Genomic DNA, 56,318 nt, shown 5'->3' on the forward strand with positions numbered 1-56,318 from the left:
TTCGGCTTTGGAAAGGTCCGGGATCGCCTGTAGCTGCCGGCTAAGCACATTGTAAAAACCGCGGATCTCCACATTGTTCAGGGTCAAAAACACCCGCACTGTTGCCGGCCATTTTTTCAGTTCACCGATCCCCTGCAGATGGAAGCCATTCAGCAGAACCGGTACTGTGCCGTCTGCAGCCACGACGCCCTCAATCTGCATCTGCACTTCCCCCAGCACATAGGCGTTGATGCTGCTGACCCGGTCCAATCCCTCATTGGCCTGAATGTCGTAAATACTCTGGCTGATCATTTCTTTGTAGTTATTTTCGATATAGCTGGTTTGCGCAGAGGCCAGCGCCAGAAAATCCCGCTGCATCAAAGTTGGATAGTCGGATAACGTTGTAACACCTTCGGCATGGCACTGGCCGCCGGAAATAATCAACGGCTTATCAATCACATGCTGACAATCTTCCATCTGCCTCGCGACATAACGCCGGACTTTATTACAGGATTCGTCGGCAGGCACGGTAAAAGCTTGTGCCGTTGGCAGGACCAAAACGCATGCCAATAGTGCAACAGCCATCGAAGGGTTGATAGATTTTTGCATGTTCATTTTTCGGCTCGGTGACAGGACAAAGAGACAGCATAATGCCGCTTACGAGATTGACCGGATACTTCAGATATACGGCAGTTTTTCGTCCGCCAAGTTACTTCAAAGCAGATAAAGCGGGATTCGGCGCTCAATTGCTGAATAACCGCAGGAGCCTCTTCGGTAATTTTTCCGCCCTGGGCCCATACAATCTTGCTGGCGACATTGTCCAATTCAACCGACAACTTGAACAGGATTTCAGCGGATCATAAAAGTAAAAAAAACCGCCGCAGCGGTTTTTTTAATTTCAGAACACCAAAGCGCGCAATCAGAACCAATAAGACTGCAAAGTCAGACTGAATTCACGCCCTGGCTGGTAGTAGGTACTAAAACCAGATTCTGTGATGTATTGCCGGTCCAGCAGGTTTTCAATATTTAACCGCAGTTGCCACTGCTCATTAAATTTATACGAAGTTCCGGCACCTGCGACAAAAGCAGAGCGGATCAGCTGCACATTGGTCAGTTTGTTCGTGACCTGATCGCGGTATAACAAGTTGCCACTGAACTGCCAGTTACCGTGACTCAGGCTGACCAGGTAATTGTATTTTTGCTTGGGAATATTCGGTAAACCCGCCTTGCCCAGTTCATATTCACCTTGGGTATAGGTGGCGATCAACTGGTGCTCTACAAGCCCTGTCTGGCCACTCAGACTATATTCCAGGCCATGTAAACGGGCTTGCGTCAGGTTCTGCGGAATGTACTTGCTGTCTGACGCTATCATGTTGGTCATATCGCGGACAAAGTGAACGGCATCCAGCCGGATCTGATGCGTTCCGCCAAGGTCCAGCCGCACGCCGGCTTCACGCGACAATGACTGTTCCGGTAATAACTCAGGGTTGCTGTACTGCGGATAATACAAATCGTTAAAAGTTGGTACTTTAAACGCACTGCCCTGACTAAAACGCAGTTGTAATGGTGCAGCCAATTGATAGGTCATACCCCATTGATAGGTATTGCTGCCACCATACTCTAAGGTCAGGTCACGTCGTACCGCGCCATCCAGCGTCAGCGCGTCGATTTGTTGCTGCGCTGCGACAAACAGACTTTGGGTGCGGCGAGACTCATCAATGATGTTTAGTTTTACCGGCGGTTCCCAGCTTGAGAAGTCTTGTGTCTTAAAGTCCACCGCTTCTTGTCTGGTACTGATGCCACTGACCAGGCTTAACTGAAATGGAAAAACCGCTGATAACTGATACTCAGCATCCTGACGGGTGGTTTTAAACGGGAGTTGCAGCTGGTCATTACCATAATTCAGACTGTCATCCAGGTTATACGCCAGTCGCATCTGATGCGTCAGCGCTACATCCGCCGCTTGCTGGCGGAACTCGCCAGATAACTGGTACAGGTCAGACTTAATTTTGCTTTGGTCCGCATAACGCCCCCATTGCATTGAACCGTCATCATACTCGACGTCGCCCCGGGTCAGCTGGCTACTAAACTCCAGTTTGCCCTGACTAAACTGCTGGCTGGCGCCCGCCCGGACGAATCGGTTGCGAAAGCCGTCCCGATCCGGGTCTGAATCCATTGGGACTTTCATCACATGAATGCCGTCCGCGCGGCTATAACCCACAGACGCAAAAACCCGGGTGTCGTCCTGACGATAGCCGGTGTGAAGTGCCGATTCAGCCAGTCCGTTGCTGCCGCCGCGCAACATCAACTGAGTTGTATCATTTTGCCGGGTTGTAATGGCAATAACGCCTCCCACTGCATCCGAGCCGTAGTACGCAGCGCGTGCGCCGCGAATTAATTCAACTTTCTCGATCAGTTCCAACGGCAACTGCGATAAATCCTGATAGCCGCTGGTGGCAGAGCCGACCCGGATCCCGTCAATTAACACCAGATTGTGTTTTGAACTGCTGCCACGAATAAACAGACTGACGTTCTGGCCACGACTGCCCTGACGCGCCAGCTGCACCCCTGGTAATAACTGCAGCAGCGCTGGTAAGTCTTTAGGTTGATAGAGTTCAATGTCAGCCCGGGTAAACACGGTCACACTGGCATTGACGTCACTGACCGGCTTGGCCTGACGGCTGGCGTAGACAGAAATGTGTTCAAGATCGGATGTTGTTGGTTGCGCCACAGCGCTGGCATGCGTACAGGCGCCGGCCACTGCGATGGCCAGTAAAGAAAATTTCGACATGTTGACTCCACTGCACATGCCCGCCGCATGTGGTTGGTTGATGAAATTTTCAGGCCGGTCTCCGGGCTGATCCTGTTGTCGATACTGACAGCGCCATGTCCCTTCCCATCCGAAGACAGTGGTGGCGTGGCGCGCTGTGTGGGAAAAAACCAAAACACAGCACAGAATTTACCGTTGCGGGGGCAGCGCTGGATTTGGCCTTGTGGCGGACACCAGCTTCCCGTTTCACTGCGAACTAACGCAGCACCTGAAAAAGCGCGCTCAGTGTAACGGGGCAATACAGAAAGTCAATGAATTTGGAAATCCAGACGTCTGTACAAAGAAGAATTCAGATGGAAAGAAACGCCTGAGCAACCAGTTGTGCCAGGCGTTTGCGAGAACAGATTAATCGCGGAAATTCTGATACTGCAAAGGCTGGCCTAAGTCGGTCGCGCGCAATAAAGCGATAGCTTCCTGTAAATCGTCGCGTTTTTTACCGGTGATCCGCACTTCGTCACCCTGAATAGACGCCTGCACTTTGAGCTTGCTGTCTTTGACCAAAGCGACAATTTTCTTCGCCAGGTCTTTTTCCACGCCTTGTTTGACGGTTAATTGCTGGCTGCAGGTTTTACCAGAAAACTCCACTTTGCCCGATTCAAAAGAGCGGATATCCAGGCCGCGTTTGATGGCTTTGTTGAAGAACAAATCTTTCATCTGGGTTAACTGCGGTTCAGCTTCGGCTTTCATGGTCACAGTCGTCTCTTTAACGCTGAATTCAGCCTGCACACCACGAAAATCAAAACGGGTCGCCAGTTCACGGTTGGCGTTATCCACGGCATTTAGCACTTCCTGCGCGTCCGCTTTAGAAACAATGTCAAATGATGGCATGTGGCGCTCCTCTTATTATGCAAACCATGCAAATTTTACGGCTGGCGATTATAGCGCCACGCACCGTATAATCCGAGTATCTTGGTACAATTTCAGGTGTTTTTTCTTGCTCCCTCTGCAAAAACCTCTAGCGATCTCCTTGTTTCTGTTGCTGTTATCTATTGCAACTTATGGCTTTTTAAAAGATGTCAGTGGTATCCCTTCAAACTGGATGCCCAATGACAAAGTGATGCATCTGCTGGTGTTTTTTACTCTGACACTGAGTTTTCACCAGGCCTTTCGCCGGCCGTTCTGGCAGGCTTTGGCCGGGCTTGCGCTGTATGGCGCGCTGATTGAAGTGGCGCAGGCGACTTTTACCAACCGGATGGGTGACCCGCTCGACTGGATAGCCGATGTGGCCGGTGTAATTCTGGCGGCCGCAGTTATCCGCCGTCTCCCTGACGGCTGGTTTCGCCGGGACCTGGCATGAGCACAGCAAACACTGTCACCGGTATTGTCGGTCAGGGCGCCATCGGTCTGCTGGCTGCCAGCCAGCTGGCGTTGCATCAGTGCCCTTTTCACTTGCTGCTGCGTCGGCAGCAACACCACAATCTGGTGCTGAATTTTCGTCAGCAGCAACAAGATTTTCCGCTGTTACTGAATTGCCAGCGTCCGCAACAGCTGATCACGCTGCTGTTGTTGCCGGTGAAAGCCTTTTCTGTGCAAAGTGCATTACAGCAATGGCTGCCTCTGTGCACGGCCGATGCTGACATCGTCTTGTGCCACAATGGCATGGGTACTTTAGTGGCGGCACAGCAACAACTACAACCCGGGCAAAAGCTCTGGTTTGCCAGCACCACACACGGTGCACTGAAATCCGGACCACACCAGCTTGAACACACCGGCATCGGCGGCACTGTGCTGGGGCCAGTCAATGATATTGCCAGAATTACGCCCGCGCCTTTTACACTGATTAACGCGGCGTTAGGCCCGCTGGAGGTAGTCAGTGATATTTTGCCGGTACTGTGGCAAAAGCTGGCGATCAATGCCGTGATCAATCCGCTGACCGCTTTGCTGATGGTAAAAAATGGCGAACTGACCAAACCGCAGCACCGTACACAAATCGACCAGCTGGTGGCTGAGTTTTGTCAGGTTGCTCGCACGCAAGGCCAGCAGTTTGATGCGCATTCCCTCACCCAAAGAGTTCTCGCTGTCGCCGCCAATACCGCCGGCAATTATTCATCGATGCAACAAGACCGGGCGCTGCAGCGCCCGGACGAGTTGGAATTTATCACAGGATTTTTGTTGAATGCCGCGGCCGAAGCAGGACTGACGCTGCCGGCACATCAGCAACTTTACCGGCAACTACGCGAAGTGAAACCAGCCTGAGCATCAGATATCAGGCCGGCACTCCGTCAGGCTTTTTTATAGACACCCACATTCTGATAGCCCTGCTCTTTGAGCAACAAAGCCTGCAGACGGCTCATCACGCCACGGTCACAATACAGGTAATACTGTTTACTCTGGTCAAGGCCGGCAAACTGACTGGCGATACGGAAAAACGGCAATTCGTGCACCTGGTGGCTGTCGAGCTGCAGCGGGTGCAGGTCCGTTTCATCCGGCGCCCGTACATCCAGCACTATCGCATCCGGCGGTAACACAGATTCAGTCGCGACTGTGGTCAACTGCTGCTCAGCCTGATATTCGACAGTGCGGATATCAAGAACTTTTGCTTCAACACTTACCTTGTCCAGAATACTGAAATCAAATTGCTGCTCAGCAGCCAATACATCGGTCAGTACCGCATTAATCGTCGGATTGCGTGAAATCACACCACAGTATTCCGGCATGGTTTTCGCCATATCCTCCACACCGATGGCGCGGGCGATGTCGATAATTTCTTGTTTATCCTGGTATATCAGCGGGCGCAGGATCAGAGTATCGGTCACCCGGTCAATCACATTCAGGTTCACAATCGTCTGACTGGCCACCTGGCCAATACTTTCACCGGTGACTACCGCTTTGACATTCAGGCTCTCCGCCACAACCGCAGCAGCACGCATCATCATCCGTTTTAACACCACGCCCATCAGGCCGGACGGAATACGGCTTAAAATCTCATCGACTACAGGTGCGAAATCCACCGAGACAAATTTTACTTTGTGCGACAGGCTGTATTTTTGCCAGATATAAAACGCCATTTGCCGCACACCGGTTTCATGCGCCGCGCCGCCTAAATTAAAAAACAGGAAATGGGTGCGCAGACCTTTGCGGATCATCAGATAACTGGCGACTGCCGAGTCAAAACCGCCGGAGATCAACGACAACACATCGCCCTGGCTTGGCAGCGGAAATCCGCCCATGCCCTGATAAATGCGCTTTTTCATGATGAGATTGTCACGGCGGATCTCCAGCTGAACCGAGACGTCCGGGTTTTTCAGTTGCACTCTGGCACTTGGAATATGCTGATTCAGGCCACCGCCGATATAACGCTCGGCATCCAGTGAACTGAAGCTGTGGTCGCCACTGCGCCGCACCCGCACGACAAAACTTTTGCCGGTCAGTTCGTCGCGATAGAGCGCCAGTACTTGTTCAAAAATATGATGCAGTGAGTCAAAACTGGCTGACTGCATTTCAGCAAACTGCACTATGCCGGGGATACACTGCAGATGCTCGGCCATTTGCTGGCGCAGTTTTTCGTCGTCTTTGTCGAGTCGCACTGTCAGGTGGTCATACAAATTATGCACTTCAACCGCAGGGTCCAACCGCAACAGAATGGTTTTAATATTCTGCTCCAGCAACATCGTCTGGCGTTTACGCACTGATTTGCTCTTGATGGAGATCTCTGGATGCAGTTTGACAATAAATTCAATCATGGGAACACCGGACAAAAAAACGGGCGCTGATTATACAGCGCCCATCGTGGAAGTGCGACAGCAGTATTTAAGGCTGCTTCACCGCTGCAGGCTGCGCCGGCGGCTGTTGCAACTGAATAGGCGCAGACTCTTTAGCCTTACCTTGTACAATTGAGATCTCAACCCGGCGATTGCGCTTGCGGTTTTGTTCAGTGTCATTATCGACCAGCGGCCGGGTGTCGGCATGACCCACCACTACCAGCCGGTTTTTCTCCAGACCAGTGCCGTTTAACAGTTCAACCGCCACCGACACCGCGCGTTTCGACGACAGCTCCCAGTTATTGCTGTTCAGCTCATCCGACACCTGGTCGTTGTCGGTATGACCAGACACTGTTACTTCGCCGGGGATATCGCGCAAAATCGCGCCAATTTGCTGAATAATGGGTTTAAAACGCGGCTGTAAGAAAGTCGAGCCTGAAGGGAAAGAGCCGTTTTCCTTGATGCGAATGATGATTTGCTGACCGAGCGATTCCAGTTCAATAGCGCCGTCCTGGATTTGTTCCTGCATCTGCTCAGCGATTTTTTTCGCCAGCTCGTTGGTTTGTTCCTGCTCTTGCCCTTGAGCTTCGCCGGTCGCCGCAGATGATTGCGCGTCGGTGTTATTGGACGCCCCGCCGGTCTGTTCACCGCGCTGTTCCTGTACGCCGCCGGATGAATCCTCTTTACCAGCCTGGAATTCGATGGTCTGTAGCGTCATATCAATCGTTTGCTGCTGGATAGTGTCAATCGGCGTCGGCTCAGGCCGACCCGGGCGAAACTCCATCGCGATGACGCTGGTGCCTTTGGGAATGTCTTTGACTTCGATTTTATTTTGCACACCAAAAGCAAAAGCCATAGAGCCGGCAATTTGCTTAAACTTCTGTACGTCCATTTCTGAAAACGACAGCAGCAACACAAAGAAGCACATCAGCAGCGACATCAGGTCGGCAAAGGTTCCCATATATGCGGGTAAACCTGGGGGTGGGCACTTCGGACAGTCAGCCATAATCTGCCTCAGGCCTCATCCGTTTTCACAGCGCGTTTTTTCTCTTTAATGTAATTACGCAGCACGCCTTCGATCACTTTCGGGTTCTGGCCATCCTGAATGCCCATGATGGCGTCGAGGATCAGCTGATTATTGGTTTTCTCTTCATTGTTGCGCACAATCATCTTATCGGCGATTGGCATACAAAGGCAGTTAGCCTGCAGCGCGCCGTATAAAGTCGTCAGCAGCGCAACGGCCATCGCCGGTCCAATTGATTTCGGGTCGGACATATTCGCTAACATTGCAACCAGACCGACCAACGTGCCGATCATGCCCATCGCGGGGCCGAGATCGCCGAGTTGTTTCCAGACGCCAACATAGACTTCATGACGGGCGTAAGTTAATTCGATATCTTTTTCCAGCGTGGTGCGCACGACATCAGCATCATGGCCGTCAACCAGCATATTGATGCCTTTTTGCATAAATGGATTGCTAATTTCAGCTTCTTCCAACGCCAGAAAACCGCCTTTGCGTGCGGTGTCGGCCAGCTGCACTGAGCGTTCGATCAACTCTTCCGCTGACTGGGATTTGAAAATAAAAGCTTTGCCTGCGGCAGAGAAACATGAGGCTAACTGCGACATAGTGAATTTCATCATCACCACGGTGATACTGCCACCAAACACGATAACGATAGAAATAAAGTCGTAATACATCATCAGGTTGCCGGATGCACTTAAGTACATTGCCCAGACCATCATACCCAGGGTTGCAAGTAATCCTATGACGGTTGCTAAATCCACTTCTTATCTCCTGCCGAATCAGAAAAAACTGATGTAATCATGCTAGCTTAACGCGATCTATCGACCAAGCTACGGACAATGTTAAATTTTTTTCCGATCTCTGGCAAAAATAGCCCTATCAGCGGCCTTTCTGATTGACCGGTGCCGGTGCCTGAGGTAACTTTGCGCTCAAATTACAGTGGGGACCGCTATGAGCAAAAAGCAGGCAGAAAGTGCTCAGTTTGAGGACAATATCCGAGAACTGACAGAAATAGTCCGGCAACTGGAGCAAGGTGAATTGTCACTGGAACAAGCTCTGGCGTTTTTTGAACGTGGTGTTGTGTTATCCCGCCTTAGTCAACAACAACTGCAGGCCGCTGAGCAGAAAGTTCAGCTGCTGGTGCAACAGGCGCAAGGCGAACAACTGGTTCCCTTCCAGACCGACAGCGGAGTCTGATCCTGATGTTATCCAATCTCGCGGCTGACCATCAAAGAGTCGGCCAGCTGCTGTTAGCTCATCTATCCGGTATGACGCTGACGGATCCCAGACTTCATCAAGCGATGCAATACAGCCTGCTGCTCGGCGGCAAAAAATTGCGGCCTTTTCTGGTCTACAGCGTCGGCCGGATGCTCGGCGCGGCTACTGTCGACCTGGATGGTCCGGCGGCAGCGATTGAGTGTCTGCATACCTATTCGCTCATCCACGATGATTTACCGGCGATGGACGACGACGACCTGCGCCGCGGTCAGCCAACCTGTCATAAAGCCTTTGATGAAGCCACCGCCATTTTGGCGGGTGACGCCTTACAAACACTGGCGTTTGAGCTGTTAACCCAACATCCGTATCAGGCTGTCAGCGTCGAGCGGCAATTGCAGCTGGTGCGTGAGCTGGCACGCCAGTCCGGCTATCAGGGCATGTGCGGCGGTCAGGCGATTGATTTGGCTCATACCAACAAAACCATGACATTAGCCGCGCTGGAACAAATGCATCAGCTAAAAACCGGCGCATTGATTTGTTGTGCCGTCCAGTTTGGCTGGTTGTGCAGCCCGGATCAAAATCCGCAGCATTTACAGGCTTTGTTGCAATACGCCCGTGCTATTGGTCTGGCCTTTCAGGTGCAGGATGATATTCTGGATATCGAAGGTGATACCGCCACGCTCGGCAAGCCACAAGGTTCTGATCTGGAAGCCAACAAAGTGACGTATCCGGCTCTGCTTGGCCTTACGGCAGCTAAACAAAAAGCGGCGGATTTAGTAGCAGAAGCCAATCAGGCACTGCACAGCTTACCTTATGACACGACCGAACTGGCTGAACTGGCCAGTTATGTTATTGCACGCAAATTCTGAGCAAGGTTATTTTCATGGCGCCTGACATTTCCAATTATCCCCTGCTGGCCAAAGCCAATCTGCCTGCTGATTTACGGCAAATCCCGCAGGACCAGCTGCCGCGTCTGAGCCACGAATTACGTGATTATTTGCTGCATTGTGTCAGCCAGAGCAGCGGGCATTTTGCCTCCGGCCTTGGTGCCATCGAACTGACCGTTGCTTTGCATTATGTCTACAACACGCCGTTTGACCGGCTGATCTGGGACGTTGGCCATCAGGCTTATCCGCATAAAATTCTGACCGGCCGGCGCGAACGTATGCCGACCATCCGCCAACTCGATGGTTTGCATCCATTTCCATGCCGCGAAGAGAGCGAATACGACACTTTGACAGTGGGCCACTCTTCAACATCGATCAGTGCTGCGCTCGGTATGGCAATAGCTGCGCGCGCCGAACAAAAAAACCGTAAAGTGGTTGCAGTGATAGGTGATGGCGCTATTACGGCCGGTATGGCGTTTGAAGCCCTGAACCACGCCGGTGAAGTCAGACCCGATATGCTGGTGATTTTAAACGACAACGAAATGTCGATTTCGGAAAACGTCGGGGCACTGAACCGTTATTTCGCCCGCATTTTATCCGGTAATTTCTACACCAGCCTGCGCGAAGGCGGTAAGAAAATTTTAAGTGGCGTGCCGCCGCTGCATGAACTGGCCAGCCGCGCTGAAGAGCATTTTAAAGGCATGGTGACACCGGGCACTTTCTTTGAAGAGCTGGGTTTTAACTATATCGGCCCTATCGATGGCCACGACGTGCTGAATCTGGTCGATACCATTCGCAATATGCGCCAGCTGAAAGGCCCACAGCTGTTGCACATAGTGACGAAAAAAGGCAAAGGCTACGCCCCGGCCGAACAAGACCCTATCGGCTGGCACGCGGTCAGTAAATTCGACCCGGCCAGCCAAATGCAGCCGAAAAAAGCGGCCAGCCCAAGTTTTTCCAACATCTTTGGCAACTGGTTATGTGATATGGCGGCACAGGATAAACTGCTGCATGCCATCACTCCGGCGATGCGCGAGGGCTCAGATCTGGTACGGTTCTCCAAAACTTATCCGGAACGTTATTACGACGTCGCCATCGCTGAGCAACACGCAGTGACATTGGCGGCCGGTCTTGCCACCGAAGGCTTAAAGCCGGTGGTGGCGATTTATTCGAGCTTTTTACAACGCGGTTATGACCAGCTGATCCATGATGTCGCGTTACAAAATCTGGATGTGACCTTTGCCATCGACCGTGCCGGCATTGTCGGCGCCGATGGTGCGACGCATCAGGGTGCTTTTGATTTAAGTTATCTGCGCTGTGTGCCGAATTTATTGATTATGGCGCCGTCCGATGAAAATGAATGCCGGCAGATGCTCTATACCGCTTATCAGCACAAAGGCCCAGCCGCTGTGCGTTATCCGCGTGGCTCTGCCACCGGCGTTGCGCCTGATGAGCAAATGACCGCCCTGCCCGTTGGCAAAGGCCGGGTGGTACGTACTGGAGCTAAGATTGCCATCCTGGCCTTTGGGACGTTGCTGCAACATGCAACTAAAGTTGCCGAAACCCTGGATGCCACGTTAGTGGATATGCGTTTTGTTAAACCGCTGGATCTGGGATTGTTGCAACAACTGAGTAACGACCATCAATACTTCGTCACGCTGGAAGACAACGCCATCGCCGGTGGCGCCGGTTCCGGCGTCAACGAAGCGGTTGCAGCGCTGCAGTTACCGGTACAGATGCTGAATCTGGGCCTGCCTGACCATTTTATCCGGCACGGCACGCAAGAACAGCTGTATGCCGAACTGGGGCTCGATAGTGCTGGCATCGAGCAAAGTATTCGCCGCCATTGCCTGCGTTAAAGCAAAAAGCCCGGTGATTTGATGACCGGGCTTTTTTGTCAGTGGTTTTTATTGAGTGTTCTTTATTGAATTTGCTTTATTGGATGACGTTGTCCTGCATGCGGCCGCTGTTCAGTTCAAACCAGGCCACTCCATCAGCTAACAACTTCTCAATCTGTGCTTCAATGTGGTCGGAATCTTCAAATTCAAAAGCATCAACCTGACGGTCGAACTGAATACTGGCAACACCGTTGCGGCCGTTGTGCTTGACGTGAAACAGCGCCAGCTCCGCCAGCTGTAGCGAAATTTCCCAGCCAATCAGTTGCCCGCCTAACAGTTCGAGCGGATAAATGGCATAACCAACCGAACATTGCACCGCGACGGCACGGCCGTCCGGCAGCACAAAGGCCTCGCTGCCAACCAGTTCATTTAGCCGGCAGGCAAACTCCCGCACCATATCCAGCGGAATATCCCGCAGCACCAGCATAAATTCCTCACCGGCATAACGCACCACGTAGTCCGAGCCGCGGGTTTCGCGAATTAACAAGCCGCTGACCTGCTGCAAAATACTGTCGCCGGCGCTGTTGCCAAACTTATCGTTGATGAGTTTGAAGTTATCCAAATCCAGCTGCATCAATGCAATGCACTTGTTTTGCGCCAGCATCGATTCGCGGTTGCGCTGATAATGCTCGATATCTTTCGGTAGCTGCTCAAACAGAAAACGCCGGTTACGCAGGCCGGTCAGCGCGTCTTTATGCGTTAACTGCGACAACTGCTCATTCAATTCATTTAAACGGATGTTCGAGGTTTCCAGCTCCTGAGTACGCAGTTTTACCAGTTTTGTTAACTCCGCCTCGCGCAGTTGGACATTGCGCCGCGCCAGCCAGAACATGCTATAGAGCACAAACAAACCCAGCAATAACCACAAACCGCGATACATCACGGTTTCATCAAAACGCCGCGGGATCAACAGCTCCAGCTCCGTCTGCCCTGCTACTTCCCAGCTTTGGTTCAGATTGCGCGCCTGCAGGCGGAACTGATACCGGCCCGCCGGCAGGTTGGTGTAAATCGCGTCGCGCCGGCCGGCGGCCAGGTGCCAATCCTGATCAAAACCGACTAGCTGGTAGCGAAATTCCAGCGCCATCGGCTTAAGAAAGTCCACCGCTGTATAGCGGATAGACAAGTTACGCTCATCCGTTTCCAGTACCAGCCGGTTCTGCTCTGGCAACAGGCTATAACTTTTCTGTGCCTGAACCTGCTGCACCATGGGCCGGTAGCTTTGGCTGCTGCTGGCTTTGAGTTTCACCGGTACCGCCACCAGGCCTTTTAACGTTGGATACCACAGCTGCTCCTGCCAATAAGCCACTTTGCTGGCGCCTGAGCCATTACAACAGCGGCCAGGCGCTGTACCGAGCTGGCGCTCATAAGGCGTTAATACTTCTTCGAACAGATTACGACCCGACGGGCTATCAGTGAGTTGCTGTGGCAAAAAGCGGAAGATACCTTTGAGCGTGCTGACCCAGACATAACCGGACAGGGTGTCCTGATACAAGCTGACCACAGGCTCAAACGGCAAACCGCTGGCAGTATCAAATTGCAGCCATTTGCCGTCAAACATCCGGACAAAAAGCCCGTCATCCACAGTGCCGACCACCAGCGGGCCTTGCGGCAATTGCAGCATCGTCGTGACAAAAGCATTGTATAACGGTGTTCCTAAGCCGATCCGCAGCAATTTGTCTTGTTGATACTGATAAGCCCCCCGTGTTGTACCAATTAACAACTTGTCCGGATTGTCCTGCACAAAGGTAATGACACTGGATTCGAGGTCGTGATTCAGTGCAAAAGGCACCAGCTCTTGCTGGAAAATAAACAGGCCATCATTAGTGCCGAGCCAGAAACCCCCAGCCTGTCGCTTTTTCACCGTTTTGGTTTTCACGCCACGCAAGTCTTCGGTCAGCGGGCTCAGCAAACCGTCACTGAGCCGTAAGCGTTTGGGGCCGTTATCGGTCGCCAGCAACCAGCTGTCGCCATCGGTTTCGAAGTCCTGCACCACATTCAGCGGCACATCACCGTGCAAAGCAATTTCGGTATAGCGCTGAGATTTATCAAGCAGCCCAAGGCGTTGACTGGAGGCTACCAGCAGCTGGTCGTCGGCGGTACGAACCACACTTCGCACCATGACATCCTGCTGCCCCTGACCTATCACCCGTTTGATTTTGCCGCGACTGACCCGATACAAACCATCGCCGAAGCTGCCGAGCCAGACATTTTGCTGCTGGTCTTCGTAGATGTCGTTAAATTGTGTTGCACTGCCCAGCTCATCGCGGCTAATCACCTGCCAGTCTTGTTGCTGATGCCGGTAAAAAAGCTTGTCGTAACTCGACACCCAGCTGCCATTCTGGCTGTCCTGATGTAACTGGTACACCGGCGTACCGCGCTCCAGTGGCAAGGGCGCCGCGCGGATAGTGCCAGATTTATCAACCAGATAATAACCTTGCTCACTGGCGAGATACATTACACCGTCATGCCAGAGCAAATCATAAATCGGATGTTGGGCTAAATCGGCCGGCAAACTGATTTTATCGAGCTGACCGTTTCGCGCCAATTTATACAGATATTTGCTGCTGCTGACCCAGACATGCTCCGCCGACACGGCGATTTGACTGACCGGCTCTTTAATTTCTTCAACCCGGCTGACCTGGCCGTCGCGTACCCGAAACAGGTTATCTGCTGCCACCCAAATTTCGCGTTCGCCAACTTCGGCAATAGCCGTCACTTCACCGAGAATGTTGTAGCGATCAAACTTCAGCTCCCGGCTGTTAAGACCGGACAAGCCGGTCATAGTGCCGACCCAAATATAGCCCTGACTGTCGGTATAAAGCCGGGTGATCACGTTGCCAATCAGCTGACGCCGGGTATTGATGCTGCTAAAGCTCTCAAAATGGCTGCCGTCAAAGCGGTTCAGTCCTTCCAGCGTGCCTACCCACAGATAACCTTGCTGGTCCTGAGTAACGGCACGGACTGAGTTGTTGGACAAGCCGTCAACGGCAGTCCATTGCTTGATGTCGTAATCATAAATGGATTGTGCGGCAGGCGCTGCCGCCAGCACTGAATGGCTGGCGAACAAGCAAAAAAGCAGAAGAAAACAGAATCGTTTCAGAAACATAGCAACCTGTGAACCGTGAAGACGGAGCTTACAGCGCTAACGATACACCATGCAGTAAGCAACAAGCCAGCACTCCGGCGACGATGTCGTCCGCCATCACACCAAGACCACCGGTGACATGCTGGTCAAAAAAACGTACCGGCCAGGGTTTGACAATATCCAGCAGCCGAAACAGACAAAAACCTGCCAGCAACCAGGGCCACTCCCAAGGTAAGGCCCACATGGTCAAGCCAAAACCGACCACTTCGTCAATGACGATGCCACCATGATCTTCGACGCCTAAATCGCGGCTGGTGATTTCACTGACATACACACCAAGCACCGCCAGCGCAACCAGCAACAAGCCAGACCACAGCAGCGGCAGCTGCGTCAGTGCAAACACCAGCGGCAAAGCTGCGACAGTACCAAAAGTACCAGGCGCCACCGGCGCCAGACCTGAACCAAAGCCTGTCGCCAGGATGTGTTGCCAGCGGCGCAGATTAAAAGGTTGTTTTTTCATCAGAAGTGCTGATATCCGCTGTGCTGGTAACTAAAGGGTTGGTCCAGGTGACGTAATTCCAGTTTACCGGTCGCGCCGGTGATGCGGCCGATACAAGTCACTGGCACACCATAAGGCGACAATAACACTTCAAGAGAACCGCGTTTATCCTCAGGTACTGTAAACAGCAACTCGTAATCCTCACCGCCGGATAACGCGAACTGCAACGCCTGTTGCCAGTCGCAGCTGTCTTTCAGCGCCTGCGACATCGGGATTTTCGCCACATCGACAATAGCACCGGCGTTTGAACGTTTCAGGATATGCGGTAAGTCACCACATAAACCATCTGAAATATCCATACAACTGCTGGCGATAGTGCGTAGCGCCTGCCCAATCGCCACCCGGGCTGTTGGATAATGAAAACGCTGCAAAATATGGCCGCGATGTTTTTTACTGACTTCTGCTTTGCCTTGCTCCACTTGCAAACCAAAAGCTGCGTCGCCTAAAGTACCGGTGACATAGATATAATCACCGACTTTGGCGCCGGCACGGCTCAGGGTTTTGCCCCGTGGTACTATGCCTTTTGCGCACAAGGTCAATGTCAGCGGGCCCCGCGTGGTATCACCACCCACGAGCTGGCAATTGTAGTAATCAGCGGTTTCGCTTAAGCCTTCGGCAAAGGCTTTCAGCCAGTCATCATTGACGGCTGGTAACGTCAGCCCAAGCGACAGCCAGCAAGGCTCTGCGCCCATAGCCGCCAAGTCGCTGACATTAACTGCAACCAGCTTGTGGCCAAGAGAGCGCGGGTCCACATCGGGAAAAAAGTGCACGCCTTGCACCATGGTATCTGTGGTCACAACCAGATCAAAGCCGTCGCGGACCTGGATCACGGCGCCATCATCGCCGACGCCAATACTGACGTCATTGCGGCGATAACCGGAGCGGGCAAAACATTGTTCTATCAGTTCAAACTCGTGCATAAAAAAGCCGACTTTCGCCGGCTCTCCATCAGTTTGGTCGCAGTAGCCTGACTGCTTTATCGAGGATGCCGTTGACAAATTTGTGACTGTCATCGGCGGCGAAGGCTTTGGCCAGTTCAATCGCTTCGTTGATCACCACTTTGTATGGCACATCTGGACGGAACTTCAGTTCATAAGCCGACACCCGCAGGATGGCTTTTTCAACCAAATCAATTTCTTCAAACGGACGTTCAACAAACGGCTTTAATGCATCGTCCAGTACGTTCAGATTGACCACGACACCGCGCAATAAATCCTGAAAAAATCCAACATCCAGATGTTTGGTATTTTGTTCCAGCAACAGTTGTTGCTCGATATCACCAATCGGATTTTTGCTGACCTGCCAGCTATATATCCCTTGGACTGCCAGTGAACGGGACTGACGACGTACATTCGGTTTCATGCAAAAATCCTAGAGTTGAGCCAGAACGTTGACCATTTCCAGCGCAGAAGACGCGGCTTCTCCGCCTTTATTGCCCATTTTGGTACCAGCTCGTTCGATAGCCTGCTCGATACTTTCGACCGTCAGCACGCCAAAAGACACCGGTAAACCATATTGCATCATGACCTGTGCAATACCTTTGGTGCATTCACCGGCAACATATTCAAAGTGTGGAGTGCCACCGCGGATCACTGCGCCCAGTGCGATGATGGCATCATATTTTTTGCTGGCCGCAACTTTTTGCACCGCCAGTGGTAATTCAAAAGCACCCGGGATCCGCACAACCGTGATATCAGCATCGTCGACATTACCAACGCGCTTTAAGGTATCCACGGCACCGTCGAGCAGACTTTCGACGATAAAGCTGTTAAAACGCGCCACGACGATGGCAAACTTTTTTCCTTTGGCGGACAAGCCAGCTTCAATCACCTGCATCGGAGATCCTCTTTTATGAAGTACTTTGTGAAAAAGGCCGCATATGATAGCACAAGTCCGGCCTTTGCCATCCTGCTTTTATTCAGCTTATTCTGAAACGTAATCGACCACTTCCAGACCAAAACCCGACAGCGCATGGTAACGTTTCGGCTGGCTGAGTAAGCGCATCTTTTTCACACCGAGACTGGCCAGGATCTGCGAGCCGACCCCCACGTTGCGACTGGTGCCTTTCCAGCCGGCAGCTCTGGGTTTTTCGCCGCGGTCTTCAGCAGCAAAATATTCCACAGTGCGGATTAAATCATCGGTAGATTCCTGCTTACCTAACAACACCAGCACACCGCCCTCTTGCTGAATACGTTCCATCGCACATTGCAGCGAGAAACTGCGGTTGGCACCGCGGTTTGACAGCAACAAATCACTGAAAGTGTCGTGCAGGTGCACCCGCACCAAGGTAGGCTGCTCTGCGTTAATTTCGCCTTTAACCAGGGCAAAATGCAGCTGATTATCGATAGTGTCGCGGAAAGTCACCAGCTCAAAATCACCGGCAGCTGTCGGCAAATGGCAACGCGCGACCTGTTCGATGGTGGTTTCATTTAAATTACGGTATTCGATTAAATCAGCAATAGTGCCAATTTTGATGCCATGTTTGGCGGCAAATTTTTCCAAATCAGGCCGGCGCGACATAGTGCCGTCTTCATTGAGGATTTCGACAATCATCGCAGCAGGTTCAAGGCCTGCTAACCGGGCCAGATCACAACCGGCTTCAGTGTGACCTGCGCGCACTAACACACCACCATCCTGCGCCATCAACGGGAAAATATGACCAGGCTGCACAATATCTGCAGGTTTGGCATCACGTGCCACAGCGGCTTTGACCGTACGGGCGCGATCGGCGGCGGAAATACCGGTGGTGACGCCTTCGGCGGCTTCAATCGACACGGTAAAAGCGGTAGAAAACGGCGATTTGTTTTTATCAACCATCAACTGTAAATCCAGCTGTTTACAGCGCTGGCGTGTCAGTGTCAGGCAAATCAGACCACGGCCATGGGTTGCCATAAAATTCACTGCATCCGGTGTGACATACTCGGCCGCCATCACCAAATCGCCTTCGTTTTCGCGGTCTTCGTCGTCCATCAGGATGACCATTTTGCCGTTGCGGATATCGTCGATAATTTCGGCTGGGGTATTTAATTGCATCTCAAATCCTCGGGTACAGGGTTTAGTCGTGCCGGTAAGGACAAGACTCAGAGAAAACCGCTTTGTTGTAATAAGTTCATGGTGACAGCAGATGCAGGTGCTGCCTGCTGTCGGCCTTGCAATAAACGTTCGAGATAACGAGCCAGTAAATCCACTTCCAAATGGACTTTGCTGCCGGCTTTGAGCGTCTGGATTGTGGTTTCGCGGGCGGTGTGCGGCACTATGGTCAGGCGAAAACCATCGCTGGTTAATTCATTGACCGTGAGGCTGACCCCGTCGATAGTCACTGAGCCTTTTTCGGCGATATAACGACTGAGCTCTGCCGGAGACTGCATATAGAGTTGCCAACTCTGGCCGGTTTTCTCAACGTGGCTGACCAGCGCAATCCCATCGACATGGCCGCTGACCAGATGGCCGCCTAAGCGCGTGGTGGGTAACAAGGCTTTTTCAAGATTAATGCGCTGACCGGTCTGATAACTGCCAAACAGCGTGCGGCTTAAGGTTTCACCGGATACATCCGCGCTGAAGCTGTTAGCACTGAGTGCTGTCACGGTCAGACAAACGCCGTTGCTGGCGATGCTGTCGCCTAACTTAACGTCGGAGAAATCCAGCGTGTCACTGTGGATAGTGAGCCTGGCGTCCTGGCCGCTACGCTCAATCGCGCTGATTTGGCCCGTTGCTTCAATAATGCCGGTAAACATAATGCTTCCTCAGCGCTTTGACTGTGTGTTGTTGAATGATGCGGTCAGGCGCAGATCGTCACCAATCTGCCGGACATTCTGCCACTGCCAACGCGGCGCTTGCGACAGCTGACTGAGGCCACCGGCCTGCAACATTGGCTTTGCATCAGCCCCCAATAACAAAGGCGCCTGATAGACCACCAGTTGATTGATAAGATGTTGCTGCCAGAACGATGTTGCTAATGTGCTACCTGCTTCGATCCACAAAGTATTAAGCGGATAATCGGCTAAGGCCTGTAATAAAGCATTGAGATCAAGCTGCCCCACGGCATCAAGCCCAAGCCGCAACCGGCTGACATTGGCGACAGCTGTCGGTGCGAGTTCAGGCCATTCGTCGGCAGGCCCGGCGTGACAGAGCAGAATATCGCCGCCTTGCTGAAACAGCGGTTCAGAACCCGTCAGACGGCAGCGCCGGTCCAAAATCACCCGCAGTGGCTGGCGCAGCGCACCATCTTCCAACGGTGTGACTGCGGTCGAGCGCACGTTTAACAGCGCTTTGTCCATTTTGACTGTTTCGGCGGTCGACAGAATGGCGCAACTTTGCGCCCGCCAGAGTTGCACATCTTCGCGGGCCGGGGCACCGGTCAGCCATTGGCTTTCACCATTGGCCAGCGCCACTTTGCCATCCGTGCTGCAGGCAAGTTTCAGTTGCACATAAGGCAGCTTGGTGCGCATTTTGTGCAAAAAACCTGGATTCAGCGCTTCCGCCTGCGTGTCCAACAAACCAACATCGACCTGAATGCCGGCAGCTCTGAGCCGTTCGACACCAGAGCCTGCAACTTTTGGATTCGGATCCAGCATCGCCACCACGACTCGCTTTAATCCGGCAGCAATTAAGCCATCGGCGCATGGCGGCGTGCGGCCAAAATGACTGCAAGGCTCCAGCGTGACATAGGCAGTAGCCTCTGCTGCGGCAGGACCGGCCTGACGTAGCGCAAAAACTTCCGCATGCGGCCCACCAGCCTGGCGATGATATCCTTCCCCCACTACCGCGCCGTCTTTGACAATGACACAGCCAACATTCGGATTTGGTGGCGTGGTGAAGCGACCCAAACTCGCAAGCTCAAGAGCGCGCTGCATAAATTGATGATCGGACAACGAAAATACGCTGCAGGCCGTCATGTCGGGTCGTCTCCGAGCCTGGCGATTTCTTCACCGAATTCACGAATATCTTTAAAGGAACGATACACAGAGGCAAAACGAACGTAAGCAACTTTATCGAGCAGCAGCAATTGTTCCATGATTAAGTGACCAATCATTTCACTTTGCACTTCGCGCTCGCCGGTTGCCCGCAGCTGGGATTCGACTTTGCTGATCAGCGACTCAATATCCTCAGTCGGAACCGGCCGTTTTTCCAGCGAACGCTGCAGACCACTGCGCAGTTTGTCTTCATTGTAGGGTTCACGCGAGCCATCGCGTTTGATGATCCGGGGCATCACCAGTTCAGCGGCTTCGAAAGTGGTAAAACGTTCATGGCAGGCGGTACATTCCCGCCGCCGTCTGACCTGATAACCATCAGCAACCAGGCGGGAGTCGATGACTTTGGTATCGTCCGCCCGGCAAAAAGGACAAAACACTGGCCTTCTCCTGAAAAAACAATGGCCGCGAAAGGCGGCCATCATATCACTTCAGCCCGACGGCTGTCAGGCTGCGACGCCTAAACTTATGCGTAAACCGGGAAACCCGCACACAAGTTAGAAACCTGGGCCCGGACTTTTTCGATCACCACGGCATCACCACGGCTGTCCAGTACGTCACAAATCAGGTTAGCAACTGTCTGCGCTTCGGCTTCTTTAAAACCACGGCGCGTAATAGCAGGGGTGCCGATACGCAGACCTGAGGTCACAAATGGTGAACGTGGGTCGTTCGGTACTGAGTTTTTGTTTACAGTGATGTGTGACTGACCTAACCAGGCATCCGCTTCTTTACCGGTGATGTCTTTGTCAATCAGGTCCATCAGGAACAAGTGGTTTTGCGTACCGCCAGAGACGATTTTGTAGCCGCGAGCTTTCATTGCATCACACATAGCGACAGCGTTTTTCAGCACTTGTTGCTGGTAAGTTTTGAACTCTGGCTGTAACGCTTCTAAGAAGGCCACCGCTTTGGCTGCGATCACGTGCATCAGAGGACCACCCTGGCCGCCCGGGAATACCGCAGAATTCAGTTTCTTTTCAATTTCTTCGTTTTTGCGTGCCAAAATCAGGCCACCGCGTGGGCCGGCCAGCGTTTTGTGTGTGGTTGTGGTGACGACGTCAGCGATTGGCACCGGATTTGGATACAGACACGCAGCAACTAAACCGGCAACGTGTGCCATATCAACCATCAGGTAAGCGCCAACTTTGTCGGCGATATCACGGAAACGTTGCCAATCCACGATGCCTGAATAAGCCGAGAAACCAGCAATAATCAGTTTTGGTTTGTGTTCCAGCGCTAAAGCTTCGGCCTGGTCATAATCAATCACACCAGTTTCCGGGTGCAGGCCGTACTGCACAGCTTTGTACAGCTTACCTGATGAACTGACAGTTGCGCCGTGAGTCAGGTGACCACCGTGCGCCAGACTCATGCCCAGAATAGTGTCGCCAGCGTTTAACAGCGCCAGAAACACCGCGGAGTTTGCCTGAGAACCAGAATGTGGCTGAACGTTCGCGTAATCAGCACCAAACAGTTCTTTGGCGCGGGCAATAGCTAAATCTTCAGCGATATCAACAAATTCACAACCACCGTAGTAGCGTTTATGCGGGTAACCTTCGGCATATTTGTTGGTCAGCTGTGAACCTTGGGCCTGCAGAACTCGTGGGCTGCAGTAGTTCTCAGAAGCGATCAACTCAATGTGATCTTCCTGACGCTGAGTTTCATCAACAATAGCTTGCCATAATTGTGGATCAAAATCGGCAATCGACATTTCACGCTTTAACATGGTTTCTCCTGCTTTGGCACAGTCGCAAATTAAGATACAAAAACTGCGCGGTATGATACACCGGTTGTGGTCAATCTGCACTGCAAAATTAGACGTCTGAACATCTATCAGCATTCATTCTTGGGCACATCAGAGCAGTTATAAGGAACGAAAGGTCGTATGTCCGCAGTTTTGTGCACTAACTTGCCGACAGCACTTTACAGTTAGTTTTTTCCGGTTATGATAACTGTATATACATACAGCAACAATTCCCTATGCGCAAAATTATTCATATCGACATGGATTGTTTCTTTGCTGCAGTTGAAATGCGGGACAACCCAGCCTGGCGACATATACCTCTGGCTATTGGTGGCAGCAGGACGGAACGTGGTGTGATAAGCACCTGTAACTATCCGGCCCGCGCTTTTGGTGTGCGCTCAGCGATGCCGACCGGACAGGCCTTTAAACTCTGTCCGCAACTGGTTCTGGTTCCTGGCAATATGGAGAAATATAAAGCTGTCAGTACCAGCATTCAGGCTATTTTTCATCGATACACTGACAAAGTCGAACCACTGTCGTTAGATGAAGCTTATCTTGACGTGTCCGAATGCGACTTGTTCCAAGGTAGTGCCACCCGTATCGCTGAACATATTCGCCAGACCATTTTTCAGGAAACCGGCCTGACGGCTTCAGCTGGCGTTGCGCCGAATAAATTTTTGGCAAAAATTGCCAGTGATGAAAACAAACCTGATGGCCTATTTGTGATCCCTCCCGATCAGGTCAATGCCTTTGTTGCACATCTGCCACTGCGCAAAATACCGGGTGTTGGCCAAAAAACCGCAGAAAAGCTGGCTAAATTTGGTCTGCATCGCTGCAGCGATGTACAAAATGCCGACCTGACTTTGTTAGTCAGAGAGTTCGGAAGTTTTGCCGAAGTGCTGTTAGAACGCAGTCAGGGAATTGATCATCGTGTTGTTCACACTGAACGCGAAAGAAAGTCGGTCGCCGTGGAACAAACTTTCAGCCAGGATTTAAACCAACCTGAACAAGGCATGCAACCGTTAGCCGACATGTACCAGAAACTACTGCGAAGAATAGAGAGGTGTGGTGCACAGGAGCATATCCACAAAGTCGGTATTAAATTGAAGTTTCAGGATTTTCATCAAACCACCATAGAGCGGCAACATCCTGAGTTGTGCTTTCAGCTGCTGCAGCAATTGTTATCACAAGCCTGGCAACGTGGCCAAGGTAAAGCTGTGCGGCTGGTCGGGATCCATGTCGGTTTAAAAAGTCAGGCGGAGCAAGCTCAATTAGATCTGGACTGGCAATAATCTTATGAAAATAACATCCTAAAGTTTCGTCCTCTCAGCCAGGGAATGCATTTGGCGCCCTATTTCAGCGAAAAATCAGACAACGTTGGACTGAATAGCACTAACGGCATAACCAACCACTTAGTCGGCACTGCTGATTAAAGGCTAGCAAAGCACATCTCGGCATTAAGGTTAGGATTTAGGATTTAGGATTTAGGATTTAGGATTTAGGATTTTCAATCAGTATAAAAACAAAAAGCCGGCATTAGCCGGCTTTTCAGGAAACTTTCTGAGCTTGCTATTAAGCAACTACAGTTACGTTCTCTGCCTGAGGACCTTTTTGGCCTTCAGTTACTTCGAAAGTCACTTTCTGACCTTCTACCAGCGTGCGACGGCCGGTACCGTTGATAGCGCGGAAGTGTACGAATACATCTTTGCCGCCTTCGCGCTCAATGAAACCAAAACCTTTATCTTCGTTGAACCACTTAACGGTGCCGGAAATTAATTGTGACATAACATTCTCTTACTTTAACTATATTTGCCAATGGATGGCGACTTAAATATTACCGGCCACGTTCGAGCTAGTACATATTACGACCCCATTATGTGGGAACCACTGGGTGGGGTCAATAGGTATTGCTGATCCAACGGAAAATAAAATTAACCGTGTGTTGACCGTACCTATTGTTCGCAAATTAAAACCTTTGCAAACAACATCTTGCCAGCGAATATGTTTAATTAATACTCAACTGTCTTTCGCAGTGTAGCACTGAATTGTGTCGAAAAAGCAATCATCTCAAATTATTTTTGCTTTTTTTTCATCGGTGCAGAACCGTCGTCGCCGCCCTGAAAAAATTGTGGTTTTTTCTTCGGTAGCGGGCTGTCGGCTGACGTCATTTTTTTGTTGCCAGCTCCTGTCGCCTTCTTCGGTGATTTAACCACAGATTTTGCTGGTAGCTTTTTCTTTACTGAGCCATCAAATTTTGCGGTCAGACCTTCAACCTGAGCCATCTCAAGCGGACGACGTAAGAACTGCTCAATTGCACTAAAAGCAGCGATATCTTTCGGGCCAACCAGTGAATATGCCAGGCCTTGCTGACCGGCACGCCCGGTTCTGCCGATACGATGCACGTATTCCTCTGGATGCTTTGGTAAGTCGAAATTGATCACATGCGATACCTGCAGCAGGTCCAATCCTCTGGAAGCTACATCTGTTGTCACCAGCACCTGATACTTATTGGCCGCAAACGCCTGCATCACACTATTACGCTGTGCCTGAGTTAATTTGCCATTCAAACCGACAGCGGCAAAGCCTGCGGTCTGAACCAAAGTGGCAAGACGCTCGGTGTCTTCCCTGGTCGCCGTGAACAAAATCAGCTGACGTATAGGTTCTGAGCGTAAAAAATGCATTAACAATGCTTCTTTGTGAGTCAGATTGTCAGCAAAGTAACAGAGTTGCCGGATGTCTTTGTGTGGATCATAACCAGCGCCCAACGCAACCCGGTATGGGTCTTTGAGCAGAGATAAGGCCAGCTCATTTACTTCAGCGTGGTCTAAAGTGGCGGAGAACATCAAGGTCTGACGCAAACGGTGCGATGCCTGTTTGTGGATTGCATTCAGCTGCGGCATGAAACCGAGGTCGAGCATTCGGTCGGCTTCATCCAAAATCAACATTTCAAGCCCTTGTAAGAAAAAGCTTTTGTGTTCAAGGTGATCGGCAAGACGTCCGGGCGTCGCGACAATAATATGTGGCTGGCGTTTTAAGATTTTCTCCTGATCGTTAAAATTCTCGCCACCAACAATAAATGCAGGTGTTAAACGGGTATTGGCGACAAAAAGCCGCAGCTGCGCATAAATCTGCTGCGCCAGTTCTCTGGTTGGCGCCAGAATGACCGCGCGCGGATCTTGAGCAGACAGTGGTTTACTACGCAACAACCGCTGCATCATCGGCAGCAGATAAGCCAGCGTCTTACCGGAGCCGGTTTTTGAAGAAACGATTAAATCCTTGCCCTGCATCACCGCAGGAATGGCTTCTTGCTGAATTTCTGTTGGTTGGGTAAAACCCAGATGTTGAATTGAACGCAGCAGACGTGGATCTAACGCGAGTTCCTGAAAAGCGGCCATAAGTACCCTGAAGCTGAAAATAATCGCTTAGCATACCGCAAATACGCGCTGTCGTCAGCCACAGCGCTTGGCAAGACGACGTAACACATGGAACAATAACCCCCAATTTACCGAGAGCGCTGGATGCAATTATGAGCAAATCACTGGCAGAGCAGTTATTAAAAGCTGGCCTTGGCGACGCCAAAAAACTGAAAAACATCAAAAAAGAACAGCATAAAGAACGGGTTCAGGCCGGCAAAAATGGCCAGGTAGTAAACCAAGCCGCAGTATTGGCCGAGCAGGCAAAACAGGCACAAGTCGCCAGAGATCGGGAATTAAATCAGCAGAAAAAGGCTGAAGCCGAGCGAAAAGCGTTGATTGCACAAGTCAAACAGCTCATCGAAATGAACATCATCAAGGATAAAGGTGAAACGGGCTTTAACTTTACTGACGGCAGTAAAATCAAGAAAATTTATGTCAGTGAAAAAGTGCATCAGCAATTAGTCAAAGGTCTGATTGCAATTGCAAGATTGGGTGAGCAATATCATTTGGTGCCTATCCAAATCGCAGAAAAAATTCAGCTGCGTCAACCTGAGGCGATTGTGCTGTTGAATCAACAAGATGCACAGGCGCCGGAAGACGACCCATACGCCGATTTTAAGATCCCTGACGATTTGATGTGGTAAGCCTTTTTATTACCGGAGCTCATATGTCAGTCAATCAAAGTAAAACCATGGTGATTAGCTGGTTGTTGTTATCTGTGACCGGGGTTGTCGCCTGTTGGGCCAGCCTGTTTCATGGCCAGTTTGAGACTATCTATGGTTTGCCGAGTGTGGTCGGTGCAGCCATGTTGATGTGGATCCGCCAGCAGGCTGATTTTTATGCCCAGCCCTTCTACCGGCTGAGCTGGCAAATCAGCATGATTTTGCTGTGGTTGTTGCTCGTACCGGGTTGCTATTTTTTGGCCAGCCAATTTTGACGCTGACAGAACTCTCACTACGACGTGCCGATGCGAAGCAGTTATGGCATCTGCAAAGCCTGTTTAGCTCTGCGGCAGAAGTCAGGCAATGGGGTGGAGAAGGCTTTTTTTATCCGCTTAAGCACCAACAATTTCTGCAGCAATTGCAACTGGCTGATACTGAAGCATTTGTCCTGACGAATGCCAACAGCCTGTTGGCTTTCGGTCAAATTTGTAACAGGTTCGACAAAATTCATTTGGCCCGTTTGCTGGTGTTGCCTGCATTCAGGCGTCAGGGGGTGGCCCGGCCTTTAATAGCCGGCTTGCTGGCTCAAGGGCTGAAGCAGTGGCCGGACCGCGCAGCGTCTCTGTACGTCTATAAGACCAATAAAATCGCTATCCAAAGCTATCAGCGGTTCGGCTTTCAAGCGGGGCCACAACCTGCGGCCCACCGTGCTGATTTACATTTTATGACGCTGCCAAATCTGGATTGTCATCACTTTGCCGTTGATGCGCCAGTTTTTATCAGCCACGGAGAATCATGATGCCGATTTGGATCGATGCGGATGCCTGCCCGAAAGTTTGTCGTGACATGTTATTGCGCGCTGGCGAACGTTTGAAAATTGAACTGAACTTTGTCGCCAATCACGCCTTGCCATTGCCAAGAGCGCCCTGGTGCCGGCAATTTCGCGTCGAAGCAGGATTTGACGTCGCGGACAATCTGATTGCCAAATCCGTGCGCCCCGGTGACTTAGTCATGACACAAGACATTCCGTTAGCCGCGATTTGTGTCGCGCAAGGCGCCACAGTGCTGACGCCACGGGGTGACAAACTTGACAAAGATAATGTTCAGGTCCGTCTTGCTGTGCGTAATCTACAAGAAGAATTACGCAGTGCGGGCATGGTCAGCGGCGGACCACCGGCTATTGACCAACGTGACCGGCAAAAATTTGGCAATGCTCTGGACCAGTACCTGCAACAATGGCAACGCAGCCAACCTCAGATGTGAATCAAACTTCGCCTTGCTGCCGCACACTGACCCCTTTCACTGCCGGATTAAAGCTGTTGGTGAGTTGCCATTTCGGCTTTATCGGCGTTAAGGGTAAGGTTCGTTTACGCGCCACCAGCACATAAGCCGCGCCAAAATAATTCAGGTGCTGCTCAGCCCAATGCCGAAACGCCGAATCTGCCTTGGATTGAGCCAACATACTGGTACAAAACAGCCGCTGCTCATACAAGACTTCAAAGCCAAGCAGCTGCAACCAATCTTTCACCCGCGCCTGTGAAAAAAACCGGCCTGACCAGGGAAACCGCTGATGCAGGCCCGGCCATAACTTCAGCAAGCCCATCAAACTATAGGGATTAAAACCACTCATCAGCAGATAACCGTCTGGCATCAGCACCCGGTGTGCTTCGCGGATCACATGATGCGGGTCCTGCGTATATTCCAGGCTATGCGCCAATAACACTGCATCAACCGCATGTTCGATAAATGGCAGGTCGTCCGGGTCAGCAATGACCGACACCTGCTCGCCTCCGGTCGCCAGATGAATTTGATGGCGAATGCCGCAGGCTGTGGTATCCAGCTGACAACTCAGCGTGCCCACTTTGAGCAGGTGATAACCGAAAATTCGCGGCCACCACAGGTTAAACTGGCTTTCGAGTTGCTTCGCCAGGATGTCGCCCTGAGCAAACGCATGCCAGTGCTGCGGTACCTGACTGAGCGCATAACGGCTTAACGCTGGTTTCATCGACCGCGCCCCCGGTATAATTCAAGGTATACTCTGCACTTTTGGCCGCTTTGTAACGGCCAAATACGTAGTAAACGACCACAATTATCTTTGTTACTCATAGGATTGCAGATGCACCTGATCCCTGAAGCCATTCCGATTCTGCAGGATAACTATATCTGGCTGTTGCGCCAAGGGGCGAATGCAATAGTGGTAGACCCGGGGCAATATCAACCGGTGGCTGATTATCTGCAACAACACCAGCTGACACTGCGGGCGATTTTAGTCACCCACCAACATCCAGACCACATTGGCGGGCTTGCAGAGCTAAGTGCTGCCTGGCCTGACGCCGATGTTTTTGTTCCTGTTGCGTCAACAACTGACAAGCAATTGGCCGGCCGACAGATCGAAGATGGTGACTTGCTCGACATAGCCGGCTGGCAAGGCTCTGTTACTGTGCTTGGTGTACCAGGCCATACGCTGAATCATCTGGCTTATCTGGTCGACTGTACGCCACAAGTGTTGTTCTGCGGCGATACGCTGTTCAGTGCCGGTTGTGGTCGTTTATTTGAAGGAAGCCCAGCCCAAATGCTGCAATCACTGCAACGATTAGCGGCTCTGCCAGAGTCCACACTGGTGTGTTGCGCCCATGAATATACGCTCGCCAATCTGCGATTTGCGCTGGAAGTTGAACCTGAGAATCAGGCGCTGGTCGAATACCAGCGGCACGCAAGCACGTTACGATCTGGTGGGGTTCCGACCCTTCCCAGCCAGATTGGGCTTGAGCGTAGCGTGAATCCGTTTTTACGCTGTAATGAACTTCTGTTACAGCAGCGCTGGTCGCAACCGGATGCCTTGTCGCTCTTTACATTTTTGCGCCAATGGAAAAACCGATTTTAATACCGGCTTGCAATTACATCTAAGCCCGCTACCATACGCTCCCTTTGCGTTATCTGTGGCCACTGAAATCAGGAAAAATGCATGTTAAACAAATGCTTCCCTCTGCTTGTTTTGCTGGCACTGTGCAGCTGCGCGCGTCCGGGTTCAAACCCGGCAACTGCAGTTGCCACTCAGACAGAGTCGAGCCAGGTCAGTGACCAGCAGCCAGCCCAGCTTGACGTACCGATGTCGCCGCTGGACCCTGCTATCACGCAGAGTGAATTGTCAGCGTATACCGATATCTGGCAGCGTATCCGTCAGCAAATGCACATTCAGGTGCCGCCACGTGCTGATATCCGTCGGGAAATTGCTTTTTTTGCCAGTAAACAAAAGTTTTTTAATGAAGTCGCAAACCGGGCCGAGCCCTATCTGTATCTGATAGTTACTGAACTGGAAAAACGCCGGATGCCGGTTGAACTGGCGTTATTACCCATAGTTGAAAGTGCCTATAACCCGGCAGCGCAGGGCAAAGGCCCAGCCGGGCTTTGGCAAATGGTGCCGCAGACTGCCCGTAATTTTGGTCTGAAAATTCAGCATGGATATGATGGCCGCAAGGACCCGATGAGTTCTACCCTCGCGGTGCTGGATTACCTGCAACATCTACACGACAACCTCGGCAATGACTGGCTGAATGCAGTTGCTGCCTACAATACCGGTGAAGGCCGCATCATGGCAGCGCTAGAACGCAACAAAGCGCGCGGTAAACCCACCGATTACTGGAGCCTGCAAATCCCCGGCCGTTATGTGCAAACGATGCCAAAATGGCTGGCAATGATTAGTCTGGTAAAAAATCCGGCTAATTATCAAATCAGCCTGCCACCTGTGGCAAACCGCCCTGTCGTTGGCAGCACCCGAATCGCTGGCGCAGTCCGGTTACAGCAGGCAGCAGAGCTGGCAGGGATCCCGCTGAATCAGTTAAAGAAACTGAATCCCGGTTTTGCTTTAACAACCACACCTGAAGGCAAAGATTTCCCGCTGCTTCTACCACTGGAAACAGTTGAAACCTTTGAAAAACAACAGCATTTACTGAAAAAAGTGACGGTTGCTGCAGCGCCGGCGGACGAAAAACAACGCTACAAAGTCAAAAGTGGCGACAGCCTTGGCAGTATCGCGGCCCGTTACAAAACGAAAGTCGCCAGTTTGCGCCGGCTGAATCAGCTAAAAAGCGACCAGCTGCAAACAGGACAAATACTGTTAGTGCCGGCGGGCAAAAATACGTCCGCGACAGTTGCCAGAAGTCAGCCGCAGAGTTATCAGGTCAAGGCCGGTGACAGCCTTTGGACTATCGCGCAAAAACTACGAGTCGATAGTGAAGAACTCAGGATATACAACAAGTTAGCTGCGAATGCACACTTAAAGCCCGGCCAATCACTACGAGTCCCGGGCGCGTCGGTTTCATCGACAAAAGTGGTGACGACCACAAAACAAACCAAATCTGTTTATACAGTGAAAAAAGGCGATTCACTCGACCGGATCGCCAAACTGCATAAAATAAAATTGGCCGATTTGCTCAAATGGAATCAGTTGCAGGCCGATAGCAAGTTAAAACCAGGCCAGCAATTGCGCGTAGCGCCTGTTAACCGGCAATCCTGACAACAACGGGGTGAATATGAAGTATCTGACGCAGGTTATGGCCTTAACAGCATTGTTCTGTAGTACAGCGAGTCTTGCCGAATTTCAGTTAAACGGCCCAGTGCAGCTCACGCTGGGAGATGGCAGCCAGCAGCAGACTGAATTTGGCTTTGCATTCCTGCAGCACGAAGGCAGCTATCAGTTTCAGCTGGGTCCGCACAACATGGCGGTGGACGAAGTCCCAAAGCGTTACACGCTGGCGCTGATGCTGAATAAAGATCAGCTGGTCTGGGCGCGGGATTTCAGCAAAGCCCCGCTGAGCGGGTTTCACTGGCAAATTGGCAAGCATCAGCTGAAACTATTTAAACAAAAATTGCAGCCGGCACGCCCGGGGGATTTCGTCCTGCTGATTGACGATTTACGTTATCATTTTGTCGAAGGCCGGCCGGCACAAATCCACTTTCATTTTGACGAGAAAGGCATCAGCGAAATTGAAGTAGAAGCAATGCTGCAGCCCAAGCGCTAACGCGCAGCTCAGCAGCGGAAACGAGCCTGTATCGTGGGTGCGGGCCCAGCTTCTTTTTGTAACTGCAGCGCAGCCACTCCGCCCCATAGCACCGATAATACCGGCGCCAACGCGACAAACCACCAGCTGATGGGATACGGCAGCCCCCTCGCATAGCAATATAACATCAACACCAAATGCACAACTAAACCCAGCCAGCCGGTGTAAAACAACAAGGCGTTAAACCAGCGTTTCGGGCGGCGTATCTGCCAGCGCGAATGTGTCGTCACTGTACCTCCTGATCTGCCGTTAAAAAACTATTGGTCAGCGCAAACCGGTTTAGCGCTTCGATATCCGGCGTCATGTTGGCATGGGTCGGGTCTTGCTGCTGCAGGCATAACACATAACTGGCCAGATGCAGAATGGCCTGTAACCGGTCTATATGTGGGGAGGATTGCAGGTCCAGCCGGTACATCGCCGCCGCGCAAACATCTGCTGAAAACCCCCACAACGTCATCAAATAGCCGGTCAGTACACAATGGTCCGCAACCCCATCCTGAAACATATCTTCCTGTGTCAGCTGTTGGCTGGAAAGCGGCTGAGTAGCCAGCAACGCTAATGGACCCAGCGCCTGCATCAGGCCCGCGGCATAGGCTTTCTCCGCCAGACTGGCATCGTCCCGGCATTGGGTGCGTGCCAGCTGGAATGCCACTGAGGCTAATGCCACCGCATAATCCTGTAGCTGCTGATGCAACTGCGGCTGAATACGCCCCTGATACTGCTGATGTAGCATAAAGGCCTGCATAATCGCTTTGATCATTTCGCGGCCAAGCCGGCTGGTGACTTCCTGCAAATCCAGCGTCTGGCGCCGAAATCCCAGATAGGCCGAATTGGCCATTTGGATGAGCCGTCCGGCTAAAGGTGCTTCGCGCTCCAGGGCTGCAGCCAGAGCCCGCTGTGAGCTGTCCGGGTCATCCAGCAAGTTCAAAATTTGTTGATATTGCTTCTGCTGAATAGGCAGGGTCTGCAAAGTTCCAAGCTGATAACGGGCATGTTCGGAAAACGGCCCTTCAATAATCTGCTCCGCCCGTTGAAAAATTGCCTGTAAATCCCACTCAGTGAATGGTTTGCCGAGTAACATCTGTGCCGATTGCACCGCAGCCAGCAACACGGCCCCGTCATTTTCGGCGCTCATCAGCACCCGAATGGTTGCCGGCGAGTGTTCCGCACAAAACTCAAGTAATTCCTCGCCCCTTAGCGAGTCATCCAGCCGGTCTGTAATGAGCATTTGCGGTGCTACCGCCTGCTGCAGCAAATATTGGGTGGCACTGACCGCGTCGCTGCACAGTTCGACCTGCCAGTGCGGACAGAGCCGGCGCAGCAGGCGCTGAGTGGCAGCAGCTGCGGCAGCGTCTGGTTCAACGAATAATACTAACCAGCGATCAGCCTCAAACATGAAGTAATTCCTCCCACTGCTGCCGGATGGGCTGGCAGGCAAGAAAACTGACAAACTCCTGACTATTGAGTGGCTTACTGAAAACATAGCCCTGAATGTAGTCACATTGCATGTCACGCAGCAACAAGACCTGACCGATGGATTCAATGCCTTCCGCTACCACTTGCATCCCCAACTCGTGCGCCATACGGATCATATGTCTTATCATACTGGCACATTGCGGCGAGTGTTCCAGATCTAATAATAACGACCGGTCGAGTTTTAATTTATTCACCGGCAATTTCGCGAGATAAGCCAGCGACGAATAGCCGGTGCCAAAATCATCCATCGCCAGCAGGCAACCCAAACCGTGTAAATTGCCCAAAAGTCTGCTGCTGGCGTCAATATCAGCCATCAGAAAAGTTTCGGTGACTTCGAGCTCGAGCCGCTTGGGTGCCAGGCCGAAGTTGTCCAGACAAGCGGCGATGCGGCTTGCCAGTTGCGGATCTGTCAGCTGACGACCAGACAAATTAATTGCCAGATGCGACAAATGCAGCCCCTGTTGCTGCCATTGCTGGAAGTGGCGTAGCGCCTGCTGTAACACCCAATCACCGATCGCCTGAATTTGACCGTCTTGCTCCGCAATCGGAATAAACACTGCCGGCGAAACCTGACCGAATTTCGGATGCTGCCAGCGAATAAGTGCCTCGGCGCTGTCGCAATGACCATCCATCAAACGGATTTTCGGCTGGAAACTCAAACTGAATTCCTGACTTTCCAACGCATGGTACAACGAATTACTCAGCTCAAAATGCTGACGTTTTTGCTCTACCATGCCGGCGTCATAACGTAAAAAGAACCCGGCTGGATTCACCAGATTCTGCCGGCACGCCACATCGGCATGCTGTAGCAATAAAGCTGCGGTAGCCCCGTCGGCAGGCGACAAGGCATATCCCACGCAAAAAACCAGCTGCACCGGGTTAAAACTCAGCACCAGTTGTTGCCGGAATGGCCGCAACACTTGCTCAATCGACACCAGTAACTGACTTTCCTGCACCAAACCTGGCAAGACCAATACAAATTTGTCAGCAGCTACATAACCCAGCAGCGCTTTTGCCGGTAACTGGCTGCGTAACACCTGGCCGGTCTTCTCCAGCAGCTCATCGAGCTGACTCTGATTCAGTGACGCGTTATAGAGCGCAAAATCCGGTAATAACAACGTGACAACAGCAAACTCCTGTTGCTCTGATGACAACAAGTCCTCGATATGTGAGCGGATATCTGTTGCTGTTAACAGCGCCTTGACGGCTGAAAACACCTGATCGCTGATGCGCTGTACCGGCATCATTTTCAGTAAATAATGCTGCAAATCCGAAATGCGGTGGCTAAAACTGAAATAGTCGCCGTGCACGCTATGTAGCTGAATGTCGTGATCTTTTTTATGTAAGAAACTGGCCAGTTCAATCGGATTGATGTCAGTAAATAAAGCCGACAGCACCTGCCCGCGCAGCTCTGAAGGCTGTAAACCTAACACCTGGCAGGCGGCACTGTTAAAACGCTGCACTTGTCCGGTGGCAGATAACTCAATGAGCGCTTCATGGCTGGATAACAATAAACTGGTTCTTTGGTGTTCGGCTTGGCGCCGGTCGCGTTCACTGATGGCCGCAGCAATTTCTTTCAGGAGTTGGCCGTCTTCCCATGGTTTTTCCAGAAAACGCCAGGCGGCACCACTGTTTAAACACGTCAGCAGCGCATCACGTTCGGCGTAAGCGCTTAAGATCAGGCCAATAGTCGTAGGATATTGTTGTTTGACCTCTTGCAGTAACTCGGCGCCGTTCATGCCGGGCATGCGAAAATCAGACAGTACCAGCGCGACAGGCTCAGATGCGAGCATATTTAACGCCGAAGCACCACTGTCGGCCACCAGCACCCGATAACCAGCACGCAGCAAAGTCCGTTGCAGCGCGCGCAAAATTGCCGGTTCATCGTCGACTAATAAGATTGTTTTTGCCATGCGAGCTCCTTCCCTCTTCAACATAAACAGGAGCAGCCTGCTCAGGCAAGTTTTTTTGGCCAGACTTGCTCTACAAGCCACTGAACGTCAATATAAAGCTTCATCGGCAGCGGAGCAGTGAAGATGCAAAATCCGGCAACAGTCCCGTCATCCAGCGCACATTGGCAACAAACTGACCGTCTGGCCACAATAGGCAGCTTAACTGCAGGTATCGCGCACGAATTGAATAATCCGATTGGGTATATTCTCAGTAACCTGACCAGCTTTGCGCTGTATCTACCTGTTTTCATGCAATATTTCGACATTTTGCAGGCTTTGGCACACTGTGAGGACCCACAGCAAAAAACAGCTCTGCGACAGCAGCTGGCAGCATTACAACAACAGGAAAATTTGCAGTTTTTATTGCAGGATACCCAAAGTCTGCTGAATGACTCGGTACAAGGCGCCTTAAGAGTGCGGGATTTGGTGCTGGACCTGCGGCGTTTTTCCCATCCGGATCATGCTGAATTTCAACGGCTTGAACTAGGGCCGCTGCTGGAGATGGCCCTGCGGTTAAGTAAAAATGAACTGAAAAATCACATTACAACAGAATGCCTGTTGGAGCCTGCCACCATCTGGCTGCAGGGCCAGCCAGCAGCACTGACCCAAGTGCTGGTGAATCTGCTGCTCAATGCTGCGCAGGCGATTGGCCCGGATAACGGCCAAATCCGCTTAACCGCGGTGCAGGCCGATGGCTGGCTCGAGCTTTGTATCGCCGACAGCGGTCCGGGTATTCCTGCGGATATTTTGCCGCAGATTTTCACGCCGTTTTTTACCACCAAAGCACCAGGCAAAGGTACTGGGCTGGGCTTACCGATTTGTCAGTCGATTGTTCAGCAGCACGGCGGCACCATCAGCGTGGGCTCCTCAACTTTTGGCGGCGCCGCTTTTATCCTGCGCCTGCCAGCAGAAACAACCACTGGGTCAAACGACAGCCATCCGGTTTAAATCGCCTGTTTTCAGGCCTGCGCGTCCGCCTGTTGCTCAGGTGCCGCTGCGATAAAAGCAGGCAGCGTCATGCACTGCTGATAAATGCGCGCAATGAGCGGAAATGGCGTCATATCCAACTGAAAACGCAGCGCATTGTAGACTTGCGGCACCAGACAGAGATCGGCCAGCGTCACTGCATCGCCACAGGCATAAAGCCCGGCGGTCTGGCTCAGCCTTTGCTCCAGCGCGGTAAAACCTTCGCGTAACCAATGCAAAATCCAGTCAGTTTTTTGCTGGTCACTAAGACCCAAGGTGCCGGTCAGATACTGCAGTACCCGCAGATTATTCAGTGGATGAATATCACAGGCGATATCCAGCGCCAATCCGCGCACCACCGCGGCTTTGGCCGGCTCAGCCGGTAACAGCGGCTGATTGGGGAAAGTTGCATCGAGATATTCGATAATGGCCAGCGACTGATTCAGCGTCAGCTCGTCGTGTTGCAGCGTCGGCACCAGCATCGCCGGGTTCAGCTCCCGGTACGGCGCCGCTTTTTGTTGCCCGCCGTCTTTGAGCAAATGCACCGGGATCTGCTTGGCGGTTAATGCTTTGTAGGCCAGCGCAATGCGCACCCGATAAGCGGCTGAAGATCGCCAATAAGTATATAAAGTCAGCATCAGAAAACTCCATCTGGCAAAAAGCCGGCAGGTGCCGGCTTTTTCACTTAATCAAAACATTAATCACGCGGCAAATATTGCACCACCTGCTGGTCAATAGCACCAAAAATACTTAGGCCCTGCTCGTCCAGCACTTCAATGCGGATGCGGTCGCCAAACTGCATAAACGAGGTTTTTGGCGCGCCGTCGCGAATGGTTTCAATCATCCGCACTTCAGCGATACAGGAATAACCAAGGCCGCCCTCGTCAATAGACGTGCCGTAATCTGTGCCTTGTTTATTCGACACTGTACCGGAACCAATGATAGCGCCGGCGCCCAGGTTGCGGGTTTTCGCCGCGTGTGCGACCAACTGGCCAAAATCAAAAGTCATATCGACGCCTGCATTCGGTTTGCCAAACAGCTTGCCATTTAAATGCGACACCAGTGGTAAATGCAGTTTTGCTTCCTGCCAGTGGCTACCAAGCTCTTCCGGCGTCACCGCCACCGGGCTGAACGCCGACGCAGGCTTGGACTGAAAGAAACCAAAGCCTTTCGCCAGTTCATTGGGGATGAGGCCACGTAACGACACATCGTTGACCAGCATCACCAGCCGAATTTGCCTGCGCGCTTGCTCTGGTGTTGATGCCATCGCCACATCACCGGTAATGACGGCAACTTCACCCTCAAAATCAATGCCGTAATCTTCACTGACCACATCGATGTTGTCGCGTGGACCGATAAAATCATCAGAACCGCCCTGATACATCAGCGGATCAGTCCAAAAACTAGGTGGCATTTCTGAATTGCGCGCCCGGCGCACTAATTCGACGTGATTAACATAGGCACTGCCATCGGCCCATTGATAAGCGCGTGGTAATGGCGACTCACAAGCGTTTTGGTCAAAGGCAAATTCGCCCTGCACAGTGCCGTGATTCAGACCCAGATACACTTCAGTAAGTGCAGGCGCAATAACAGACCAATGGTCCAGCGCATATTGCATAGTTGCGGCAATGTGTGGCACTGCCACCGCCTTGCTCAGGTCGCGGCTTACCACTACTAACTGGCCGTCGCGGCTTTGATTTTTCAGACTGGCTAATTTCATTTTCTGTGTCCTGTCAAACTGTTACTGCTGCTCAGCCGGTTTGGTTTTCCAGCTGTTGACGTATTCCGGATTCTCAGTAGCTAAAGCCGCCGGCCCCATTTCCAGTGCATCACGGGTATCGAGCATCACCGCAACTTCGTCGGTAAATTTCTTGCGATACTCGCGGCCGGCCTGAAAGGCTTTTGGATGCGGGCCATGGGTAAAGCCTGCCGGGTGGAAAGTCACCATGCCACGTTCGATATTGTCGCGGCTGAAGAAATCACCGGCGTGGTAAAACAGCACTTCATCATAGTCGTCGTTGTTGTGGTAAAACGGCACTTTTAACGCACCCGGGTCGCTTTCAATCGGCCGGGGCACAAAGGTACAAACAACAAAACGGCTGGCAACAAAAGTGGTATGCGCCGAAGGTGGCAAATGATAACGGTGGCTCATCAGCGGCCGGATATCACGCCAGTTGATGCGCATCGCGGCTAAATCGCCGTGCCAGCCGATAGCATCCAGCGGGTTGTACGGGAAGGTGATCACCGACACCTGCCCGTGCCGCTTCACCTGCACCTGGGTTGCTTTTTCGCTGTACTGCGCTTTAAAAGCAGCGTCGATTTTTGGCGTATCGAGCATCGCCGGGTCGAAAATCGCATGGTTGCCAACCAGGCCTTTTTCCGGCAACTGGTAAGAATCGTTGGTCGCTTCAATCAGCAGCACAAACACTGGCGCGCTGATTTCCAGACGCCAGCTGGTCGAACGTGGGATCACCACATAATCACCGTCGCGCAAACTCAAATGGCCATAATCGCAATAAAGTTCGGCGCTACCTTCATGAATAAACAGCAGTTCATCGCCGTCAGCATTGCGCACCAGAAAGTCCATCGACTGCTCTAAGCGCCAGGTGCGCATTTTACAATGCGCGTTATGCAGCAGATTTGGCACCGCCCAAGGCGACTGCGCTTTGTCGGCGCCAATTTCATTGAAATTAAACAACCGTGGCTTTAAAGAGCCTTCCCAGCTGGTCCAGCCGGTTGGGGCATGGGTATGATGGAAATGGCTGGCTGGACCAAAAAAACCACTGCGGCCGGTTTCGCGCTCATAAATCGCCTGCTCCGGAAAATCGGCATGGGCCTGGCGCGAAATGTCGCCTTCTTTTAACGGAAACTGTGCCCATTTACGCATCGGCTAACACCCCACGGCGGATTTGGTCTTCTTCAATAGATTCAAACAAAGCTTTGAAATTGCCTTCGCCAAAGCCTTCATTGCCTTTGCGTTGAATGATTTCAAAGAACACCGGACCAATCACGGTCTTGGTGAAAATCTGCAGCAGGATACCGTCTTTTTCCGGCGCACCGTCAATCAGAATACGCAGTTCACGCAGCGCGTCCAAATCTTCGGTATGGCCTTCAACCCGGCTGTTCACCTTGTTGTAGTAGGTGTCCGGCGTTGGCATAAAGTCCATGCCGCGACTACGCAGGGTGCGTACTGTTTCGTAGATATTTTCTGTGGTCAACGCGATGTGCTGGATGCCCTCGCCTTTGTATTCGCGGATAAATTCTTCGATTTGTGATTTGTCATCGGAAGATTCATTGATAGGAATACGGATTTTGCCACAAGGCGCTGTCATGGCGCGTGATACCAGACCGGTCAGTTTGCCTTCGATGTCAAAATAACGGATCTCGCGGAAGTTACCGATCTTCTCGTAGAAACCAGCCCAGACGTTCATATTGCCGCGTTTGACGTTGTGGGTCAGATGGTCCAGCACTTCCAGGCCAACGCCATGCGCAGCCATCTGAGTTTGCCAGTTGTCATAGAATTTAAAATCAATGTCATAAACTGAGCTTTGACCATAACGGTCAACAAAATACAGCAGGCTGGAACCGATGCCGTACACGGCCGGGATATTTAATTCCATCGGGCCGATTTGGTTTTTATATTCTTTGGCACCATTGGCCAGTGCGTGTTTCAGTGCAGCCGCAGCGTCTTTGACGCGAAACGCCATGGCACAAACGCTTGGGCCATGTACCCGGGCAAACTCTTCGGCCTGTGAATTCGGTTCGCCATTGACGATGAAATTGATATCACCTTGTTTGTATAACCAGGCTTGTTTTGAGCGGTGCTGCGCGACTTCAGAAAAACCCAGTGACTGGAACAGCTCTTTTAACTGACGGATGCCATTGGCATCTGCGGCCGTGTATTCAACAAACTCAAAACCATCGGTACCCAGCGGGTTGATTGGATCAAACATAACAAACTCCGGTAACAAAAATACGAGGGGGAATGTCGTTATCTTGCCGTTTGACACGGAAAAAGAAAGTCTGGTTGCTTACATACTGCTAACAGCTGAAAAGCCCCGTTTTGTATCGTTTCGCGTACGAAATGCTGATTTTTGTGTTAAATAGACAAAACAGGCCGTTTTCGACGGAAAACGGCCTGTTTTAAGTAACGGCAAGCGCACAAAGCGTATTTAAATTTTTACGCTCTTACGGTTGATGCCATATTCGCGCAGTTTGTTGGCCACAGCGGTATGACTTAAACCGAGTTTTTTCGCCAGTTGACGTGAACTTGGGTAAGCCGGGAACAGTTTTCGCAATAAGCCGGCTTCAAAGCGTTTGACCGCCTCGTCCAGCGTACCGTCAAAGTCTTTTTCTAAATAACCAAAATCATTGGTGTAACTCGGCAGTTGCAGCTGATCTTTATCCAGTTCAGCACCTTCGAGTAAGGTCACAGCACGGTACAGCGCATTTTCCAGCTGGCGCACATTACCAGGCCAGGGATAAGTCTGAATAAAAGCCGCACAGCTTTCAGTCAGCTTGGGCGGTTTGCGACCAAGCCGGGCTGATAAACGCGCCATAAAATGTTCGGCTAACGGCACGATGTCCTGCTTGCGGTCACGCAGCGGCGGTAACATCAGCGTCAGCACGTTCAGCCGATAGTACAAATCTTCGCGGAAGCGGCCTTCTTGTACCATTCCCGGTAAGTCTTTTTGCGTGGTGCAAATCACCCGCACGTCCACCCGAACTTCATTTTCATCAGCGACGCGGCGGAAACTGCCGTCCTGCAGAAAACGCAGCAGTTTAGTCTGGATCTCGCGGGACATCTCACCGATTTCATCTAAAAACACAGTACCGCGGTTGGCTTGCTCAAAAATGCCTTTTTTGCCTTCGGTGGTGCCGGGAAAGGCATTGGGGCCATAACCAAATAATTCTGATTCGGCGACGTTGTCCGGCAATGCGGCGCAATTAACAGCCAGAAAAGGTTTGCCCGCTCTGCTGCTGGCGCTGTGGCAGGCTCGTGCCAACAGCTCTTTGCCAGTACCGGTTTCACCGGTAATTAAAATCGGTGCATCAAGCTGGGCCATTTTTTTCGCTTCACGCACCACTTTGCGCATCAGATTGCTGCTGGCCTGAATCGAGTTAAAGCTTTCCTGATCGCCCTTTTTAAACGCAACCATCTGCTCACCGAGCCGGCTTTCTGATTTTAAGGTAATGACAGCACCGGCCAGAATTTCATGACCGGCCTCTGCCGGCACCATCACCGGCAAAATGTCAGCGATAAATTTTTTGCCGTGAATTTCAATTTTGCGGGTTTGCGCCAGTACATCATCACTTTCGAGCCAGCGCTGGAAATTAAAACCTTTTACCAGCGGCGTAATAGGTAAACCCGCCACTTCGTCACGCTGCAGCGTGAGCGCATCAAGCGCGGCTTCGTTAATTACCGTGACATTGGCTTTAGTGTCGATGGCGATAACGCCATCCGGTAAGGTTTTCAGCAGCGTAAACAGCTCATTGTGTTCACGTTCTGACGGCATAAAAGCCGTAGTTTTGACGTCTTCAACACCAGGGATGCGGCGTATTTTCGCCATCAATTCCTGGAATTTTTCAAAATCGACGCTGGGAAAAGCGACAAACATCCGGCCTAATTCCGGATCAACTTCGATGCCGCGCAGGTCAATCTGATAGTGCACCAGGATGTTCAGTACTTCCTGGGCGATACCGACACGGTCCTGACAATGGATTTCTAAGCGCATGCGAATAACAACCCAACTAGATGACTCTCGTTGCATCATACGGCATTGCGCGCGCTACAGACCAGCTCTTTTGTAAACTATTGTGAACGAGAGCTTAGGATTGGCGGTTTTTTAGCGACAAAAAAAGCTGCCGTAGCAGCTTTTTCAGCAGTGCTCAGTTAGCTGAGCAGGGCGTCGGTTTTAGCGGCGCAGATAAAGTCGTTTTTATGTAAGCCTTTAATCGAGTGTGACCACCAGGTCACAGTCAGCTTGCCCCACTCCAGCAACAAGGCCGGATGGTGACCTTCAGCTTCGGCCATCTCGGCAACTTTCTGGTGGAAAGCCCAGGCCAGTTTGAAGTTTTTGAACTTGTACTCACGCTCCAGTTGCAAAATACCGTCGCGCACCACCGGCGTCCAATCAGGAATTTGGCGCATCAGCACCGGCAGTTCGTCGTCTGAGACACGCGGCGCATCGGCGCGGCAGGCTTCACATTTTTGTACGGCTAATTCGGTCATCTTTCTTCTCAATATTGCTGGAGTTAATTGTGCTGATGTTAAATTTACTAAAGTTAACTGGCTTTTTTCTGTTTCGGCGCAAATCTGGCGGCATGTAAGCCCAACGCTTTGGCTTGCTGCACCAATGCCATCAGGTCTTGCTGTGCGATTTCAAACAGCTGATGGATGCTCTGAATACGGAAATAAATCGGCTGCATAATGTCGATGCGATAAGGCGTGCGGAACACATCGACCACGTCGAGCACTTTACGCTCCGGGATATCAGAATGCATGGCGTATTGGGTTTCGCCCGGTGACGACAAAATACCGCCGCCGTAAATCCGCAGGCCGTCTTTGCTGTCCAGCAAACCAAATTCGATAGTAAACCAGTATAAACGCGCCAGATACACCCGATCTTCTTTGCTGGCAGAGAGGCCTAATTTGCCATAGATATGAGTAAATTCCGCGAAATCCGGATTGGTCAGCATGGCGCAATGACCAAAAATTTCGTGGAACACGTCTGGTTCCTGCAGGTAATCAAATTCTTCGCGGCTGCGGATAAAAGTGGCGACCGGAAATTGTTTATTGGCCAGCAATTCAAAAAACCGGTCAAAGCTAATCAAGGCTGGGACTTCGGCGCAGCGCCAGCCGGTAGTGGCTTCCAGCACGGCGTTGACTTCGTGGAGTTGTGGGACGCGGTCAGTCGGCAGATTCAGCCGCTCTAACCCTTCGAGATACTCGTCGCAAGCTTTGCCTTTGATGCAGCTCAGCTGACGCTGGATTAAATCAGCCCAAATCTGGTTTTCTTCGTCAGACCAGGCAATGATGCCATTTGCGTCCGACTGGCGGGATACGTAAGTCGTCATGTTACTACCTGTTGATTCTGTGTGCCTGCCTCGGTTGGGCTGGCTGAATGGCAGGCATCCTAGTGGATTGAGTGAAAGCTGTTAACCCGCCTGATGAAACTGGTGGCGTTGCAACTGTGCATTTTTTTATACACAGCAACTACCACCAAGGTTACTCAACTGATTTTAAACATTATTTTTGCTGTAACTGCATCTTTACTAAAGCTTGCTGGATGTCCGCAATGATGTCATCGACATGTTCAAGCCCGACCGAAATACGAATCAGACCATCGCTGATCCCGGCGGCACGCCGCTCTTCTGCCGTATAGGGACTATGAGTCATTGACGCCGGATGCTGGATCAATGATTCGGCATCGCCGAGACTGACAGCAAGGCTTAACAGCGCACATTGATTAATAAAATAGCGGCCGTCATCCAGGCTGCCCTTGAGTTCAAACGCCAACACCCCACCCGCGCCTTTCATCTGAGTGCCGAGAAAACGATGCCCCGGATGCGATGGCAACCCCGGGTAATACACAGTCGCCACCGCCGGATGCGCCTGCAGATATTCGGCAACTTTTTGTGCGTTTTGACAATGGCGTTCCATCCGCACTGACAAGGTTTTCAGGCCACGGATAATCAACCAGGCATCGTGCGGGCTGATAGTTGCGCCCATATCCTTCAGCGTCGTGAGCTTGATGGTTTTAATAGTGTCGGCATCGGACAAAATAATGCCGGCGACGACATCACCATGGCCGTTGAGGTATTTCGTCGCGCTGTGAATGACAATATCGATGCCAAACAAGGCGGGCTGCTGCAACAAAGGCGTCAGGAAAGTGTTATCAATCACCGATTTGATACCGTGCTGGCGGCAAAACCGGCCGAGAAATTCCAGATCCAGCACCACCAGATTCGGGTTAATCGGAGTTTCGGCAAACAGCATTTTGGTATTAGGCCGGCGCGCGGCTTCAACCGCTGCATGGTCCGTCATATCAACAAAACTGACTTCGATGCCATAGCGGGCAAACTGGTGATTAAACAGCGCAAAGCTACAGCCATAGATGGCTTTGCTGGCGATGAGATGGTCGCCCTGCTGTAAAAAAGCCAGCGTGGCCGCAGCGACAGCGCCCATGCCGGTGGCAGTAGCAGCACCATCCGCCGTGCCTTCCAGTGCTGCTACTTTTAACTCCAGCTCGCGCGTGGTCGGATTGCCAAGCCGGGTATAAATAAAACCTTCGGCTTCGCCGGCAAAACGGGCGGCGCCCTGCTCGGCACTGTCGAACACAAAAGTGGAGGTTTGAAACAATGGCGTGGCCAGGCTGCCAAACTGGGTGTCGTAGGTTTTACCGGCGTGAATACATAAGGTTTCTGCGTGTGTACTGTTACTGCTCATAACTACCTGACTGCTTAGATGATCTTTTAATTAACTTAAGCAAAGAAGTTATAAGCCGGACAAGGCATGCAGACATCTGTCTGTCTGTTTAATCCGAGATGACATTTGGGCAGAACGCGACGATTGTAAATATTATTGTGCAGGTGGCCGCTGCAATAACTGTTGGATCAACGACTGCAGCAGCGGTTGTACTGGTTTTTCCGCAGGTAGTAACGGCAATGGCCGCAGTTGTTGCTGTACATAACGCCCAAGCCGCGCCAGCATCAGACCAGCTAATACACCCTGTCCGGCGCGGGCTGATAACTTGCTGCTCAGTTCCACCCCGAGAAAATCGCCACCGATATCAATGGCAAGTTCAGTAGCGCCAGTCCAAAACAGTAAGTTGGCAAATTGTTTCAATAGGCCAAGCCTGGCAACAGCACCAAGCTTTACCCCGTAAACTGCTGAGAGTTCTTCTATCAGACGCCAGGCCCGCCAGCTCACTAACAGCATGTCGGCTAAAGCAAAAGGACTGACCGCGACGGCCATCCCGGCTTGTTTTGCTGCAGCACTAATCCGCAGCGCAGCTTGCTGATCTAAGGGTTGTAACACGAGCAAATCAAAAAGTTTTAGGGTTTCTGTGTCAGAAAACTGCAAATTATGCTGCGCCAAAAACGCACTGCGGTCGACCTGTGGTAAGGCAGCGAGAATACGCTGGCAAAGCGGTGTGGCCTGGCCATATTGCAGACTTTGTTGCATCGAGAGGGCTTCTTCACGCCACTGTTGTCTAATCCGGCGCTGACGTCTACCGCGCCAGGCACTCCACAGCAATTTGCCAACGGCAGCGAAACCAAACCCGGTTAACGCCACAGCTGCCCCGCCCTGCAGCCAGCTTTGGCTGAGGCTCTGCTGTACGAATTCTGCCCACTGTATGCCGCCGAGGACCAGCACTAACGCGAGGCCAGTGCCTAGCCAGATAGATACTTTGTTCTCCCCTATCTGATGAACGGCAGGCTCGGTTGGATTTTGCGATTCCTTCGCTGCGACAAAGTCACTGTCGCTCAGCTGTACTGCCTCTTTCAGCGACGCGCCGGCATTGCCCTGCAACCTGACAAAATCGTCATTGGTAAACTGCTGTGCGGTTTTCAGTTCGTTCATCGCAAATGATCTCCGAGCAAAAACTGCAACACCTGATCCATCCGCAGTTGCCGCGGATAGACGGGTGTTGGCCCAACTAATGGCAAAAATTCAGGAAAGGCAAATTGGTGATGAGCGAATAGCTGCGGTGAAGGCATCGACAGCGGCACCTCACCCGGATACCAGGTTTGTAACTCGCCGGTTGATGCCAGATGCCCGCGTAAACAAGGCGTTTGGCCGTCTGCAGTCTGTACCTGACCAAACTCGGCACTAACTACGGCTGCGACAGCAAGAGCCTCAGTTTCGCATTGCTGATACCGCTGCTGGTATAGAGGCTGTTGCAACATTTGCTGCAGCAACAATAACAAGTTGCGATGCTGGTCCGGCGTCAGCAAGTCCGCCTTGGACGCGACAAACAACACTTTATCAATACGTGGTTTAAATAGGCGCCGCCACCAGCTTTCCGGGCCATAAGAGAAATGCTGCATGATCAGCATCAGCGCCTGTTGTAACTGCGTCAGTGCCTGATGCCCCCGGTTCAGCGCGCCCAGACAGTCGGCCATAATGACCTGACGGTCCAGCCCGGCAAAATAATCGCGGTAAAATGGCAACACCACTTTTTGCTGATAGTCCTGAAAATGGCGCTGTAGTTGCTCTTTCAGTGCACTTGAATTTGCTAGCTGTTCCGGCAAGAGCGGGAACAACTGCAATAGCGGCGCCCCCTGCAGTTCTGCCGGTCGTAGTAAACGCCCCGGTTGCAACATCACTGCCAGCTGCCGCCGTTTGATTTCTAGTAAAAGCTGTTGATAGCTGTCAGTCAGCTGCTGTAACACTAACGGATCTGCGGTTAATTCAGTCTGGGCCAGCTCTTGACGGAACTGTGCTGCGAGATCACGCACAGGTTCAGAGTCCAATAGAGCCCAGACTTGCTGACACCACCGCGGGTAGTCTAACTGCAACATCGGTAAATCCAGCAGCCATTCGCCCGGATAGTCGGTAATTTCCAACGTCAGTGTTTGCCAGTCCAGCAGTTTTTGCTTTAGCGGATGCTGAGGTTTGTAACGCAGCTCCAGTGTAATTTGGCTGAGCGCCGTGGTGGAGGCAGGCCATTGGCCTTGTTGGAGCTGCTGCAGATTCAGTTCGAATGGAAAACGCGCTCTGGCTGCTACGGCATTGCGGACAGGTTGACCGCCCAAATAACGCTGTTGTTGCATCACCTGAAAAAAAGGTAACTGGCTGGACGGTGCCTGCGTCAGTTGCCGGATTAAACTGGTCAGGAATGCGGTTTTACCTGCACCACTGATACCGGTAATCCCAAGACGGAGATGTTGATTCGCCAGACGTTGCCCGAGGATCCGGGCTTTGTCTGGCAGTTGAAAATTCATCAGAGCAAAGCTTCCGCTGGTTGACAACAAAGTTCAGGTTGGGATCAGAGTTTGTTAAACTCGCGATGTAACTGGAATTTACTCGAAGTGACATAAGATTCCATATCCCGCAACCGGTATTCAATCGCATCAAATTGTTGTTTCAGATGATTTAAGGCCCGTGGTGGGGCTTCGCCACGTTGCCAAACCCGGGTTTTAACTTCTACCGGACGATCAGCCACTGGTTTAGTCACAGTGCCACTGCGACTTTCTGCAACGGACTTTTTCTCCAGCACAATCCAGCCAACTAAGTACAGCACCGGTAAAAAACCACCGAAGCCCAACAACACTGAAGCTAATACAACCACCCGTACTAACCACAATTCCCAGCCGAAGTAATCGGCGATGCCGGCACAGACCCCGGCGATTTTGCCGTTGCGGTCATCCCGCAACAGCTCACGGCGTTTACTGTTCATGTTTGCGCCTCCAGTTTGGCGCGTCGGCGTCCAGAATGGCTTCCAGAGTTTTGATCCGGTCGGCCATCCGCTCCGCCTTCGCGGATAAATCGTTTAACTGCGCCAGTTCATGTTCGGACAGGCCTTCGGATATTTTGCGTTTACTGCGGTAATGCATGATGATCCAGATTGGCGCCACGAATATCATGAAGATAATCAACGGTATGGCAAAAGCTTCGGTAACTTCCATCTTAGGCTCCAGAAACGCCTGATAATCAGGCGTTGTTCTCGTTGTTCATTTTTGCTTTTAAGGCTGCCAGTTCAGAATCAATTTTGTCCTGGGCGGCTAATTCAGCAAATTCGTCGCGCAAAGTCTTTTTACCTAAGTCGTAAGATTCGACCTGTGCTTCCAGATTGTCGATCTTTTGCTCGTAGCGTTCAAATTTGTACATCGCGTCGTTTAAACGGGTGCTGTCCAGTGATTTTTTCACTTCCAGCCGCGATGCGACAGTCTTCTGACGCATCAGCATGGTTTTTTGCCGGGCTTTGGCATCGGCCAGTTTTTCTTGCAGCTGCGCAACTTCGTCTTGTAACTTACTGATATGCGTATCTAAATTTGCGATATCTGCGTTAACTGCAACCGCCTGGTCGGCCGCTTTTTGCTTTTCAATTAAAGCAGAGCGCGCTAAGTCATCACGGTCTTTGCTCAGCGCCAGTTCGGCTTTGCTTTGCCAGTCGGCCACATCTTCTTCCAGACGGCTGACGACGCGTTGTAATTCTTTTTTCTCAGCAATTGTTTTTGCCGAGGAAGAGCGCACTTCGACTAATGTATCTTCCATTTCCTGAATAATCAGGCGGACCATTTTTTCCGGATCTTCTGCTTTGTCTAACAAAGCATTGATGTTTGAATTCACGATGTCTGAGAAGCGAGAGAAAATACCCATGATGTTTACCTCGTTTGGTGTCTGATTGAGTCATATATCCTTATTCAGGAAGCTTGCCAACTCGCAAAATAATCATAACCAACTGTTTTTAAAGATTTTATTTTATTTTCAGTAAAGGCTGTTGCCAACATCAACTTTCAAATAGACTACTAATTAGCAAATTTAACCACTAAATGGCAGCGATATGGCAAGAGCTTTCCAACAGGACAATCTGATTGGCCAATCTAACAGTTTTCTCAACGTTTTGGATCAGGTGTCACAAATAGCGCCGCTGAATAAGCCAGTGTTAATTATTGGTGAGCGCGGCACTGGTAAAGAACTGATTGCCGCACGTTTGCATTATCTGTCACAGCGTTGGGACCAGACTTACCTGACATTAAACTGCGCCTCGTTAAATGAAAATTTGCTGGAAAGTGAACTGTTTGGCCATGAAGCCGGCGCTTTTACCGGTGCCAGCAAACGCCATGAAGGCCGCTTTGAACGGGCCAATTTCGGCACGTTGTTTCTTGATGAGCTGGCCAATACGCCAGGCCTGGTGCAAGAAAAACTGCTGCGGGTCATTGAATATGGTGAATTCGAACGCGTCGGCGGTAGCCGGCCTATTAAAGTCGATGTGCGGCTGGTCTGCGCCACTAACGAAGATTTACCCGGTATGGCAGAGCGCGGCGAGTTCCGCGCGGATTTATTAGACCGGTTGGCGTTTGACGTCATCACCCTGCCGCCGATGCGCGAGCGGCGCGAAGACATCTTACAGCTGGCAGAACACTTTGCCATTAACATGGCGCGGGAACTGAATTTTGAGTTATTCAGCGGATTCAGTGAAAAGGCTAAGCGTCAGTTACTGGATTACGATTGGCCGGGTAACGTCCGTGAACTGAAAAACGTGGTGGAACGCAGTGTTTATCGCACCAATAATCCTTATGTGCCGGTGCACGATATTTTGTTTGATCCCTTTGCATCGCCGTTTCGGCCACAGGCCCGAGTGCGCACCTTAGACCGTCAAACTGCAGTGCCAGTGCCTCAATCGATGCCTGCTGCGCAGGTACAGCCAGCCACTGCGACAGTAACCCCTTTATCAACTGCTGGTTCTGCCCTGCAATTTGATTTCGGTCAGGTGCAGGATTTTAAATTGCTGTCGGAACATTATGAAGTGACCCTGATTAAACAAGCCCTCGCCGCTTGTCAATATAACCAGAAAAAGACTGCGGATGCGCTGAATCTGACGTATCATCAACTACGTGGATATATGAAAAAATACAAACTGTTAGATAGCCAACAATGAATTTTCCCTATTGCCGTTTTGGCAGCCTGAGTCTGGTTCTGTGGTTAACTGGGTGTCAACCGGTCACGGTGTCAAACAGTAGTCAGGGCCTGGTGTATTGCGCCGAAGGCTCACCTGAGAGTTTTAATCCACAGCTGGTCACGTCCGGCACGACCATTGATGCTATCAGTCAGCATTTATACGACCGGCTGCTCGATATCGACCCGAATAGCGGCGACCTGCTGCCCGCACTGGCGCAACAATGGCAAGTCAGTCCTGACGGTCTCACTTACCGGTTTAAGTTACGCCCGAATGTCAGCTTCCATCAGACCGCGTACTTTACCCCAAGCCGTTATTTCAATGCAGAAGATGTGGTATTTACTTTTAACCGCATATTGCTGGTCGAACACCCGTTTTTTCAGACTGCAACTGAATACCCCTATTTTGACAGTATCGAATGGCGCCAACGGGTACAAAGCGTCACAGCACTGAGCCCTGACGAAGTTGAATTCAGACTCAATCAGCCCGACAGCTCGTTTTTATCAGTGCTGGCGACCGACTTTGCCGCGATTTTATCCGCAGAATACGGCGCACAACTTGTTGCACAGCAGCAAAAACCTTTACTGGACACCCAGCCAGTTGGAACTGGCCCGTTTAAGTTTCGTCAGTACCAAAAAGATGTATTAATCCGTTATTACCGACATGACAGCTACTGGCGTCAACACGGTAATTTGCAACAACTGGTCATCGACATAGTACCGGACAACACTAAACGGCTGGCCAAGCTGTTAACCCGTGAATGCGATATAGCGCCCATCCCGCGTTTGGCTGAACTACAGATGTTTTCAAACCGGTCAGACTTTAAAGTCGAGCAACAAACCAGCATGAACGTTGCGTTCTGGGCTTTTAATACGCAGAAACCACCGTTTGACCGTGTTGAAGTCCGACAGGCTCTGGCCCTTGCGGTCAACAAACCCAACATTTTACAGGCGGTATATTTCGGTCAGGCGGAAGAAGCCAATTCAGTGTTGCCGCCTAATTCATGGGCCTATCGCAAGCAAAGCCAAAGTCAGTTTTTTGACCCGACCAAAGCAAAAGAACTGCTGCGTCAGGCCGGCTACCCGGATGGGTTTAGCATCGATATCTGGGCGATGCCGGTACAACGCCTGTATAACCCCAATGCGCAAAAAATGGCGGAACTGATCCAGGCCGACCTGCGGGCTATTGGTGTCAAAGCGCGCATTGTGTCTTATGAATGGAACACCTTCCGGCGTAAATTACGCCAGGGCGAGCATGATTCGGTGTTGATTGGCTGGTCTGCGGATAACGCCGACCCGGATAACTTCCTGCGCCCTTTACTGAGTTGTGCTGCGGCCGTTTCCGGCAGTAACAGAGCAAACTGGTGTGACGAACACTTCGACCAGTTTATTGCCGGTGCCGTGCAGACCACCGACGTCGCGCAGCGCCGCAGTTTTTACCTAGCTGCACAACAATATCTGCAGCAGCAAATGCCGTTGATGCCGATTGCCCATTCGAAACGTTTCCTGGTGAAAAACAGCAGCGTACATGGAGTGGCTATCAACCCTTATGGTGGCATTAGCTTGGTCAACGCCGGGAAAACACCATGATTTTACGCTATCTGGCACGCAGATTATTCCTGCTTGGGTTCGTCTTTGTCGCCCTGACGGTCTTTGTATTTAGCCTGAATTACCTGTTCCCCGGTGATTTAGTCAGTAACCTGACAGGCCTGCGGGACATCTCGCCACAAAAACATCAGCAGCTGCAGCAAATACTGGCGCTGGACCATAGCTTGTGGCAGCAATATATCGCTTATAACAGACGCTTGCTGGCTGGTGACTGGGGCTTATCTTTTGCCAGTCAGCAACCGGTGTTAACTGAGATCCTGCAAGTATTGCCGGCGACGCTGGAACTGGCGGCTTATGCACTGTGCCTGAGTTTATTCGCCGGTATCCCGCTGGGGTTATTAGCTGCAGTGAAAAAAGACAGCCTGCTCGACCGTTGCATTTCCGGCATCGCGCTGATTGGCTACTCGATGCCGGTATTCTGGTTGGCGTTAGTCTGTATCATGTTGTTTTCGCTGCAGTTAGGCTGGTTGCCCACTTCAGGCCGGCTTGGCGTGCTGTTTGAAGTCCCAAGCCAGACCGGCTTTATTTTTATCGATATTCTGTTGGCGGAGAATGTCTCGCGCAGTGCAGCTGCGTATAGCGCACTACTGCATCTGGCGATGCCAACTATTATCCTGGCCGCCTATCCTACTAACGTGATGATCCGGTTTATTCGGGCTTCGATGTTGGAAGTACTGGAGCAAAACTACATCAAAACCGCGCGGGCTAAAGGCTTGTCCAGAAGCCAGGTGTTATACCGGCATGGTTTACGCAATGCATTGTTGCCGGTCACGCGTCAGGTTGGGCTGCAGTTTAGTACGCTCATTACGCTCGCGATGTTAACCGAGGTGATTTTTTCCTGGCCAGGCATCGGGCAATGGCTGATTGACAGCATTTATCAACGCAATTATCCGGCGATCCAGGCTGGCTTGCTGGTTGTTTCCAGTTTGGTGATTTGTGTAAATATGCTGACCGAAATTCTGCATACGCTGTTTAACCCACTGGCGCGGAAACTCTGATGAAAAAATTGCGCTTGTACTATGAAGAATACAATAAAAGGCCGTATCAGCTGCTGTGGCGGCATTTTATCACCCAGCATTTTGCGCTGTTTGGCCTGGTGATTTTATCCATCCTGTTGCTGCTCGCGGTATTTAGTCCTTTTATCAGCCCGCACGACCCATACCTGCAAAACTCTGAGTTGTTGTTGTTGTCACCATCCTGGCAAGGCAATGGTCTGGTGGCGTATCCCTTTGGCACTGACGACTTGGGCCGCGACCTGATGTCACGGCTGATGCTGGGCAGCAGCTACAGCTTTGGGCTGGCTATTCTGGCGGTCAGCGGTGCTATGTTGATCGGCCTCGGGCTCGGCATCCTCGCGGGCATGACCAGAGGTGTACAGTCGAGTATTTTCAACCACTTGCTGGATTTAGCTTTAACTATCCCAAGCCTGTTGCTTGCTATTGTTATTGTTGCGGTACTGGGCCCAGGCTTGCTCAATACCATTTGGGCCATTTTGCTGGCGCTGCTGCCGCAGTTTATCCACGGCGTCGGCAATGCCATTCAACAACAGTTAAAACAGGACTATGTAGTGGCTTACCGGTTGGACGGTGCCAACAACTGGCAAATTTTGTGGTCTGTAGTGTTGCCAAACTTATGGGAGCCGCTGTCGCTGTTATTTACGATGGCGCTGTCCACCGCAATTCTGGATATTGCCGCACTGGGCTTTTTGGGCCTTGGCGCACAGGCGCCTACGCCGGAATGGGGTAGCATGGTGGCTGATGCGCTGGACTCCATTTATCTGGCACCCTGGACTGTCGCTTTACCAGGTCTGTTGATTTTCATCACGGTCTTGTCGGTAAATCTGGTGGGTGATGGCTTGCGCAATGCGATGAAAAAACGGCGGGAAAACTGATGCAGTTATTAGATATCCGCAACCTGACGCTGGAACTGGAAACGCCTGATGGCATAGTGCGGGCGGTTGACCGGGTCAATTTATCCTTGCGTGAGGGGGAGATCCGCGGCTTAGTCGGCGAATCCGGCTCAGGCAAAAGTTTGATCGCCAAAGCTATCATGGGCGTGTTACATCAACGCTGGCGTATCTCTGCCGACCGCTTCAGCTGGCGTGGCGAAGATTTATTGCGTTTACCCTATCAGCGCCAACGGGAAATCATCAGCCGCGATATAGCGATGATTTATCAGGAACCAAGCCGCAGCATGGATCCGACAGCGCCAATCGGCGAGCAATTGGCGGAATCTATTCCTGATCACCGGCTTGAGGGGGTGTCCTGGTGGCAAAAAGGTTTTTTTCGCCGGAAAAAAGCGATCAACTTATTGCATAAAGTCGGCATCCGCGACCATCAGGCTGTGCTGCACAGTTATCCATATCAGTTATCCGAAGGTGTCTGCCAGAAAATATCTATTGCGATGGCCATTGCGAAAGACCCTAAGCTGCTCATCGCCGATGAACCGACGACTGCGCTGGAAAGCACCACGCAGGCGCAGCTATTCCGCTTGTTGGCGAGCTTTAATCAGCTCAAGGGTACTTCTATTTTGCTGATCAGCCACGAACTGGAAACCGTCGCGAAAAATACCGACACCATCAGCGTGTTGTATTGCGGCCAGTTAGTTGAAGCCGGCGAAACTGCAGAATTGTTACAGAACCCACGCCACCCCTATACTGATGCGCTGATCCGCAGCGTGCCGGAATTTCAGCCCGATTTGGGCTTTAAACAACAGCTCTATGCCTTACACGGCAGCATCCCAACACTGCAACATCTGCCGATTGGCTGCCGCTTGGGGCCACGTTGCCCAAATGCCCGCAGAGAATGTGTCAAAACACCACAACTGGAACGGCAACAAAACCACTTCTACAGCTGCCATTTTCCGATCCACAGGGGGTTAGCTGATGAGTGATCTGATCGAAGTCCGGAACCTCGGTAAAACGTACCGCAAAGCGACAGGTCTGTTTAAACACAAAGAAATCAGAGCCTTGCAGCAGGTCAGTTTTACTCTACAGGCTGGCGAGACATTGGCAGTTGTCGGTGAGACCGGTTCAGGCAAAAGTACACTAGCCAAATTGTTAGTGGGTATTGAACAACCGGATCAAGGCGAAATTCTGTATGCCGGTAATCAAATTAATTGCAGTGAATACCGCAAAACCAATCAATTCATCCGCTACATCTTTCAGGATGCCGCCCGGTCGCTGAATCCAAATCAAAAAATTGCTGAGATCCTGCATGCGGTGCTGCGCTACAGCACGGTATTGAGTGCTCAGCAGCGCGAGCAAAAAATCAGTCAAACTCTACGTCAGCTCGGCTTACTGAATGAACATGCCAATTATTATCCGCATATGTTTTCCGGTGGTCAGTTGCAGCGCGTGGCGCTGGCCCGGGCGTTAATCCTGGACCCTAAAGTGTTAATTCTGGACGAAGCACTGACGGCGCTGGATCCATCGCTGCGTGCCCAAATCGTCAATTTATTGCTGGAGCTGCAGCAAAAAACTGGCATCGCTTATCTACTGATCACCAACCAGCTGCGGCTGGTGCGGCATTTTGCCGATCAGACCATGGTACTGCACCAGGGCCAGGTGCTGGAATATGGCCCGACCGCAGAAGTCTTCCTGCAGCCTAAACATGATTTCAGTCGCAAACTCATCGGCAGCGCACAATATTAGCGCGCTGGCGTGCACGCCCATTCTGTCTTGGCTTCAAACGCCATAAAAAAGCCAGCTGATGCTGGCTTTTTTTGTTTTGCAGCGGCTGAGGCTGCTTACTGTTGTTCAGTCGCCGCGGTTAACACTGCCAGGTTGCGACTGATCTCAGCACGGTCGCGCAGTGCTTTTTGCACTATTGCAAAATGCGACTGACTCAACTGATTGGCCAGGTTATCCAGCTCGGCCTGCGACGGCTCGCCTTGCGCCGGCACTTCAGTCACCTTACTGACCAGTACGATAGCCGAATCACCGCTTTGCAGTTTGGTGCTGCCCGAACTCAGCGGTTTCTCTTTGGTTGGTTTGGCCAGCTCAAAGGCTTTAGTACGGATTTGTGCATCCAGACTGCCACCAAAACGCGGTGTTGCCACTGACTTCTCCAGCGTCAGTTGATTCGCCGCCACCAGCTCGCTAATCGCTTTACCGCTTTGCAGCTCGCTCAGCAGCAGGTTGGCTTTTTCTTCCGCCAGAATTGCAGCTTGCTCAGCGACATAAGCAGTTTGCACTTCAGCTTTGACTTCATCAAAAGATTTGTTTTTCGCCGGCTGATGTTCAACCAGACGAGCCACAACAACGTGCTGCGGAGACACTTCCAGCACTTCACTGTTGGTGCCGGCACTGATGAAATCTGCATTAAACACAGTGTCCAGCACTTTTGGCGCATTTAAAGCTTCAGGTGCTGTGGCACGGCTGAACAGCGCAGCATTCTGCACTTTCGCGCCTACGGCTGTTGCAGCTTCTTCCAGATTATCCGCAACTTCGAAACTGACTTCTGCCAGCTTTTGTTGCAACTCAGCAAACTTCTCAGCTGATTTTTCAGTTTTGACCGCAGCTACGATACTGTCTTTCACTTCATTCAGCGTTTTCACTTTCGCGGCTTCGATGTCGGTCAGCTTAATGATGTGATAACCAAAAGAGGTTTTCACGACGCCAGACACATCACCGGCTTTTGCCAGCGCATAGGCGGCTGCTTCAAATTCTGGCTCCATCACACCTTTAGTGATGAAATCCAAATCACCGCCGTTTTCAGCTGAGACCGTATCTGAAGAGTGTTGTTTTGCTAAAGCCGCGAAATCAGCACCGCCCTGCACTTCTTTCAGGATAGTTTCGGCTTTTGCTTTCACGTCTGAATTATCTTCAGCAGACTCCAGCAGAATGTGCGATACGCGACGGCGCTCTTCACCCTGATAACGGCTTTGATTGGCGTCATAATAGGCTTTAACATCCGCATCGCTGACCTGAATATCCTTGGCTAAATCAGCAGCTTTGAGCTCAACATATTGCACTGCAACCTGTTCTGGTGTGGCATAACGCGCCTGATTCTGTTGGTACCAGGTATTGAGCTGGTTGTCGTCAAATTTGACGTTTTTCGCTTGATCTGCTGCTTTGACTAACGCGAATTCAATATCGCGGGTCTGCTGCTGCAGCGTCATCAGGTTTTTCATTTCGCCCGGCAGGGCAAAATCAGAACCGGCTAAACCAACCAGCAACTGATTGCGGCTGTATTGCTCACGCAACATATCGCGCAGCTGGTTTGCAGTCAGGTTACTCTGACGCAATACCGCCAGGTAACGCTCGTTGTTATAAACGCCGTCGACCTGAAATTCTGGCATCTTGACGATAGCGTCGAGTAAAAACTGATCGCTGATCGCGATGCCAAAGTTGGCCGTTTGTTGTTTAATCAGCGTTTCGTCAATCAGGCGTTCTAATACCTGATTACGGAAGTTATTCATGTAGTTGGTATCGGCGGCCAGGCTGGCAAACATCTCGCCAAATTGCTGCTCCATCCGGGCGCGTTCGCTCTGATAACTTTGTTCAAACTTGGCGCGGGTAATTTCTTCGCCATTGACCACGGCCACTGGCTGGTCGGTGCTATTTCCGAAATAGCTGCTGACGCCTGATACTGCAAACGTCAGGATTACGAGGCCCAGCACGACCTGAGCGATAATGCCCTGCGAACCTTCTCTGATCTTT

56 protein-coding genes and 1 riboswitch (2 of these 57 cut by a window edge) are annotated in these 56,318 nt (G+C 51.5%); of the genes, 20 read left to right on the forward strand and 36 right to left on the reverse strand.

Going from position 1 to position 56,318, the window contains the following annotated elements; all coding sequences use genetic code 11:
- The 3 genes from ABNT34_RS14125 to ABNT34_RS14135 all read right to left on the reverse strand — a co-directional run.
- On the reverse strand, nt 1-588 hold the 5' portion of the coding sequence (locus ABNT34_RS14125) for a hypothetical protein (RefSeq protein ID WP_348732697.1). Its footprint begins 342 nt before the window's first position; the window shows 588 of its 930 coding nt (coding positions 1-588); the start codon lies at nt 586-588; its stop codon lies beyond the left edge, outside the window.
- 310 nt (nt 589-898) lie between these two features.
- Nucleotides 899-2,770, reverse strand: coding sequence for a TonB-dependent receptor (locus ABNT34_RS14130; RefSeq protein WP_348732699.1), 1,872 nt, complete (start codon nt 2,768-2,770; stop codon nt 899-901).
- Between the two features lie 34 nt (nt 2,771-2,804).
- Nucleotides 2,805-3,036, reverse strand: a riboswitch (cobalamin riboswitch).
- A gap of 118 nt (nt 3,037-3,154) precedes the next feature.
- The gene (locus ABNT34_RS14135; RefSeq protein ID WP_348732701.1) at nt 3,155-3,637 is read right to left on the reverse strand and encodes a YajQ family cyclic di-GMP-binding protein; all 483 of its coding nucleotides are present in this window, start codon (nt 3,635-3,637) and stop codon (nt 3,155-3,157) included.
- A 106-nt stretch (nt 3,638-3,743) separates the two neighbouring features.
- Between ABNT34_RS14135 and ABNT34_RS14140 the strand changes: the two genes are divergently transcribed.
- Nucleotides 3,744-4,106, forward strand: a complete 363-nt coding sequence (locus ABNT34_RS14140; RefSeq protein WP_348732703.1) for a VanZ family protein — start codon at nt 3,744-3,746, stop codon at nt 4,104-4,106.
- Complete coding sequence (locus ABNT34_RS14145) at nt 4,103-5,005, forward strand: 2-dehydropantoate 2-reductase (RefSeq protein WP_348732705.1); 903 nt, start codon at nt 4,103-4,105, stop codon at nt 5,003-5,005. The genes ABNT34_RS14140 and ABNT34_RS14145 overlap by 4 nt, the downstream gene beginning before the upstream one ends.
- A 26-nt stretch (nt 5,006-5,031) precedes the next feature.
- Here ABNT34_RS14145 and thiI read toward each other — a convergent pair whose 3' ends face one another.
- From thiI to pomA, 3 genes are all read right to left on the reverse strand, one after another.
- Entirely contained in the window at nt 5,032-6,492 is a 1,461-nt protein-coding gene (gene thiI / locus ABNT34_RS14150; protein WP_348732707.1) for a tRNA uracil 4-sulfurtransferase ThiI, read from the reverse strand.
- 67 nt (nt 6,493-6,559) lie between these two features.
- Nucleotides 6,560-7,516, reverse strand: a complete 957-nt coding sequence (locus ABNT34_RS14155; RefSeq protein ID WP_348732709.1) for a flagellar motor protein MotB — start codon at nt 7,514-7,516, stop codon at nt 6,560-6,562.
- A gap of 8 nt (nt 7,517-7,524) precedes the next feature.
- Entirely contained in the window at nt 7,525-8,295 is a 771-nt protein-coding gene (gene pomA / locus ABNT34_RS14160; RefSeq protein ID WP_348732711.1) for a flagellar motor protein PomA, read from the reverse strand.
- Between the two features lie 190 nt (nt 8,296-8,485).
- On the opposite strand from pomA, the gene ABNT34_RS14165 reads away from it, so the two are divergent.
- From ABNT34_RS14165 to dxs, 3 genes are read left to right on the forward strand one after another with little or no spacing between them, the layout of a single operon-like run.
- A complete protein-coding gene (locus ABNT34_RS14165; protein WP_348732713.1) occupies nt 8,486-8,731 on the forward strand; it encodes an exodeoxyribonuclease VII small subunit in 246 nt (81 codons plus the stop codon).
- Nucleotides 8,732-8,736: 5 nt separating this feature from the next.
- Nucleotides 8,737-9,621 carry a (2E,6E)-farnesyl diphosphate synthase gene (gene ispA / locus ABNT34_RS14170; protein ID WP_348732714.1) on the forward strand — a complete coding sequence of 295 codons (885 nt, stop codon included), beginning with the start codon at nt 8,737-8,739 and terminating at the stop codon, nt 9,619-9,621.
- Between the two features lie 14 nt (nt 9,622-9,635).
- Nucleotides 9,636-11,498, forward strand: coding sequence for a 1-deoxy-D-xylulose-5-phosphate synthase (gene dxs / locus ABNT34_RS14175; protein WP_348732716.1), 1,863 nt, complete (start codon nt 9,636-9,638; stop codon nt 11,496-11,498).
- Nucleotides 11,499-11,574: 76 nt separating this feature from the next.
- On the opposite strand, the gene ABNT34_RS14180 is transcribed toward dxs, so the two are convergent.
- From ABNT34_RS14180 to glyA, 10 genes are all read right to left on the reverse strand, one after another.
- Entirely contained in the window at nt 11,575-14,604 is a 3,030-nt protein-coding gene (locus ABNT34_RS14180) for a diguanylate cyclase (RefSeq protein ID WP_348732718.1), read from the reverse strand.
- A gap of 67 nt (nt 14,605-14,671) precedes the next feature.
- The gene (locus tag ABNT34_RS14185) at nt 14,672-15,142 is read right to left on the reverse strand and encodes a phosphatidylglycerophosphatase A (RefSeq protein WP_348732720.1); all 471 of its coding nucleotides are present in this window, start codon (nt 15,140-15,142) and stop codon (nt 14,672-14,674) included.
- Nucleotides 15,142-16,101, reverse strand: a complete 960-nt coding sequence (thiL, locus tag ABNT34_RS14190; RefSeq protein WP_348732722.1) for a thiamine-phosphate kinase — start codon at nt 16,099-16,101, stop codon at nt 15,142-15,144. Before thiL ends, ABNT34_RS14185 begins: the two co-directional genes overlap by 1 nt.
- A 28-nt stretch (nt 16,102-16,129) precedes the next feature.
- Nucleotides 16,130-16,543: a transcription antitermination factor NusB gene (gene nusB / locus ABNT34_RS14195; RefSeq protein ID WP_031565515.1), complete on the reverse strand. Its 414-nt coding sequence runs from the start codon at nt 16,541-16,543 to the stop codon at nt 16,130-16,132.
- Nucleotides 16,544-16,552: 9 nt separating this feature from the next.
- Nucleotides 16,553-17,017 (reverse strand): 6,7-dimethyl-8-ribityllumazine synthase, encoded by a 465-nt coding sequence (gene ribE / locus ABNT34_RS14200; protein WP_348732725.1) that lies wholly within the window; start codon nt 17,015-17,017, stop codon nt 16,553-16,555.
- Nucleotides 17,018-17,104: 87 nt separating this feature from the next.
- Complete coding sequence (ribBA, locus tag ABNT34_RS14205) at nt 17,105-18,214, reverse strand: bifunctional 3,4-dihydroxy-2-butanone-4-phosphate synthase/GTP cyclohydrolase II (protein ID WP_348732727.1); 1,110 nt, start codon at nt 18,212-18,214, stop codon at nt 17,105-17,107.
- A gap of 47 nt (nt 18,215-18,261) precedes the next feature.
- Nucleotides 18,262-18,915 (reverse strand): riboflavin synthase, encoded by a 654-nt coding sequence (locus tag ABNT34_RS14210; protein ID WP_348732729.1) that lies wholly within the window; start codon nt 18,913-18,915, stop codon nt 18,262-18,264.
- 9 nt (nt 18,916-18,924) lie between these two features.
- Complete coding sequence (gene ribD / locus ABNT34_RS14215; RefSeq protein WP_348732731.1) at nt 18,925-20,076, reverse strand: bifunctional diaminohydroxyphosphoribosylaminopyrimidine deaminase/5-amino-6-(5-phosphoribosylamino)uracil reductase RibD; 1,152 nt, start codon at nt 20,074-20,076, stop codon at nt 18,925-18,927.
- Nucleotides 20,073-20,531 (reverse strand): transcriptional regulator NrdR, encoded by a 459-nt coding sequence (gene nrdR / locus ABNT34_RS14220; protein ID WP_031565527.1) that lies wholly within the window; start codon nt 20,529-20,531, stop codon nt 20,073-20,075. Before nrdR ends, ribD begins: the two co-directional genes overlap by 4 nt.
- Nucleotides 20,532-20,617: 86 nt before the next feature.
- Nucleotides 20,618-21,871 (reverse strand): serine hydroxymethyltransferase, encoded by a 1,254-nt coding sequence (gene glyA, locus ABNT34_RS14225; RefSeq protein WP_348732734.1) that lies wholly within the window; start codon nt 21,869-21,871, stop codon nt 20,618-20,620.
- Between the two features lie 254 nt (nt 21,872-22,125).
- Here glyA and dinB point away from each other — a divergent pair, with 254 nt between their 5' ends.
- Entirely contained in the window at nt 22,126-23,181 is a 1,056-nt protein-coding gene (dinB, locus tag ABNT34_RS14230) for a DNA polymerase IV (protein ID WP_348732736.1), read from the forward strand.
- A 280-nt stretch (nt 23,182-23,461) separates the two neighbouring features.
- On the opposite strand, the gene ABNT34_RS14235 is transcribed toward dinB, so the two are convergent.
- Both ABNT34_RS14235 and ABNT34_RS14240 read right to left on the reverse strand, forming a co-directional pair.
- A complete protein-coding gene (locus ABNT34_RS14235) occupies nt 23,462-23,674 on the reverse strand; it encodes a cold-shock protein (RefSeq protein ID WP_031565533.1) in 213 nt (70 codons plus the stop codon).
- Nucleotides 23,675-23,961: 287 nt separating this feature from the next.
- Nucleotides 23,962-25,284: a DEAD/DEAH box helicase gene (locus tag ABNT34_RS14240; RefSeq protein ID WP_348732739.1), complete on the reverse strand. Its 1,323-nt coding sequence runs from the start codon at nt 25,282-25,284 to the stop codon at nt 23,962-23,964.
- Between the two features lie 131 nt (nt 25,285-25,415).
- On the opposite strand from ABNT34_RS14240, the gene ABNT34_RS14245 reads away from it, so the two are divergent.
- From ABNT34_RS14245 to ABNT34_RS14260, 4 genes are read left to right on the forward strand one after another with little or no spacing between them, the layout of a single operon-like run.
- Nucleotides 25,416-25,949: a DUF2058 domain-containing protein gene (locus tag ABNT34_RS14245; RefSeq protein WP_348732741.1), complete on the forward strand. Its 534-nt coding sequence runs from the start codon at nt 25,416-25,418 to the stop codon at nt 25,947-25,949.
- 23 nt (nt 25,950-25,972) lie between these two features.
- The gene (locus ABNT34_RS14250; RefSeq protein ID WP_348732743.1) at nt 25,973-26,242 is read left to right on the forward strand and encodes a hypothetical protein; all 270 of its coding nucleotides are present in this window, start codon (nt 25,973-25,975) and stop codon (nt 26,240-26,242) included.
- Complete coding sequence (locus tag ABNT34_RS14255) at nt 26,194-26,766, forward strand: GNAT family N-acetyltransferase (RefSeq protein WP_348732745.1); 573 nt, start codon at nt 26,194-26,196, stop codon at nt 26,764-26,766. Before ABNT34_RS14250 ends, ABNT34_RS14255 begins: the two co-directional genes overlap by 49 nt.
- Nucleotides 26,766-27,230 (forward strand): YaiI/YqxD family protein, encoded by a 465-nt coding sequence (locus ABNT34_RS14260; RefSeq protein ID WP_348732747.1) that lies wholly within the window; start codon nt 26,766-26,768, stop codon nt 27,228-27,230. Before ABNT34_RS14255 ends, ABNT34_RS14260 begins: the two co-directional genes overlap by 1 nt.
- Before the next feature lies 1 nt (nt 27,231).
- Here ABNT34_RS14260 and ABNT34_RS14265 read toward each other — a convergent pair whose 3' ends face one another.
- Complete coding sequence (locus tag ABNT34_RS14265) at nt 27,232-27,972, reverse strand: methyltransferase domain-containing protein (RefSeq protein WP_348732749.1); 741 nt, start codon at nt 27,970-27,972, stop codon at nt 27,232-27,234.
- Between the two features lie 111 nt (nt 27,973-28,083).
- On the opposite strand from ABNT34_RS14265, the gene gloB reads away from it, so the two are divergent.
- The 3 genes from gloB (at nt 28,084) to ABNT34_RS14280 (ending at nt 30,988) form a co-directional block, all read left to right on the forward strand.
- On the forward strand, nt 28,084-28,851 hold the full coding sequence (gloB, locus tag ABNT34_RS14270; RefSeq protein ID WP_348732751.1) for a hydroxyacylglutathione hydrolase: 768 nt from the start codon (nt 28,084-28,086) through the stop codon (nt 28,849-28,851).
- An 81-nt stretch (nt 28,852-28,932) separates the two neighbouring features.
- Nucleotides 28,933-30,483 carry a LysM peptidoglycan-binding domain-containing protein gene (locus ABNT34_RS14275; RefSeq protein ID WP_348732753.1) on the forward strand — a complete coding sequence of 517 codons (1,551 nt, stop codon included), beginning with the start codon at nt 28,933-28,935 and terminating at the stop codon, nt 30,481-30,483.
- Between the two features lie 16 nt (nt 30,484-30,499).
- Nucleotides 30,500-30,988 carry a hypothetical protein gene (locus tag ABNT34_RS14280; RefSeq protein WP_348732755.1) on the forward strand — a complete coding sequence of 163 codons (489 nt, stop codon included), beginning with the start codon at nt 30,500-30,502 and terminating at the stop codon, nt 30,986-30,988.
- Between the two features lie 8 nt (nt 30,989-30,996).
- Here ABNT34_RS14280 and ABNT34_RS14285 read toward each other — a convergent pair whose 3' ends face one another.
- From ABNT34_RS14285 to ABNT34_RS14295, 3 genes are read right to left on the reverse strand one after another with little or no spacing between them, the layout of a single operon-like run.
- Nucleotides 30,997-31,257 (reverse strand): hypothetical protein, encoded by a 261-nt coding sequence (locus ABNT34_RS14285; RefSeq protein ID WP_348732757.1) that lies wholly within the window; start codon nt 31,255-31,257, stop codon nt 30,997-30,999.
- Complete coding sequence (locus ABNT34_RS14290; RefSeq protein WP_348732759.1) at nt 31,254-32,423, reverse strand: HDOD domain-containing protein; 1,170 nt, start codon at nt 32,421-32,423, stop codon at nt 31,254-31,256. Before ABNT34_RS14290 ends, ABNT34_RS14285 begins: the two co-directional genes overlap by 4 nt.
- A complete protein-coding gene (locus tag ABNT34_RS14295) occupies nt 32,416-34,416 on the reverse strand; it encodes an EAL domain-containing protein (protein ID WP_348732761.1) in 2,001 nt (666 codons plus the stop codon). Before ABNT34_RS14295 ends, ABNT34_RS14290 begins: the two co-directional genes overlap by 8 nt.
- A 123-nt stretch (nt 34,417-34,539) precedes the next feature.
- Here ABNT34_RS14295 and ABNT34_RS14300 point away from each other — a divergent pair, with 123 nt between their 5' ends.
- On the forward strand, nt 34,540-35,403 hold the full coding sequence (locus ABNT34_RS14300) for an ATP-binding protein (protein ID WP_348732762.1): 864 nt from the start codon (nt 34,540-34,542) through the stop codon (nt 35,401-35,403).
- Between the two features lie 11 nt (nt 35,404-35,414).
- Here ABNT34_RS14300 and maiA read toward each other — a convergent pair whose 3' ends face one another.
- The 13 genes from maiA to pspA all read right to left on the reverse strand — a co-directional run bounded on the left by maiA (nt 35,415) and on the right by pspA (nt 47,749).
- The gene (gene maiA, locus ABNT34_RS14305) at nt 35,415-36,059 is read right to left on the reverse strand and encodes a maleylacetoacetate isomerase (RefSeq protein WP_348732764.1); all 645 of its coding nucleotides are present in this window, start codon (nt 36,057-36,059) and stop codon (nt 35,415-35,417) included.
- Nucleotides 36,060-36,118: 59 nt separating this feature from the next.
- The gene (locus ABNT34_RS14310) at nt 36,119-37,141 is read right to left on the reverse strand and encodes a fumarylacetoacetate hydrolase family protein (protein WP_348732766.1); all 1,023 of its coding nucleotides are present in this window, start codon (nt 37,139-37,141) and stop codon (nt 36,119-36,121) included.
- Between the two features lie 21 nt (nt 37,142-37,162).
- On the reverse strand, nt 37,163-38,308 hold the full coding sequence (locus tag ABNT34_RS14315) for a homogentisate 1,2-dioxygenase (protein ID WP_348732768.1): 1,146 nt from the start codon (nt 38,306-38,308) through the stop codon (nt 37,163-37,165).
- Entirely contained in the window at nt 38,301-39,374 is a 1,074-nt protein-coding gene (gene hppD, locus ABNT34_RS14320) for a 4-hydroxyphenylpyruvate dioxygenase (RefSeq protein WP_348732770.1), read from the reverse strand. The genes ABNT34_RS14315 and hppD overlap by 8 nt, the downstream gene beginning before the upstream one ends.
- A 219-nt stretch (nt 39,375-39,593) precedes the next feature.
- On the reverse strand, nt 39,594-41,156 hold the full coding sequence (gene tyrR / locus ABNT34_RS14325; RefSeq protein ID WP_348732772.1) for a transcriptional regulator TyrR: 1,563 nt from the start codon (nt 41,154-41,156) through the stop codon (nt 39,594-39,596).
- A 158-nt stretch (nt 41,157-41,314) separates the two neighbouring features.
- Complete coding sequence (locus ABNT34_RS14330) at nt 41,315-41,653, reverse strand: 4a-hydroxytetrahydrobiopterin dehydratase (RefSeq protein ID WP_348732774.1); 339 nt, start codon at nt 41,651-41,653, stop codon at nt 41,315-41,317.
- A gap of 53 nt (nt 41,654-41,706) precedes the next feature.
- Nucleotides 41,707-42,498 carry a phenylalanine 4-monooxygenase gene (gene phhA / locus ABNT34_RS14335; protein WP_348732775.1) on the reverse strand — a complete coding sequence of 264 codons (792 nt, stop codon included), beginning with the start codon at nt 42,496-42,498 and terminating at the stop codon, nt 41,707-41,709.
- Nucleotides 42,499-42,670: 172 nt separating this feature from the next.
- Nucleotides 42,671-43,870 carry a methionine gamma-lyase gene (gene megL, locus ABNT34_RS14340; RefSeq protein WP_348732777.1) on the reverse strand — a complete coding sequence of 400 codons (1,200 nt, stop codon included), beginning with the start codon at nt 43,868-43,870 and terminating at the stop codon, nt 42,671-42,673.
- Nucleotides 43,871-44,002: 132 nt separating this feature from the next.
- A complete protein-coding gene (locus tag ABNT34_RS14345) occupies nt 44,003-45,007 on the reverse strand; it encodes a TIGR01620 family protein (protein WP_348732779.1) in 1,005 nt (334 codons plus the stop codon).
- Nucleotides 45,004-46,371, reverse strand: a complete 1,368-nt coding sequence (locus tag ABNT34_RS14350; protein WP_348732781.1) for a YcjX family protein — start codon at nt 46,369-46,371, stop codon at nt 45,004-45,006. The genes ABNT34_RS14345 and ABNT34_RS14350 overlap by 4 nt, the downstream gene beginning before the upstream one ends.
- Nucleotides 46,372-46,415: 44 nt before the next feature.
- A complete protein-coding gene (gene pspC / locus ABNT34_RS14355; RefSeq protein ID WP_348732783.1) occupies nt 46,416-46,826 on the reverse strand; it encodes an envelope stress response membrane protein PspC in 411 nt (136 codons plus the stop codon).
- A complete protein-coding gene (gene pspB, locus ABNT34_RS14360; protein ID WP_348732785.1) occupies nt 46,816-47,055 on the reverse strand; it encodes a phage shock protein B in 240 nt (79 codons plus the stop codon). The genes pspC and pspB overlap by 11 nt, the downstream gene beginning before the upstream one ends.
- A 25-nt stretch (nt 47,056-47,080) precedes the next feature.
- Complete coding sequence (gene pspA, locus ABNT34_RS14365; protein WP_348732787.1) at nt 47,081-47,749, reverse strand: phage shock protein PspA; 669 nt, start codon at nt 47,747-47,749, stop codon at nt 47,081-47,083.
- Between the two features lie 184 nt (nt 47,750-47,933).
- Here pspA and pspF point away from each other — a divergent pair, with 184 nt between their 5' ends.
- From pspF to ABNT34_RS14395, 6 genes are all read left to right on the forward strand, one after another.
- Complete coding sequence (pspF, locus tag ABNT34_RS14370; protein ID WP_348732789.1) at nt 47,934-49,031, forward strand: phage shock protein operon transcriptional activator; 1,098 nt, start codon at nt 47,934-47,936, stop codon at nt 49,029-49,031.
- Nucleotides 49,032-49,099: 68 nt separating this feature from the next.
- Nucleotides 49,100-50,638 carry an ABC transporter substrate-binding protein gene (locus ABNT34_RS14375; protein ID WP_348732791.1) on the forward strand — a complete coding sequence of 513 codons (1,539 nt, stop codon included), beginning with the start codon at nt 49,100-49,102 and terminating at the stop codon, nt 50,636-50,638.
- On the forward strand, nt 50,635-51,654 hold the full coding sequence (locus ABNT34_RS14380) for an ABC transporter permease (protein WP_348732793.1): 1,020 nt from the start codon (nt 50,635-50,637) through the stop codon (nt 51,652-51,654). The genes ABNT34_RS14375 and ABNT34_RS14380 overlap by 4 nt, the downstream gene beginning before the upstream one ends.
- The gene (locus tag ABNT34_RS14385; protein ID WP_348732795.1) at nt 51,654-52,547 is read left to right on the forward strand and encodes an ABC transporter permease subunit; all 894 of its coding nucleotides are present in this window, start codon (nt 51,654-51,656) and stop codon (nt 52,545-52,547) included. The genes ABNT34_RS14380 and ABNT34_RS14385 overlap by 1 nt, the downstream gene beginning before the upstream one ends.
- A complete protein-coding gene (locus ABNT34_RS14390; RefSeq protein ID WP_348732797.1) occupies nt 52,547-53,548 on the forward strand; it encodes an oligopeptide/dipeptide ABC transporter ATP-binding protein in 1,002 nt (333 codons plus the stop codon). Before ABNT34_RS14385 ends, ABNT34_RS14390 begins: the two co-directional genes overlap by 1 nt.
- A complete protein-coding gene (locus ABNT34_RS14395; RefSeq protein ID WP_348732799.1) occupies nt 53,541-54,308 on the forward strand; it encodes an ATP-binding cassette domain-containing protein in 768 nt (255 codons plus the stop codon). The genes ABNT34_RS14390 and ABNT34_RS14395 overlap by 8 nt, the downstream gene beginning before the upstream one ends.
- A gap of 95 nt (nt 54,309-54,403) precedes the next feature.
- Here the strand turns inward: ABNT34_RS14395 and ABNT34_RS14400 are convergent, their stop codons facing one another.
- On the reverse strand, nt 54,404-56,318 hold the 3' portion of the coding sequence (locus ABNT34_RS14400) for a SurA N-terminal domain-containing protein (protein WP_348732801.1). It continues 8 nt past the right edge of the window; the window shows 1,915 of its 1,923 coding nt (coding positions 9-1,923); the start codon falls outside the window, past its right edge; the stop codon is at nt 54,404-54,406.

The organism is Rheinheimera texasensis (assembly GCF_964031785.1).
GTDB classification, from domain to species: Bacteria; Pseudomonadota; Gammaproteobacteria; order Enterobacterales; family Alteromonadaceae; genus Pararheinheimera; species Pararheinheimera texasensis_A.

What these genes read in the sequence shown, in the direction of transcription:
- hppD (WP_348732770.1), bottom strand. Translation starts at nt 39,374, where the DNA reads ATGTTTGATCCAATCAACCCGCTGGGTACCGATGGTTTTGAGTTTGTT.
- ABNT34_RS14395 (WP_348732799.1), top strand. Translation starts at nt 53,541, where the DNA reads ATGAGTGATCTGATCGAAGTCCGGAACCTCGGTAAAACGTACCGCAAA.
- ABNT34_RS14300 (WP_348732762.1), top strand. Translation starts at nt 34,540, where the DNA reads ATGCAAAATCCGGCAACAGTCCCGTCATCCAGCGCACATTGGCAACAA.
- ABNT34_RS14345 (WP_348732779.1), bottom strand. Translation starts at nt 45,007, where the DNA reads ATGAACGAACTGAAAACCGCACAGCAGTTTACCAATGACGATTTTGTC.
- ABNT34_RS14385 (WP_348732795.1), top strand. Translation starts at nt 51,654, where the DNA reads ATGAAAAAATTGCGCTTGTACTATGAAGAATACAATAAAAGGCCGTAT.
- dxs (WP_348732716.1), top strand. Translation starts at nt 9,636, where the DNA reads ATGGCGCCTGACATTTCCAATTATCCCCTGCTGGCCAAAGCCAATCTG.
- ribE (WP_348732725.1), bottom strand. Translation starts at nt 17,017, where the DNA reads ATGCAGGTGATTGAAGCTGGCTTGTCCGCCAAAGGAAAAAAGTTTGCC.
- ABNT34_RS14130 (WP_348732699.1), bottom strand. Translation starts at nt 2,770, where the DNA reads ATGTCGAAATTTTCTTTACTGGCCATCGCAGTGGCCGGCGCCTGTACG.
- ABNT34_RS14265 (WP_348732749.1), bottom strand. Translation starts at nt 27,972, where the DNA reads ATGAAACCAGCGTTAAGCCGTTATGCGCTCAGTCAGGTACCGCAGCAC.
- ABNT34_RS14210 (WP_348732729.1), bottom strand. Translation starts at nt 18,915, where the DNA reads ATGTTTACCGGCATTATTGAAGCAACGGGCCAAATCAGCGCGATTGAG.
- ABNT34_RS14185 (WP_348732720.1), bottom strand. Translation starts at nt 15,142, where the DNA reads ATGAAAAAACAACCTTTTAATCTGCGCCGCTGGCAACACATCCTGGCG.
- pspB (WP_348732785.1), bottom strand. Translation starts at nt 47,055, where the DNA reads ATGGAAGTTACCGAAGCTTTTGCCATACCGTTGATTATCTTCATGATA.
- ABNT34_RS14295 (WP_348732761.1), bottom strand. Translation starts at nt 34,416, where the DNA reads ATGGCAAAAACAATCTTATTAGTCGACGATGAACCGGCAATTTTGCGC.
- dinB (WP_348732736.1), top strand. Translation starts at nt 22,126, where the DNA reads ATGCGCAAAATTATTCATATCGACATGGATTGTTTCTTTGCTGCAGTT.
- ABNT34_RS14310 (WP_348732766.1), bottom strand. Translation starts at nt 37,141, where the DNA reads ATGAAATTAGCCAGTCTGAAAAATCAAAGCCGCGACGGCCAGTTAGTA.
- megL (WP_348732777.1), bottom strand. Translation starts at nt 43,870, where the DNA reads ATGAGCAGTAACAGTACACACGCAGAAACCTTATGTATTCACGCCGGT.
- ABNT34_RS14275 (WP_348732753.1), top strand. Translation starts at nt 28,933, where the DNA reads ATGTTAAACAAATGCTTCCCTCTGCTTGTTTTGCTGGCACTGTGCAGC.
- ABNT34_RS14380 (WP_348732793.1), top strand. Translation starts at nt 50,635, where the DNA reads ATGATTTTACGCTATCTGGCACGCAGATTATTCCTGCTTGGGTTCGTC.
- ABNT34_RS14390 (WP_348732797.1), top strand. Translation starts at nt 52,547, where the DNA reads ATGCAGTTATTAGATATCCGCAACCTGACGCTGGAACTGGAAACGCCT.
- gloB (WP_348732751.1), top strand. Translation starts at nt 28,084, where the DNA reads ATGCACCTGATCCCTGAAGCCATTCCGATTCTGCAGGATAACTATATC.
- pspA (WP_348732787.1), bottom strand. Translation starts at nt 47,749, where the DNA reads ATGGGTATTTTCTCTCGCTTCTCAGACATCGTGAATTCAAACATCAAT.
- ABNT34_RS14350 (WP_348732781.1), bottom strand. Translation starts at nt 46,371, where the DNA reads ATGAATTTTCAACTGCCAGACAAAGCCCGGATCCTCGGGCAACGTCTG.
- phhA (WP_348732775.1), bottom strand. Translation starts at nt 42,498, where the DNA reads ATGACGACTTACGTATCCCGCCAGTCGGACGCAAATGGCATCATTGCC.
- pspF (WP_348732789.1), top strand. Translation starts at nt 47,934, where the DNA reads ATGGCAAGAGCTTTCCAACAGGACAATCTGATTGGCCAATCTAACAGT.
- ribD (WP_348732731.1), bottom strand. Translation starts at nt 20,076, where the DNA reads ATGACGGCCTGCAGCGTATTTTCGTTGTCCGATCATCAATTTATGCAG.
- ABNT34_RS14280 (WP_348732755.1), top strand. Translation starts at nt 30,500, where the DNA reads ATGAAGTATCTGACGCAGGTTATGGCCTTAACAGCATTGTTCTGTAGT.
- ABNT34_RS14235 (WP_031565533.1), bottom strand. Translation starts at nt 23,674, where the DNA reads ATGTCACAATTAATTTCCGGCACCGTTAAGTGGTTCAACGAAGATAAA.
- ABNT34_RS14145 (WP_348732705.1), top strand. Translation starts at nt 4,103, where the DNA reads ATGAGCACAGCAAACACTGTCACCGGTATTGTCGGTCAGGGCGCCATC.
- ABNT34_RS14290 (WP_348732759.1), bottom strand. Translation starts at nt 32,423, where the DNA reads ATGTTTGAGGCTGATCGCTGGTTAGTATTATTCGTTGAACCAGACGCT.
- pspC (WP_348732783.1), bottom strand. Translation starts at nt 46,826, where the DNA reads ATGAACAGTAAACGCCGTGAGCTGTTGCGGGATGACCGCAACGGCAAA.
- ABNT34_RS14315 (WP_348732768.1), bottom strand. Translation starts at nt 38,308, where the DNA reads ATGCGTAAATGGGCACAGTTTCCGTTAAAAGAAGGCGACATTTCGCGC.
- tyrR (WP_348732772.1), bottom strand. Translation starts at nt 41,156, where the DNA reads ATGCGCTTAGAAATCCATTGTCAGGACCGTGTCGGTATCGCCCAGGAA.
- nusB (WP_031565515.1), bottom strand. Translation starts at nt 16,543, where the DNA reads ATGAAACCGAATGTACGTCGTCAGTCCCGTTCACTGGCAGTCCAAGGG.
- ispA (WP_348732714.1), top strand. Translation starts at nt 8,737, where the DNA reads ATGTTATCCAATCTCGCGGCTGACCATCAAAGAGTCGGCCAGCTGCTG.
- ribBA (WP_348732727.1), bottom strand. Translation starts at nt 18,214, where the DNA reads ATGCAATTAAATACCCCAGCCGAAATTATCGACGATATCCGCAACGGC.
- maiA (WP_348732764.1), bottom strand. Translation starts at nt 36,059, where the DNA reads ATGCTGACTTTATATACTTATTGGCGATCTTCAGCCGCTTATCGGGTG.
- ABNT34_RS14135 (WP_348732701.1), bottom strand. Translation starts at nt 3,637, where the DNA reads ATGCCATCATTTGACATTGTTTCTAAAGCGGACGCGCAGGAAGTGCTA.
- ABNT34_RS14240 (WP_348732739.1), bottom strand. Translation starts at nt 25,284, where the DNA reads ATGGCCGCTTTTCAGGAACTCGCGTTAGATCCACGTCTGCTGCGTTCA.
- ABNT34_RS14260 (WP_348732747.1), top strand. Translation starts at nt 26,766, where the DNA reads ATGCCGATTTGGATCGATGCGGATGCCTGCCCGAAAGTTTGTCGTGAC.
- ABNT34_RS14330 (WP_348732774.1), bottom strand. Translation starts at nt 41,653, where the DNA reads ATGACCGAATTAGCCGTACAAAAATGTGAAGCCTGCCGCGCCGATGCG.
- glyA (WP_348732734.1), bottom strand. Translation starts at nt 21,871, where the DNA reads ATGTTAAAGCGTGAAATGTCGATTGCCGATTTTGATCCACAATTATGG.
- thiL (WP_348732722.1), bottom strand. Translation starts at nt 16,101, where the DNA reads ATGCACGAGTTTGAACTGATAGAACAATGTTTTGCCCGCTCCGGTTAT.
- ABNT34_RS14165 (WP_348732713.1), top strand. Translation starts at nt 8,486, where the DNA reads ATGAGCAAAAAGCAGGCAGAAAGTGCTCAGTTTGAGGACAATATCCGA.
- ABNT34_RS14155 (WP_348732709.1), bottom strand. Translation starts at nt 7,516, where the DNA reads ATGGCTGACTGTCCGAAGTGCCCACCCCCAGGTTTACCCGCATATATG.
- thiI (WP_348732707.1), bottom strand. Translation starts at nt 6,492, where the DNA reads ATGATTGAATTTATTGTCAAACTGCATCCAGAGATCTCCATCAAGAGC.
- ABNT34_RS14245 (WP_348732741.1), top strand. Translation starts at nt 25,416, where the DNA reads ATGAGCAAATCACTGGCAGAGCAGTTATTAAAAGCTGGCCTTGGCGAC.
- ABNT34_RS14250 (WP_348732743.1), top strand. Translation starts at nt 25,973, where the DNA reads ATGTCAGTCAATCAAAGTAAAACCATGGTGATTAGCTGGTTGTTGTTA.